Annotated in this window: 52 protein-coding genes (2 of these 52 only partly in view); 25 read left to right on the forward strand and 27 right to left on the reverse strand. The window is 75.0% G+C overall.

The annotated features are described in order from the left end of the window. The 8 genes from ACIQUT_RS16370 to ACIQUT_RS16405 all read left to right on the forward strand — a co-directional run. On the forward strand, positions 1–2,580 hold the 3' portion of the coding sequence (locus ACIQUT_RS16370; protein ID WP_403563579.1) for an AAA family ATPase. It extends 1,455 nt beyond the left edge of the window; the window shows 2,580 of its 4,035 coding nt (coding positions 1,456–4,035); its start codon lies beyond the left edge, outside the window; the stop codon is at positions 2,578–2,580. Between the two features lie 38 nt (positions 2,581–2,618). Beyond that, on the forward strand, positions 2,619–3,005 hold the full coding sequence (locus tag ACIQUT_RS16375; protein ID WP_403563580.1) for a VOC family protein: 387 nt from the start codon (positions 2,619–2,621) through the stop codon (positions 3,003–3,005). A 363-nt stretch (positions 3,006–3,368) separates the two neighbouring features. Then, the gene (gene mdlC, locus ACIQUT_RS16380; RefSeq protein WP_403563581.1) at positions 3,369–4,976 is read left to right on the forward strand and encodes a benzoylformate decarboxylase; all 1,608 of its coding nucleotides are present in this window, start codon (positions 3,369–3,371) and stop codon (positions 4,974–4,976) included. A 41-nt stretch (positions 4,977–5,017) separates the two neighbouring features. Continuing rightward, positions 5,018–6,424 carry an FAD-binding oxidoreductase gene (locus tag ACIQUT_RS16385; protein WP_403563582.1) on the forward strand — a complete coding sequence of 469 codons (1,407 nt, stop codon included), beginning with the start codon at positions 5,018–5,020 and terminating at the stop codon, positions 6,422–6,424. Continuing rightward, positions 6,421–7,869 carry a cytochrome P450 gene (locus tag ACIQUT_RS16390; protein ID WP_403563583.1) on the forward strand — a complete coding sequence of 483 codons (1,449 nt, stop codon included), beginning with the start codon at positions 6,421–6,423 and terminating at the stop codon, positions 7,867–7,869. The genes ACIQUT_RS16385 and ACIQUT_RS16390 overlap by 4 nt, the downstream gene beginning before the upstream one ends. 209 nt (positions 7,870–8,078) lie before the next feature. After that, positions 8,079–9,434 (forward strand): alpha/beta hydrolase, encoded by a 1,356-nt coding sequence (locus ACIQUT_RS16395; protein WP_403563584.1) that lies wholly within the window; start codon positions 8,079–8,081, stop codon positions 9,432–9,434. 72 nt (positions 9,435–9,506) lie between these two features. Beyond that, positions 9,507–11,453 carry a peroxidase family protein gene (locus ACIQUT_RS16400; RefSeq protein ID WP_403563585.1) on the forward strand — a complete coding sequence of 649 codons (1,947 nt, stop codon included), beginning with the start codon at positions 9,507–9,509 and terminating at the stop codon, positions 11,451–11,453. Then, complete coding sequence (locus ACIQUT_RS16405; protein ID WP_403563586.1) at positions 11,450–11,707, forward strand: hypothetical protein; 258 nt, start codon at positions 11,450–11,452, stop codon at positions 11,705–11,707. The genes ACIQUT_RS16400 and ACIQUT_RS16405 overlap by 4 nt, the downstream gene beginning before the upstream one ends. 30 nt (positions 11,708–11,737) lie before the next feature. Here the strand turns inward: ACIQUT_RS16405 and ACIQUT_RS16410 are convergent, their stop codons facing one another. Next, positions 11,738–12,625 (reverse strand): NmrA/HSCARG family protein, encoded by an 888-nt coding sequence (locus tag ACIQUT_RS16410; RefSeq protein ID WP_403563587.1) that lies wholly within the window; start codon positions 12,623–12,625, stop codon positions 11,738–11,740. A 239-nt stretch (positions 12,626–12,864) separates the two neighbouring features. Between ACIQUT_RS16410 and ACIQUT_RS16415 the strand changes: the two genes are divergently transcribed. Then, positions 12,865–13,401: a DM13 domain-containing protein gene (locus ACIQUT_RS16415; RefSeq protein WP_403563588.1), complete on the forward strand. Its 537-nt coding sequence runs from the start codon at positions 12,865–12,867 to the stop codon at positions 13,399–13,401. Positions 13,402–13,454: 53 nt separating this feature from the next. On the opposite strand, the gene ACIQUT_RS16420 is transcribed toward ACIQUT_RS16415, so the two are convergent. Beyond that, positions 13,455–13,964 (reverse strand): hypothetical protein, encoded by a 510-nt coding sequence (locus ACIQUT_RS16420; RefSeq protein WP_403563589.1) that lies wholly within the window; start codon positions 13,962–13,964, stop codon positions 13,455–13,457. Between the two features lie 319 nt (positions 13,965–14,283). Between ACIQUT_RS16420 and ACIQUT_RS16425 the strand changes: the two genes are divergently transcribed. Together ACIQUT_RS16425 and lysA are read left to right on the forward strand one after the other, a co-directional pair. After that, on the forward strand, positions 14,284–14,694 hold the full coding sequence (locus tag ACIQUT_RS16425) for an SAV_915 family protein (RefSeq protein ID WP_403563590.1): 411 nt from the start codon (positions 14,284–14,286) through the stop codon (positions 14,692–14,694). Between the two features lie 14 nt (positions 14,695–14,708). Beyond that, positions 14,709–16,043, forward strand: coding sequence for a diaminopimelate decarboxylase (gene lysA, locus ACIQUT_RS16430; protein WP_403563591.1), 1,335 nt, complete (start codon positions 14,709–14,711; stop codon positions 16,041–16,043). 74 nt (positions 16,044–16,117) lie between these two features. Here lysA and ACIQUT_RS16435 read toward each other — a convergent pair whose 3' ends face one another. Beyond that, complete coding sequence (locus tag ACIQUT_RS16435) at positions 16,118–16,519, reverse strand: hypothetical protein (protein WP_403563677.1); 402 nt, start codon at positions 16,517–16,519, stop codon at positions 16,118–16,120. On the opposite strand from ACIQUT_RS16435, the gene ACIQUT_RS16440 reads away from it, so the two are divergent. Then, complete coding sequence (locus tag ACIQUT_RS16440) at positions 16,470–16,763, forward strand: hypothetical protein (RefSeq protein ID WP_403563592.1); 294 nt, start codon at positions 16,470–16,472, stop codon at positions 16,761–16,763. The two genes, ACIQUT_RS16435 and ACIQUT_RS16440, sit on opposite strands and share 50 nt — an antisense overlap. A 43-nt stretch (positions 16,764–16,806) precedes the next feature. On the opposite strand, the gene ACIQUT_RS16445 is transcribed toward ACIQUT_RS16440, so the two are convergent. Further along, positions 16,807–17,352: a hypothetical protein gene (locus ACIQUT_RS16445; RefSeq protein ID WP_403563593.1), complete on the reverse strand. Its 546-nt coding sequence runs from the start codon at positions 17,350–17,352 to the stop codon at positions 16,807–16,809. Between the two features lie 254 nt (positions 17,353–17,606). Next, complete coding sequence (locus ACIQUT_RS16450; protein ID WP_403563594.1) at positions 17,607–18,218, reverse strand: short chain dehydrogenase; 612 nt, start codon at positions 18,216–18,218, stop codon at positions 17,607–17,609. A 70-nt stretch (positions 18,219–18,288) separates the two neighbouring features. On the opposite strand from ACIQUT_RS16450, the gene ACIQUT_RS16455 reads away from it, so the two are divergent. From ACIQUT_RS16455 to ACIQUT_RS16485, 7 genes are all read left to right on the forward strand, one after another. Next, on the forward strand, positions 18,289–19,206 hold the full coding sequence (locus ACIQUT_RS16455; RefSeq protein ID WP_403563595.1) for a LysR family transcriptional regulator: 918 nt from the start codon (positions 18,289–18,291) through the stop codon (positions 19,204–19,206). A gap of 17 nt (positions 19,207–19,223) precedes the next feature. Next, on the forward strand, positions 19,224–19,844 hold the full coding sequence (locus ACIQUT_RS16460; protein ID WP_403563596.1) for an L-threonylcarbamoyladenylate synthase: 621 nt from the start codon (positions 19,224–19,226) through the stop codon (positions 19,842–19,844). 175 nt (positions 19,845–20,019) lie between these two features. Then, on the forward strand, positions 20,020–20,247 hold the full coding sequence (locus ACIQUT_RS16465) for a DUF6296 family protein (RefSeq protein ID WP_403563597.1): 228 nt from the start codon (positions 20,020–20,022) through the stop codon (positions 20,245–20,247). 86 nt (positions 20,248–20,333) lie between these two features. Continuing rightward, positions 20,334–21,221: a hypothetical protein gene (locus ACIQUT_RS16470; protein ID WP_403563598.1), complete on the forward strand. Its 888-nt coding sequence runs from the start codon at positions 20,334–20,336 to the stop codon at positions 21,219–21,221. Beyond that, positions 21,218–23,392 carry a bifunctional serine/threonine-protein kinase/ABC transporter substrate-binding protein gene (locus tag ACIQUT_RS16475; protein WP_403563599.1) on the forward strand — a complete coding sequence of 725 codons (2,175 nt, stop codon included), beginning with the start codon at positions 21,218–21,220 and terminating at the stop codon, positions 23,390–23,392. The genes ACIQUT_RS16470 and ACIQUT_RS16475 overlap by 4 nt, the downstream gene beginning before the upstream one ends. A 6-nt stretch (positions 23,393–23,398) precedes the next feature. Continuing rightward, the gene (locus ACIQUT_RS16480; RefSeq protein WP_403563600.1) at positions 23,399–25,678 is read left to right on the forward strand and encodes a bifunctional serine/threonine-protein kinase/ABC transporter substrate-binding protein; all 2,280 of its coding nucleotides are present in this window, start codon (positions 23,399–23,401) and stop codon (positions 25,676–25,678) included. A 299-nt stretch (positions 25,679–25,977) separates the two neighbouring features. After that, on the forward strand, positions 25,978–27,399 hold the full coding sequence (locus tag ACIQUT_RS16485; RefSeq protein WP_403563601.1) for an Ig-like domain-containing protein: 1,422 nt from the start codon (positions 25,978–25,980) through the stop codon (positions 27,397–27,399). Positions 27,400–27,501: 102 nt separating this feature from the next. On the opposite strand, the gene ACIQUT_RS16490 is transcribed toward ACIQUT_RS16485, so the two are convergent. From ACIQUT_RS16490 to ACIQUT_RS16500, 3 genes are all read right to left on the reverse strand, one after another. After that, entirely contained in the window at positions 27,502–28,182 is a 681-nt protein-coding gene (locus ACIQUT_RS16490; RefSeq protein WP_403563602.1) for a DUF4360 domain-containing protein, read from the reverse strand. A gap of 46 nt (positions 28,183–28,228) precedes the next feature. Continuing rightward, positions 28,229–28,876, reverse strand: a complete 648-nt coding sequence (locus tag ACIQUT_RS16495) for a DUF4360 domain-containing protein (RefSeq protein WP_403563603.1) — start codon at positions 28,874–28,876, stop codon at positions 28,229–28,231. A 184-nt stretch (positions 28,877–29,060) separates the two neighbouring features. Then, positions 29,061–29,786, reverse strand: coding sequence for a DUF72 domain-containing protein (locus ACIQUT_RS16500; protein ID WP_403563604.1), 726 nt, complete (start codon positions 29,784–29,786; stop codon positions 29,061–29,063). A gap of 96 nt (positions 29,787–29,882) precedes the next feature. Between ACIQUT_RS16500 and ACIQUT_RS16505 the strand changes: the two genes are divergently transcribed. Then, positions 29,883–30,251 (forward strand): low affinity iron permease family protein, encoded by a 369-nt coding sequence (locus ACIQUT_RS16505; RefSeq protein ID WP_403563605.1) that lies wholly within the window; start codon positions 29,883–29,885, stop codon positions 30,249–30,251. A gap of 749 nt (positions 30,252–31,000) precedes the next feature. Further along, positions 31,001–31,840, forward strand: coding sequence for a class II glutamine amidotransferase (locus ACIQUT_RS16510; RefSeq protein ID WP_179177676.1), 840 nt, complete (start codon positions 31,001–31,003; stop codon positions 31,838–31,840). A gap of 60 nt (positions 31,841–31,900) precedes the next feature. Here the strand turns inward: ACIQUT_RS16510 and hypE are convergent, their stop codons facing one another. The 16 genes from hypE to ACIQUT_RS16590 form a co-directional block, all read right to left on the reverse strand. Next, entirely contained in the window at positions 31,901–32,962 is a 1,062-nt protein-coding gene (gene hypE, locus ACIQUT_RS16515; RefSeq protein ID WP_403563606.1) for a hydrogenase expression/formation protein HypE, read from the reverse strand. Continuing rightward, positions 32,955–34,091 (reverse strand): hydrogenase formation protein HypD, encoded by a 1,137-nt coding sequence (gene hypD / locus ACIQUT_RS16520; RefSeq protein ID WP_403563607.1) that lies wholly within the window; start codon positions 34,089–34,091, stop codon positions 32,955–32,957. Before hypD ends, hypE begins: the two co-directional genes overlap by 8 nt. Beyond that, entirely contained in the window at positions 34,088–34,429 is a 342-nt protein-coding gene (locus ACIQUT_RS16525; protein WP_403563608.1) for a HypC/HybG/HupF family hydrogenase formation chaperone, read from the reverse strand. The genes hypD and ACIQUT_RS16525 overlap by 4 nt, the downstream gene beginning before the upstream one ends. Next, positions 34,398–36,827, reverse strand: coding sequence for a carbamoyltransferase HypF (hypF, locus tag ACIQUT_RS16530; protein ID WP_403563609.1), 2,430 nt, complete (start codon positions 36,825–36,827; stop codon positions 34,398–34,400). The genes ACIQUT_RS16525 and hypF overlap by 32 nt, the downstream gene beginning before the upstream one ends. Then, complete coding sequence (hypB, locus tag ACIQUT_RS16535) at positions 36,827–37,618, reverse strand: hydrogenase nickel incorporation protein HypB (RefSeq protein WP_403563610.1); 792 nt, start codon at positions 37,616–37,618, stop codon at positions 36,827–36,829. Before hypB ends, hypF begins: the two co-directional genes overlap by 1 nt. Before the next feature lie 3 nt (positions 37,619–37,621). Then, positions 37,622–38,017 (reverse strand): hydrogenase maturation nickel metallochaperone HypA, encoded by a 396-nt coding sequence (locus ACIQUT_RS16540; protein ID WP_403563612.1) that lies wholly within the window; start codon positions 38,015–38,017, stop codon positions 37,622–37,624. A 158-nt stretch (positions 38,018–38,175) separates the two neighbouring features. After that, the gene (locus ACIQUT_RS16545) at positions 38,176–38,289 is read right to left on the reverse strand and encodes a DUF6893 family small protein (RefSeq protein WP_403563613.1); all 114 of its coding nucleotides are present in this window, start codon (positions 38,287–38,289) and stop codon (positions 38,176–38,178) included. Between the two features lie 10 nt (positions 38,290–38,299). Further along, positions 38,300–38,830 (reverse strand): hydrogenase maturation protease, encoded by a 531-nt coding sequence (locus ACIQUT_RS16550; protein WP_403563614.1) that lies wholly within the window; start codon positions 38,828–38,830, stop codon positions 38,300–38,302. After that, positions 38,827–40,254, reverse strand: coding sequence for a hypothetical protein (locus ACIQUT_RS16555; RefSeq protein ID WP_403563615.1), 1,428 nt, complete (start codon positions 40,252–40,254; stop codon positions 38,827–38,829). The genes ACIQUT_RS16550 and ACIQUT_RS16555 overlap by 4 nt, the downstream gene beginning before the upstream one ends. Beyond that, positions 40,251–40,964, reverse strand: a complete 714-nt coding sequence (locus tag ACIQUT_RS16560) for a DUF6084 family protein (protein ID WP_403563616.1) — start codon at positions 40,962–40,964, stop codon at positions 40,251–40,253. Before ACIQUT_RS16560 ends, ACIQUT_RS16555 begins: the two co-directional genes overlap by 4 nt. Continuing rightward, positions 40,961–41,647, reverse strand: coding sequence for a DUF5947 family protein (locus ACIQUT_RS16565; protein WP_403563678.1), 687 nt, complete (start codon positions 41,645–41,647; stop codon positions 40,961–40,963). The genes ACIQUT_RS16560 and ACIQUT_RS16565 overlap by 4 nt, the downstream gene beginning before the upstream one ends. 92 nt (positions 41,648–41,739) lie before the next feature. After that, positions 41,740–42,264 carry a hypothetical protein gene (locus ACIQUT_RS16570; protein WP_403563617.1) on the reverse strand — a complete coding sequence of 175 codons (525 nt, stop codon included), beginning with the start codon at positions 42,262–42,264 and terminating at the stop codon, positions 41,740–41,742. Continuing rightward, positions 42,261–44,045 carry a nickel-dependent hydrogenase large subunit gene (locus ACIQUT_RS16575; protein ID WP_403563618.1) on the reverse strand — a complete coding sequence of 595 codons (1,785 nt, stop codon included), beginning with the start codon at positions 44,043–44,045 and terminating at the stop codon, positions 42,261–42,263. Before ACIQUT_RS16575 ends, ACIQUT_RS16570 begins: the two co-directional genes overlap by 4 nt. Positions 44,046–44,173: 128 nt before the next feature. Further along, a complete protein-coding gene (locus ACIQUT_RS16580; RefSeq protein ID WP_403563619.1) occupies positions 44,174–45,229 on the reverse strand; it encodes a hydrogenase expression protein HypE in 1,056 nt (351 codons plus the stop codon). Positions 45,230–45,323: 94 nt separating this feature from the next. Further along, positions 45,324–47,099 (reverse strand): enoyl-CoA hydratase-related protein, encoded by a 1,776-nt coding sequence (locus tag ACIQUT_RS16585; RefSeq protein WP_403563620.1) that lies wholly within the window; start codon positions 47,097–47,099, stop codon positions 45,324–45,326. A gap of 181 nt (positions 47,100–47,280) precedes the next feature. Next, complete coding sequence (locus ACIQUT_RS16590) at positions 47,281–47,760, reverse strand: hypothetical protein (protein WP_403563621.1); 480 nt, start codon at positions 47,758–47,760, stop codon at positions 47,281–47,283. A 408-nt stretch (positions 47,761–48,168) separates the two neighbouring features. Between ACIQUT_RS16590 and ACIQUT_RS16595 the strand changes: the two genes are divergently transcribed. Together ACIQUT_RS16595 and ACIQUT_RS16600 are read left to right on the forward strand one after the other, a co-directional pair. Next, positions 48,169–48,540, forward strand: coding sequence for an alpha/beta fold hydrolase (locus tag ACIQUT_RS16595; protein WP_403563622.1), 372 nt, complete (start codon positions 48,169–48,171; stop codon positions 48,538–48,540). Beyond that, entirely contained in the window at positions 48,537–49,181 is a 645-nt protein-coding gene (locus ACIQUT_RS16600; RefSeq protein WP_403563623.1) for an alpha/beta fold hydrolase, read from the forward strand. The genes ACIQUT_RS16595 and ACIQUT_RS16600 overlap by 4 nt, the downstream gene beginning before the upstream one ends. 78 nt (positions 49,182–49,259) lie before the next feature. Here ACIQUT_RS16600 and ACIQUT_RS16605 read toward each other — a convergent pair whose 3' ends face one another. Both ACIQUT_RS16605 and ACIQUT_RS16610 read right to left on the reverse strand, forming a co-directional pair. Next, a complete protein-coding gene (locus ACIQUT_RS16605; protein WP_403563624.1) occupies positions 49,260–50,909 on the reverse strand; it encodes a hypothetical protein in 1,650 nt (549 codons plus the stop codon). A gap of 51 nt (positions 50,910–50,960) precedes the next feature. Then, positions 50,961–53,165: a hypothetical protein gene (locus ACIQUT_RS16610; RefSeq protein ID WP_403563625.1), complete on the reverse strand. Its 2,205-nt coding sequence runs from the start codon at positions 53,163–53,165 to the stop codon at positions 50,961–50,963. A gap of 232 nt (positions 53,166–53,397) precedes the next feature. Here ACIQUT_RS16610 and ACIQUT_RS16615 point away from each other — a divergent pair, with 232 nt between their 5' ends. Further along, the gene (locus ACIQUT_RS16615) at positions 53,398–53,751 is read left to right on the forward strand and encodes a hypothetical protein (RefSeq protein WP_403563626.1); all 354 of its coding nucleotides are present in this window, start codon (positions 53,398–53,400) and stop codon (positions 53,749–53,751) included. 115 nt (positions 53,752–53,866) lie between these two features. Beyond that, positions 53,867–55,000: a site-2 protease family protein gene (locus ACIQUT_RS16620; RefSeq protein WP_403563627.1), complete on the forward strand. Its 1,134-nt coding sequence runs from the start codon at positions 53,867–53,869 to the stop codon at positions 54,998–55,000. A gap of 98 nt (positions 55,001–55,098) precedes the next feature. Here ACIQUT_RS16620 and ACIQUT_RS16625 read toward each other — a convergent pair whose 3' ends face one another. Next, a protein-coding gene (locus tag ACIQUT_RS16625) for a PP2C family protein-serine/threonine phosphatase (RefSeq protein WP_403563628.1) crosses the window boundary here: on the reverse strand, positions 55,099–55,584 show its 3' portion. Its footprint extends 255 nt past the window's final position; the window shows 486 of its 741 coding nt (coding positions 256–741); its start codon lies off the right edge, out of view; it ends in the stop codon at positions 55,099–55,101.

Consider the following 55,584-nt stretch of genomic DNA (forward strand, 5'->3'; position numbering starts at 1 on the left):
ATCAGCGCCTGGCCCGCGCTGCGGGGGTGGGTCGACCGGGACCGGGCCGGCCACCGGCTGCGCCGGCGCCTCGCCCAGGACGCCGCCCAGTGGGCCGACGGCAGCCATGACGCGAGCCTCCTGTACGGGGGCAGCCGGCTCGCCGAGGCGGAGGAGGCCGTACGCGGCACCGCCGCGCCGGCGAAGGCGGGCGCGTTCCTGACCGCGTCCCGGCGGCAGGCCTCCCGCGAGGCCCGGCTGCGGCAGGCCGTGATCGCCGCGCTCACGGCGCTGGCCGTACTGGCGACCGGCGGCGCCGTCGTCGCGGCCTGGCAGGCGGCGACGGCGGGCAGGGAGCGCGACACGGCGGTGCGCCGCCAGATCGCCGCCACCGCGGACCAGGTCCGCGCCGCCGACAGCGCGTTCGCCGCGCAGCTCGACCTGGCCGCCTACCGGCTCGGGCCGACGGCCGAACTGCGCAGCCGCCTGATCTCGGACCAGAACGCGCCGGTGTCCCCGGGCGCGGTCTCCCACGACGGGCCGGTGACCGCCCTCGCCGTCAGCCCCGACGGAACGCTGCTGGCCGGAGCCTCGCCCCAGGGCGGCCTGCGGCTGTGGCGCCTGCCGCCCCCCGCCGGCGCGCCGGCCGCGTCCGGCGCGCCCCCGCCCGCACCCGTACCGCCGGGTGTCCCCGTGCCGGTCGGCGAACAGCCGGGCGGCTCTCCGCTGGCCCTGTCCTTCCGGCCCGACGGGCAGGTGCTGGCCGTCGGCGGGGTCGACGGCACGCTCCGCCTGTACGACCTGCACGATCCGGCCCGGCCGCGCCCGCTCGGGCAGCCCGTGCCGGCCCACACGAGCACCGCGAACGTCGTCTTCGGCCCCGACGGCCGGACCCTGGCCACCGCAGGCAGCCGCGGCGACCTCACCGTCCGCCTGTGGGACGTCGGCGATCCCGCCGCCCCGCGTCCCCGGGGCGCGCCGACGCCCGGCCTCGGGGTGGTGCCGGCCCTCGCGTTCAGCCCGGACGGCCGCACCCTCGCCACGACGCGGGCCGCCGCCCCGGGCGGCTCCGGGCAGGAGTCCGTCCAACTGTGGAAGGTCGCCGGCTCCGGGCCGCCCACCCCGCTCGGCAGCCCGCTGACCGGAAGCCTCGGCACCGTCAACGCCCTGGACTTCGGCCCCGACGGGCGCATGCTGGCCGTCGGCGGCTCCGACACCGCCGTCCGCCTCTGGGACACCACGGACCCGGGGCGCGCGTCCCTCATCGGGAACCCGCTGTTCGGCAGCACCAACGCCCTGACCACGCTGGACTTCAGCCCCGACGGGCGCACGCTGGCCGCGGGCGGGGCCGACGGCGCCGTCGCCCTGTGGGTGATCGCCGACCCGTACCTCGCCCGGCGCACGTTCCGCTCCGCCCCGCTGACCGGGCAGACCGGCGGGGTCAGCAGCCTCGCCTTCGCCCCCGACGGGCGGACCCTGCTCAGCGGCGGCGCCGACGGCACGGTCCGGCCCTGGGCCCTGCCGCCGACGGTGCTGTCCGGCCTCGGCGCGGCCTGGCTCAGCGCGGACGGCCGTGTCCTGGCCGCCCTCGGCTTCGAGGGCCGCATCCGGTTGTACGAGCTCCCGCCGCCCGCCGGACCGACGGACGCCGTCGTGCCGCGCCCGGTGGGCGGCCCGCTGGACGCGGAGCGCCTCGACTGGGCGGCGTACAGCCCGACCGGGCGCCTGCTGGCCGCGTCCGGCGCGGACGGGACCCTGCACCTGTGGGACACGGCCGACCCCGCGCACCCGAAACGGCTGGGCACACCGCTGCCGGGCAGCTTCAGCGCGCTGGTCTTCAGCCCGGACGGCCGGATGCTCGCCACCACGGACAACCGGCAGGAGGACGCCGTCACCACCCTGTGGGACCTCTCGGACCCGGCCAGGCCCACGGCCCGCGGCGGCCCCCTGACCTGGTTCGGGCAGTCGGTGAACGTCCGCATCCTCGCCTTCACCCCCGACGGCCGCTTCCTGGCCGGCGCCACCGCCGGAAGCGGGAACGACGCCATCGAGCGCAGCGTCCTGCTGTGGGACCTGACGAAGCCCGACCGGCCGCAGCCGCTCGCCGGGACCCAGATCAGCGAGCGCGGCTTCGTGATGAGCCTCGCCTTCAGCCCCGACGGCCGGCTGATGGCCACCGGTACCGCCGACGGGGTCCTGCGGTTGTGGCACACCGCCGACCCGGCCCGCGGCATCACCCTGGCCGGCGAACTGAGAGGCCATCAGAGCGACGTGAGGGCGGTCGCGTTCAGCCCGGACGGCCGCAGCCTGGTCAGCGGCGGGGCCGACAACACGGTCCGGCTGTGGGACGTGGCGGGCCGCGCCCCCGTGGGCGGCCCGCTGACCGGGCACACCCTGCCGGTGGGCACCGTGGCCTTCGCCCCGGACGGGCACACCCTCGTCACGGGCGGCTGGGACAACACCGTGCGCGTCTGGGAGACCGACCCGGCGCGCCTGCTGCCCCGCCTGTGCGCGGCCACGGCCGGTCCGCGCGACCGCGACCTGTGGCGGTCGCACCTGCCCAACGCGCCCTACACACCGGGCTGCCGGCAGCCGCGGTGATCCGGGCCGGAGCCGGCCGCCGGGCGTAGATTCGCGGCATGGTGCATGTACTGGGCAGCAGGATCCTGCTGCGTCCCACGGATCCCGGGCGTTCGCGCGTCTTCTACGGCGACGTCCTGGGGCTGGCCGTCTACCGGGAGTTCGGCACCGGCCCGGAGCGCGGCACGGTCTACTTCCTCGGCGGCGGCTTCCTGGAGCTGTCCGGCCGCTCCGACACCCCGCCCGCGCCCGGGATGCGGCTGTGGCTCCAGGTCGCCGATGCGCAGGCCGCGTACGAGGAGCTGCAGGAGCGGGGGGCCGAGGTGCTGCGGCCGCCGCTGCGGGAGCCGTGGGGGCTGATCGAGATGTGGCTCGCCGACCCGGACGGGGTGCGCATCGCCGTGGTGGAGGTGCCGGCGGACCATCCGCTGCGGTACCGCCCGTGACCGCCGCCGGGATCCGCCGGGCACCGCCGGGATCCTCCGGGCCGCGCCGCGCATCCCGTGCCCGCCGGGCGCCGCCGGGCGCGGCGGAGCGCGCGGGGCATGCCGTCCGCGCCGGCCCCGGCGCCCGGCAATCCCGGTGCGCTCCGCCGTGGGAGTGAACGGGCCCGCCACCTACAGGAGGGACATCCGGCCGATCCCGTAGACGGAGCGTCAACCGGCCCGGGCGGCGCAGGCCGGTCAGGGCTGCGATCGGCGACGTGGCGTAGCAGGCCCGGTGCGGCCGTGGATGCCTTTTGTAAAGATCCACGCGGTGTGCTGGATTGATCACCGACAGTGCTCCCCCGGCTGCGCGGAAGGATCCCCATGCGCACGGTTCGCGAATCAGTCCTGGACGTCCTACGGGCCCGTGGCATCACCACGGTCTTCGGCAACCCCGGCTCGACGGAACTGCCGATGCTCAAGCAGTTCCCGGACGACTTCCGGTACGTGCTCGGCCTCCAGGAGGCCGTCGTCGTCGGGATGGCCGACGGCTTCGCGCTCGCCTCCGGCACCACCGCCCTGGCCAACCTGCACACCGGGCCCGGCACCGGCAACGCCATGGGCGCCATCCTCAACGCCCGCGCCAACCGCACCCCCCTGGTCGTCACGGCCGGCCAGCAGCACCGCGCCATGCTCACCGCGGAGGCCCTGCTCACCAACCCGCAGCCGACCCTCCTCCCGCAGCCGGCCGTCAAGTGGGCGTACGAGCCCCCGCGTCCCGCCGACGTCGCCCCGGCCCTCGCCCGCGCGGTGCAGCTCGCCGAAACCCCGCCCCACGGGCCGGTGTTCCTCTCCCTGCCCATGGACGACTTCGACGCGGAGCTGACCGAGGAGGAGGACCGGGTCGCCCGTACGGCCGCCGCCCGCCGGATCACGCACGCCGCCGCCCCGGACCCGGCCGCGGTGGCCGCCCTCGCGGACCGGATCTCCCGCGCCCGCTCCGCCGCCCTCGTCGTCGGCGACGACATCGACGCCTCCGGCGCCTGGGACGCCGTGCTCGCGCTCGCCGAGCGCACCGGGCTGCCCGTCTGGGCGGCGCCGATCTCCGCGCGGGTCTCCTTCCCCCGCAGCCACCCCCAGTTCCGCGGGGAGCTGACCGGGGCGATCGGTCCGCTGGGCCGGCAGCTGGAGGGGCACGACCTGGTCGTCGTCATCGGCGCGCCGGTGTTCCGCTACTACCCGTACGTCCCCGGCCGCCACCTGCCGGAGGGCACCGGGCTGGTCCTGCTGACCCGGGACGCCGAGGAGGCCGCCAAGGCGCCGGTCGGCGACGCGATCGTCGCGGACCTGGCGGCGGCCGCACGGGCGCTCGCGGACCGGCTCCCGGCCGCCGGGGCCGCGGCCCCCGCACACCGGGGGCCGGTGGACGCCCCCGAGGCCGGGGACGGGGCGCTGACCCCGCTCGCCGCGCTGCGGGCGGTCGCCCAGGGCGCCCCGGAGAACACCCTCTGGGTCAACGAATCGCCGTCCAACGTCCCGCAGTTCCACGCGGTGACCCGGATCTCCTCCCCCGGCTCGTACCTGTTCTCCGCCGGCGGCGGCCTCGGCTTCGGTGCCGCGGCGGCCGTCGGGGCGCAGCTCGGCGCCCCGGGCCGGCCCGTCGTGTGCGTCATCGGCGACGGCTCGATCCACTACGCCGTCCAGGCCCTGTGGACCGCCGCCGCGTACCGGGTGCCCGTCACCTTCGTCGTCCTCAGCAACGCCCGCTACGCGATCCTCCAGTGGTTCGCGCAGCTCGAAAACGCCCAGGGCGCGCCCGGCCTCGACATCCCCGGCATCGACATCACGGCCGTCGCCGCCGGCTACGGGGTGCGTGCCCACCGGGCCCAGGGCGCGGGCGAACTCACCAAGCTCGTACGGGACTCGGCGGCCCAGCAGGACGGGCCGGTCCTCATCGACGTGCCCGTCACCACCGAGTTCCCCTCCCTCTGATCCCGTCAGCGGCCACCCGCCCCGACCAACGGAAGGCCCGTATGTCACCCGAGACCCCCCTCCTCTCCCGTCTGCGCACCCTCCTTCCCGACCATGCGGACGTCCTGCACACCGATCCCGAGACCCTGTCGGCGCACGCCCGCGACGCGGCCCCCTTCTCCGAGGCGGGCGTGCCCGCCACGGTGGCCTTCCCGCGGACCGCCGAGCAGGTCCAGCACATCCTGCGCACCGCGTACGAGCTCGGCGTCCCCGTCGTCCCGCAGGGTGCCCGCACGGGCCTCGCGGGCGCCGCGAACGCCGTGGACGGCTGCATCGTGCTGAACACGGGCCGGATGGACCGCGTTCTGGAGATCGACCCGGCCAACCGGCTGGTGCGCTGCGAGCCGGGCGTGGTCACCAAGCGGCTGAACGACGCCGTCGCCGAGCACGGGCTCAGCTATCCGCCCGACCCCGCCTCCTGGGAGCACTGCACCATCGGCGGGAACATCGCGACCGGCGCCGGCGGCATCTGCTGCGTGAAGTACGGGGTCACCGCGGACTACGTGCTCGGCCTGGACCTGGTCCTGCCCGACGGGCGGCGGATGCGGACCGGCGGGGACACGGTCAAGGGGGTCGCCGGCTACGACCTGACCCGCCTCCTCGTCGGCTCCGAGGGCACCCTCGCCGTCATCGTCGGCGCCACCCTGGCGCTGCGGCCGGTCCGGCCGCCGGCGCTCTCCCTGCTCGCCCAGTTCCCGAGCCTGGTGCAGGCCGGGGAGGCGGTCGCCGCGATCACCGCCGCGGGCCACGTCCCGTCGGCGCTCGAACTCCTCGACGGGGCCACCTCGCAGGCGGTCGCGGACCACGGGCACCCGCTGCTGGAGGCCGGCGCCGCCGCCACGCTGATCATCGAGAGCGACAGCGCCGACCCGGTCCGCGACCTGGCCGCGATGACGCTGCTGTGCAAGGGGACCGGGGCGCAGAACGTGGTCACCTCGTCCACCGCCGAGGAGTCCCGGCGGATCATCGAGGCCCGGCGGCTGGTCACCCCGGCGCTGGGGGCGTTCGCCGCCACGCTGGGCGGCCGGCCGACCGCGTTCATCGAGGACGTGGCCGTGCCCCGCTCCGAACTGGCGAAGTTCATGGCCACCATCGAGGAGATCGCGGCCCGGCACCGGCTGCGGATCTTCACGCTCGGGCACGCCGGCGACGGCAACCTGCACCCCACCGTCGTGTTCGACGAGTCGGACGCCGACGAGTTCCGCCGCGCCCAGACCGCGTACGACGACATCATGGCGGCCGGTCTGGCCCTCGGCGGCACCAGCACCGGCGAGCACGGCATCGGCACCCTCAAGCGGGAGTGGCTCACCCGCGAGCTGGACCCGGTCAGCCTGGAGCTGCAGCGCGGCCTCAAGCGCCTCTTCGACCCGAAGAACCTGCTCAACCCCGGCAAGGTCGTGGAGGCATGACCGAGGACTCCCCTGCAGCCGGCGCCACCGCGGCCGCCACCACCACGGCTGCCGCCGGCGCGGCCGGGGCCGCGATCCCCGCGCCCTCCGCCCGTTCCGCCTCCACCCCGGCGCGCGCCGTGCCGCGTCCGGCCCGGGCCGGGCGGGCCGAGACCGTCCGGTTCGCGGCGACGCACACCCTGCCCGCCTTCCTCCGCGGGGCCTTCCACGTCCGGCCCAAGGTGGTCTCGGCGTACGCGGCCCTCGGCCAGCAGGGCTGGTCGGCGGCCACGCTGCGGGCCATGCGCGCCCGGCACGGCGGGGCGCCCGTCGAGGTGCGCGGACTGTCCGGGACGCTGCTGGTCCTGCTCGACCAGGCCGACGTCCGGCAGTTCTACGAGCTGCCGGTGCGCACCCTGGCCATGGACGCCCCCGACAAGTACCGCGGGCTGTCGCTGCTGGAGCCCACCGGGGTGATCTGCTCCCACGGCGACACCCGCGAGGACCGGCGCCGCATCAACGACGAAGTGCTCGCGGCGGACCGGCCGGTGCACCCCTCGTGCCGGGAGTTCCAGGCCCTGGTCGAGGAGGAGGCGGCCGCCCTGGCCTGCGGCGGGGAGCTGGACTTCGCGCGGCTGCGCCGCACGGTGGCCCGGCTCGGGCGCCGCATGGTCCTCGGCGACGCGGCGGCCGGTGACGAGGAGCTCGCCCGGTGGCTGCTGGCCATCCGCGAGGAGGCCAACTGGATGCGGATGCGCAAAGGCCGGGCCGCGGCCGCCGAGGCGCTGTACGCGAAGGCCGCCGCCCGCGTCGAGGAGTACGCCGCCCGGGCCGAACCGCACACCCTCGCCGCACTCGCCCGCCGGCACCCGACCGCCGCCGGCCCGGACGCCGCCGTGCTGGACCCGGTGGGACAGGCCCACCACTGGCTGCTCGCCCTCGACACCGTCGGCCCGACCGTCGCCCGGACCCTGCTGCTGCTCTCCGCGCACCCGGCCGAACAGGACGCCGTCCGGGCCGGGATCGACGGCGGGGACCCGGAGCTGCCCCGGCTGCGGGCCTGCGTACGGGAGACGCTGCGGCTGTACCCGCTCGTGCCGGACCTGGTACGGGTCACCCGGGCCGAGACCGAGTGGCGCGGGCAGCGCTATCCGGCGGGGACGGCGGTCCTCGTGCCGGCGCTGTTCCACCAGCGGGACCCCGAACACGTCGCGGCGGCCGACCGGTTCGTCCCCGCGCGGTGGCTGCGCCCCGGGGCGGCGGACGACCCGGTGCTGGCGCCGTTCAGCCACGGCGGCGGGCGCTGCCCGGGCGAGCACCTGGGGCTGCTGACGTCGGCGGCGCTGATCGCGGCGGTGCTGCGGGGCCACCGGGTCACCGGCGGCCGCCCCGCGCTGGACCCCTCCCTGGCACTGCCGGGCCTGCTCGGCGCGGCGGGCATCCGGCTCACCCTCACCGCGCGCTGAACCCGCACCGCCGCCGAGGCCGGACGGCGCGCACCGGGCCGTGCGGTGTGCACCGGGCCCGAACCGGCGTAGACCGAGCCCGCGCGGCGCGCACCAAGCCCGAACGGCGTACACCGAGCCCGGACGGCGTGCACCGGCCCGGACGGCGCGCACCGTCCGGTACGGCGCGCCGCACCCCCTTCCCCCCCCATGCCCCGGAGGGCACCCGCATGACCGATGCCACGACCGCCGTCACCGGGCACGAACCGGACGTCGACTCCCTGCACCAGATCTGCCGCCTGCTCGCCGAGGCCGCCGAGGACGTGGGGGAAGCGGCCCGCTACGCGTCCGAACTCGCCCTCGGCACGCGGCTGCCGCGGACCGTCCGCGGCGGCCCCGCCTGGCGCACCCTGCTGCGGACGATCACCGACCCCAAGGGCCTGGGCTGGGCCCCGCGCGGCCGCGGCCTCGCCGGACTCGGCCGCCTCGTCGGGGTGTTCACCAGCCGGGAGAGCCTCGCGGTGACCCTGGCCGTGACGGGGCTGAAGGCCCGGATCCGGGCCGCCGCCGTCCACCACCCCGAGCTGCTCGGCGACCCCGACACGGCCCGTGTCCTCAGGGCCGTCGCGGAGGACCGGCAGCGCGAGGCGATCCGGGTGTTCCGGGCCATCCTGGGCCGCAAGGGCGCCGAGCGGACCTTCGCCCTGCTCGCCCCGGCCTTCGCGGACATCCTCGCCTGGAGCGCCCTCACCGACGAGAACCCGCTGAACGACGCGGCCGGCTGGGAGGTCGCCACCGGCCGCACCCTGACCGGCGCCGAACCGGTCCTCGGCATCGGCGCCCGGGTCTGGGCGTTCCTCGACCGCGGTCCCGGCCGGGCCGAGCCCTTCGTCCCCCCGGCCGGGTTCGCCGAGCGGCTCGACACCGGCGGCACCATCGCCGGGTACGTGCGGAACATCGACGCGGTGGGCACCGACGGCACCCTGCTGGTCCAGCAGGTCGCCGGGCCCGACGGCGTGCAGCGGTACGTCGTCCAGCTCGCCGGCATGTCGGGGCTGAGCGGGGAGAGCCCGCAGGACCTGCTGGGCGCGGTCCACGCGGTGGCGCGGCCCGCCACCCCGTACTCGCGGGCCGTGTGCAAGGCGCTGCGCGCGGCCGTCCCCTCGGGCTGCGAGATCGCACTGGTGGGCCACAGCCTGGGCGGGATCACCGCGATGAACCTGGCCGCCGACCGGGACTTCTGCGCGGTGTACCGGGTCACGCACGTGGTGGCGATCGGCTCTCCCATCGACGGCAAGCGGCCCGCCGACCCGGGGACCCGGGTGTGCTCGCTGGTGAACGAGCACGACGTGGTGCCGAGCCTGGAGGGCCGCTCCTCGGTGTCCCCGTACCGGCTGCCGGAGCAGTTCACCGAGTTCACGTGGACCGACGACACGCACGCCTTCCCGCTGTGCCATGCCGCCGAGCGGTACGCGCACAACCTGGAGTACGACGTGCCCGGGGCGCGGGCGCACGTGGACGCCGAACTCGCGCCCTACCGGGGCCGGGTGACGGCGACCCGCCTCTTCCGCCTCTACGACCGCTGACCCCTGACCCCTGACCTCTGCCCCCTGGCCACCGACCGTCGACCGCCGCCGACCGCTGAGGACCACCACCACATGACCGACACCGCCTCCACCGATCAGTCCGGCCCGGCCCGGGGGACGACCGCACCGGACCCGCGCAGCACCGGCACCGGCACCCGCTCCGCGGGGGTGCCCGGGCAGGCCGGAGCCGCCCGCTCCTCGCAGGCCCCCGGCTACGGCCCGCCGGGCCTCCTCGAACGCCTCGGGTCGGCCGCCTTCGCCCGGCTCAACCGGACCCGTGCATGGCACGAACTCCCGCAGCCGCTCGCCCTGCTGAACCTGCGGGTGCTCCGCGACGACCTGCGCCGCCGGAACCTGTACGACACCCACGGCGCCGGGGGCGAGCGCCGGCGCCGCCCCACCGCCGAACCCGCGCCGTTCCGCTCGTACGACGGCTCGGGCTACGACCCGTACGACGAGGACATGGGCCGGGTCGGCACCCGGCTGGACCGCAACGCCCCGCTCCACCTGGTCTTCCCGGAGGGCGACGAGGGGCTGATGTCGCCGTCCCCGCGTGAGATCAGCAGGCAGCTGCTGGCCCGCAGGGGCTTCGTGCCGGCGCCCACGCTGAACCTGCTGGCCGCCGCCTGGATCCAGTTCGAGAACCACGGCTGGGCCAACCACGGCGACAACGAGGAGGCCGAGCCCTTCACCGTCCCGCTCGCGGAGGGCGACGACTGGGCCGAGCAGGGCGGCGGCTGCCCGATGCGGATCAACCGCACCCGCCCCGACCCGGTCGCCCACACGGCCGCCGACGCCCCGCCCACGTACGAGAACACGGTCACCCACTGGTGGGACGGTTCGCAGATCTACGGCTCGGACGAGGCCCGCTGCCGTTCGCTGCGGACGGGCGAGCACGGCAAGCTGATCGTCGAGGACGGCCGGCTGCCCACCGACCCCCGCCCGGGCAAGGAGTGCCTGGACCGGACCGGCATGAACAGCGACTACTGGACGGGCCTGTCGCTGCTGCACACGCTCTTCGCGAAGGAGCACAACTCCGTCTGCGACTACCTCCGCTCGCACTATCCGACGTGGGACGACGAGCGGCTCTTCCACACCGCCCGGCTGGTCAACACCGCCCTCATGGCGAAGATCCACACGGTGGAGTGGACGCCCGGCGTCCTCGACACGCCGGTCCTGAAGCGGGCGATGGACGCCAACTGGTACGGGGTGCTGCCGCGCTGGGTCCGCCGCACGTACGGGCGGGTCGGCAGCGGCGAGATGCTCAGCGGCATCCTCGGCTCGCCCACGGACCACCACGCGGCGCCGTATTCGATGACGGAGGAGTTCGTCTCCGCGTACCGGCTGCACCCGCTGATCCCGGACGAGCTGGTGGTCCGCGACCACCGCAAGGGCGCCGTCCGCGCCACGATCGGCTTCGACGAGATGCAGGGCGCCACCACCCGGACGGCGATCGACACGTTCGGCATGAGCGACCTGTTCCTGTCCTTCGGGACCGCCCACCCCGGCGCCCTCGTCCTGCACAACCACCCCGACGCGCTGCGCAACCTGGCCCGGCTGACGGGTGAGCACATCGACCTCGGCACCGTCGACATCCTGCGCGACCGCGAGCGCGGCATCCCCCGCTACAACGCCTACCGGCAGATGCTGCGCAAGCGGCCCGTCGCCTCCTTCGAGGAGCTGACGGGCGGCCACCCGGACGACACACCGCTGATCAGGGACCTCTACGAGGGCCGGCTCGACCGGGTCGACACCCTCGTCGGCAACCTCGCCGAGCCGCGGCCGGCCGGGTTCGGGTTCAGCGACTCCCTCTTCCGGATCTTCATCCTGATGGCCAGCCGCCGACTCAAGAGCGACCGCTTCTTCACCACCGACTACCGGCCCGAGGTGTACACGGCCGAGGGCCTGGAGTGGGTGGACCGGAACACCATGGTCACGGTGCTGCTGCGGCACCACCCCGAACTGGCCCCCGCCCTGGACGGCGTCACCAACGCCTTCGCCCCCTGGAGGACCCTGTGACCGGGATTCCCGCACCGCGGTCGGAACCGCAGCCGCGCCTGCCGGCCGCGGACGGGCTGCGCGCCCACTCCGCCGCCCTGCTCGACCACGCGCGGCGGCTGCGGGCCGGGGCCGCCGCGCTCGACTGGAAGGGGCCCCAGGCCGAGGCCTTCCGGTGGCGCGTCCAGGACCTGGCCGACCGGTGCACGGCGGCGGCCGGCGGCCTGGCCCGCTCCGCGGACCGGCTGGACGCGGCCACCCGCGCCCGGCACTGAGCGCGCCGTCGGCGCCGGGCAGGTGGGCGCTCAGGGGCGGTGGTCCGGCTCCGCCGGTACGGTCCACTCCTTGCGCGCCCAGTCGTCCAGGGTCGTCAGGTGCGGGCGGGCGGCGCGCAGGGCGGGCACGTCGGCGAGGAAGCCGGTGGTGTCGAACCACTCGAACATGACGGCCATCTCCTCGCTGTACGCCCGTACCTCCGCGACGGGCTGGGCGCGGAACCGTACGGGGCGGCCGGCTGCGCGGGCGAAGGCCTCGGCCATCTGCGGGCCGGTCAGCCGGTCCCCGGCGATCTCCAGGGTGCGGCCGAGGTACTCGGCGGGGGCGTCGAAGGCGTCCGCGGCGAACGCGCCGATGTCGTCGGGGTGGATCATCTGGAGAGCGGTGTCCGGGGAGAGCGCCAGCGGCAGGACGAGTTCGCCGCCGGCCCACCGGGGGCCCATGCCCGTGAAGTTGGTGAGGAAGAAGGCCGGGCGGAGCACGGTGGCCGGCAGGCCGAGCTCCGCGATGTGCTGCTCGATCAGGCCCTTGCTCCGGAAGTGCGGCACGTCGCCGGGGCGGCCGGCGCCGTCGACGGAGGTGTACACGAAGTGGGCGACGCCGGCCCGGGCAGCTGCTTCCGCGAGCGCCTTGCCCCGGCGTACCTCGGACGCGAAGCCGGCGGGCCCGGGCGCGGGCATCGGCTGGACGCTGAAGACGCCGTACGCGCCGCGCACGGCCGCTTCGAGGGAGGCGGTGTCGTCGAGGTCGCCGGTGACGAGGGTCGCGCCGTGGGCCCGGAGGGCCCGCGCCTCGGGCCGGTCCGGGTCGCGGACCAGGGCGCGGACCTGCCGGCCGCGGGCGATGAGGGCGCGTACGGTGGCGCCGCCCTGGCGGCCCGTTGCTCCGGTGACGAGGACGGTGCGGTGGTCGGACATGGCACGGCTCCTTGGCGCTGCGGGCTCCGGGCGGCCGTTCCGGCTGCCCTCCGGTGGTCAACAGCCTGTTCCCTCAAGGGCGGTTGAGGTCCAGTCGCTGTGACCGTGATCACCGTCCGGATCCGGTTGCGGCGCACCGTGAGGATTTCGTCATCCACAGGACCCTCGGCCGGCCGGGTGCCGCATGTGACCATGGGTCCACGGCGGCGGATCGGTCGCGTGACGGCAAGGGAGCGGCAGTGGGCAAGGGAACGCGGCGCGGGCGGGTGTGGGGTGCGGTGCTGGTCGCCGGCGCCCTGCTGGTGGGTGTCGGGCTGTACTGGTTCGAGCCGTGGAAGCTCTGGAAGGACGACACCGTCAGCGAGGCGCTGCCGACGCCGTCGGCGGCTCCGGCGTCCCCCGGCGCGTCCGCCGGGGCCGGGCCGCAGGTCCTCGCGCAGGGCACGCTGATCAGCCACGAGCACGCCACCACGGGCACGGTGAAGGTCCTGCGCCTCGCCGACGGGTCCCTGAGCCTGCGGCTGGAGAACCTCGACACGAGCAACGGTCCGGACCTGCGCGTGTGGCTGACCGATGCCCCGGTGAAGGAGGGCGTGGCCGGCTGGCGGGTCTTCGACGACGGCAAGTACGTCAGCCTGGGCGAGCTGAAGGGCAACAAGGGCGACCAGAACTACGCGATCCCCGCGGACGTCAACCTGGCCGATTACACCAGTGTGAGCATCTGGTGCGACCGCTTCGACGTCTCCTTCGGGGCGGCTTCCCTCGCCCGCGCCTGATCGCCCGGTTTCCGCGGCAGCCGGCGCCGCGGCCGCCGCGGAGGATTCGGGTCTCAGGTCAGTGCCGAGGCCTTGAAGACCGCGCGGGCCGTCTCGCGGTCGATCAGGCTGCAGAACTGGCGCAGCGGGACCAGGCCTTCGCCCAGGGTGCCGCTGGACACGCTGGTGCCGATGTCCTCGCCGACCCGGTACCACAGGGGCGGGTTGTCGGCGAAGACGTGCGGGTCGAGCTCGACGCTGCCGCCGTCGGTGTCCGTGAGGACGAGCCGCCGGGCGACGCCGTCGTGCCAGGCGACCGTCGCGAGCCGGTCGGTACGGACCCGCCGGCTCCGGACCAGCCCCCGGGTGGTCAGCAGGCCGGGCGCGGCGCTGACCCGGGTCGGCCACAGGACCACGAGCAGCAGCAGGCCCAGCCAGATCCACACCGCCGCGCGCCGCCAGCCGCTGTCGCCGGCCACCACGTCGGCCGTCAGCAGCACCGCCGGCAGCAGCACCGCGAAGCCGACCGCGGCCCGTACCTCCCCGCCCCAGGCACGGTTCTGGAGCGCAGCCGGTTCAGACATGGGATGTCCCCTCCTCACTTCCTTGCTTCCTTTACTCGTCAATTAATTTCACACCCCACGCAACGAGGCGGGGAAGGGCTGGTATGCCGTCCTGCGGCGTCCTGGCGGGGAAAGGACAAAGACTGACGCGTTTCTTACCGAACGGTTTGACGGGCGTCAGAGGCGTGTATGAACACGGCCCGTCGGCGTCAAGGTCCCGTCAGGAGGAGACGCGGAGGACGCACGGACGGGCATAGCTTCGATGCCGCGCCCCGCCGCCGCGTCACGGCGTCCGGGGCGCCTTCCGACCGTTCCACCACCGCGCCCCGGGGAGGGCCCCATGTGTCTGTTCCGGTACGAAGACGATCCCGAGCCCGAGGAACGGATCCCGGCCGGGCTGCTGTACGTGCCCGTCCGGCCGGGAAGCTGCACGGGGGCGGTGATCCGACTGTTCCGCACTCCGCTGGGCACGCGCACGGCCGTCGGGTTCACCACCGCCGCCCGGCTGACCGCCGTCCTCGGCACGGGCCACCCGTACATCCGGCTGTCGGACGCGGTGCTGCGCGTGATGTGCGAGCCGCTCGGCGCGGGGCTGGTCACCGTCGACCCGGCCCTCTCGGCCCCTCCGGTCACCCCGGTCCCGGCCCAGGCGCCCGACGCGGCCGATGAGGCCGGGGTCCCGGCCGGGGCCCGGGACCGGGCCCCCGATCCGGGCCGGCGCCCGGGCCCGCTTCCCGTCCGGACCGTCTGAGCGGAGGCGGAACCATGACCACAGCCGTACTGTCCGACCTGGCCGCCGGGGCCGCCGAACTGTCCGTGTGGCCCGCGTCCACGACGCGCCTCCCGCACGGCGGCCTCGCCGTCGGCGGGGTGTCGCTGGCGGAGGTCGCCGACCGGTTCGACACCCCCGTCTACGTGCTGGACGAGGGCGAGGTGCGGGCCCGCTGCCGCACGTACCGCGACGCGTTCCCGGACGCCGATGTGCTGTACGCGGCCAAGGCGTTCCTGTCGCGGGCCATGGTGCACTGGGTCGCCGAGGAGGGCCTCGGCCTCGACGTGTGCTCGGCGGGGGAACTCGAACTCGCCGTCACCGCCGGGTTCCCCGCGGACCGCATCGTCCTGCACGGCAACGCCAAATCGCCGCGCGACATCGCGACGGCGCTGCGCCTCGGGGTGGGGCGGATCGTCATCGACAGCCCGTCGGAGATCGCGCGGCTGGCCGCCGCCGTGGGCCCGGGCGGGCACCAGAAGGTGATGCTCCGTATCGTGCCCGGCATTTCGGCCGGCGCCCACGAGAAGATCCGCACGGGGACGGACGGGCAGAAGTTCGGGCTGTCCCTCACCGACGGCTCCGCGCAGCACGCCGTCCCCCGGATCCTCGGCCAGCCGCAGCTCGAACTGACCGGCCTGCACTGCCACATCGGCTCGCAGATCACCGACGTCAAGCCGTACGTGTCCGCGCTGCGCCGGATGGTGGGCCTGATGGCCCGGATCCGCGACGCGCACGGCGTCGTCCTGCCCGAGCTCGACATGGGCGGCGGCCACGGCATCGCCTACCGCCCCGGAGAGCCCGCGCTCGACCTCACGGCCCTCGCCCGGCGGCTGCGCGCCGAGCTCACCGCGAGCTGTGCGGCGGCCGGACTGCCCGTCCCGCGGCTCGCGATCGAACCGGGCCGGGCGGTGGCCGGGCCGGCGGGGGTGGCGGTGTACCGGGTCCTCGCGGTGAAGCGCACCGCCGGCCAGGTGTTCGTGGCGGTGGACGGCGGCATGAGCGACAACCCCCGGCCCGCCCTGTACGGGGTGCGCTACGCGCCCCGGCTGATCGGCCGCCACTCGGGCGCCGGCCCGTGCACGGCGACCGTGGTCGGCCGGCACTGCGAGGCGGGCGACATCCTCGCCGCGGGGGTGGAACTGCCCGGCGACGTCCGCCCCGGTGACCTCCTCGCCGTACCGGTGGCGGGGGCGTACCACCTGTCCATGGCCTCGGGCTACAACCTGGTCGGGCGGCCGCCGCTGGTCGCCGTCGGCGGCGGCACGGCCCGGCTGCTGATCCGCCGTGAGACGCTGGACGACCTGCGCAGCAGGGAGGTCGGCGACTAGCGCGGCGGCGGCCGTCCCCCGCTCCCCCGGCGGTGCCGGAGGCCGGGCGCGGGGTGCGGCCGCGGGCCCGGGCCTCAGTCGGCGGCGACCGTCCAGTGCTCGCCGGGCTTACGCGGCTTGTGGGGCTTGTCCTGCTTGCCGGGCTTGTGGGGCTTGGGCTCCCCGCAGTGCTTGCCGCGCTTGATGACGGTCGGGTCCGTGGCGGTGTGCGTCGCCCTGTCGCCGCCCCCGACGACCGTCACCGTGTCGATCCCCTGCTCCGTCTTGCGCGAGCACGGCACGTTGGCGGTGAGCGTGATGACCGGGTAGCCGGCCCCGGCTGCCAGCACGTCACTGCGCGTGCAGGTGAGCGTGGCCACGGTGCAGGTCCATCCGGTGCCCGACATGCTCGCGGCGGTCATCCCCCGGGGGAGGACGTCACGGACGATGACCGCGCTGCCGTCCGTGGCGCCGGGCCCGGCGTTGCCGACCGTGATCGCCCTGGGTCCCCCCGGTGAAGTCGCCCTCGTGCGTCTTCTCGATCGTCAGGGAGGGTTTCGCGGGACACAGGGCGGCCGGGTTGCTCGTCGCGGCCTGGTTGGCCGTCCAGTGTTCGCCGTCCCGGCCGCCACGGGCACCGGCGCGATGTTCTGGAACTCGTCGAGGGTGATCGCGCCGTTCCTGTTCTGGAAGAAGGCGTTGTTGTCGATCAGCGCGTTGTCGAGGCCCTGGTCGGAGTAGATGCCGTTGCCGGCCGCCGGCTGGGACTGGAATCCCATGCTGTTCAGGCGAATGCAGTGTTCAGGCGAATGCAGTTGCGCGTGACCTGGGACTGCGTCACGCCGTTCGTGTTGTAGTACATCCCCGCCGGGTTGCCCTGGATCACGTTGTTGGTGACCGGGTAGCCGGAGTGGCCGACGACCGTGTAGATGCCGTAGCCGCCGAGGGTGGAGCCCTGGTTGTTCTGGACCGTGAAGCCCTGGAACCGGATCCCGTCCTCGCGGAGGTTCACGATCCCCTCGCCGGTGAGACTCGTGGCCTCGACGACGGAATCGACCGTGGGGTCGGGCGCCGCGAACTGGTCGCAGTCCGCCGGGAGGGTGGTTTCGCCCTCCAGTGTCAGATTCGCCTTGTCGGCCTCGACGATCTCGTTGTAAATGCCGGGGCAGACATGGATGGTGTCACCGGGCGCCGCCGCCGCGACGGCGGCCCCGACCGTCGTGAAGGTGGCACTGGGACAGTGCGCCGTGGCTCCGGTGGCGGAGACGACGAGCGTGGACGCGGCATGACTGGGCGCAGCCGGGAACGCCGCGGCCGCCACCGCCAGCACGGGCAAAAAGGCGTAGAGCTTTCGCTTTTCCTCACCTGTTGATCATCGCGGTGGAACGGCGCGGGTTCGGTTGCACCGCCCGGACCGCACTGTGTGATCACGGGAGTCCCGGGGCAAACTGCCCCGCTGGGACGGGATGAGAATCGACCGGTACGGCGGCGTCCACCGCACCCGGAGAGGCGAATAAGACGATGGGATGAGCGCCTCGGCCCCACGCACCGGCCTGTCCGGACAGCACGCCCAGGACAGCACGCCTAGTGGCCCAGCTCCAGGATGCGGCCCGTCTCGACGCCCTCGATGCAGCGGACGTACGCCTGGGCCACCTCCGCCAGGTCGACCGGCGCGAAGCCGGGGAAGTGGCCGGCGTACACGTCGAGGGCCTCGGTGACCACGGTGGGGCTGACGGCGTTGACGCGCTGCGGGGCGATCTCCACCGCTGCCGCGCGGACGAACGCCTCGACGGCGCCGTTGGCCATGGAGGCGGCCGAGCCCGTCACGATGGGGCTGCGCGCCAGCACGCCGGTGATCAGGGTGAAGGAGCCGCGCGGCGCGATCCGGCCGATGCCCTGGCGGACCAGCTCCAGCTGGCTCTGCACCTTGCCGCGGAAGGCCGCCGTCCAGTCCTCCGGGGTCATGTCGGCCACCGGCTTGAACGGGACCGAGCCGGCGGCGCTCGCCACCGCGTCGAGCTGCCCGCCCGCGCCGGCGGCGTCGTACAGGGCGGTGATCTGCGCCGGGTCGGTGACGTCGAAGCGGAGGTCGCCGCTGGAGCGTCCGGCGGTCACCACCTCGTGGCCGCGAGCGGTCAGGGACTGGTGCACTGCGGTGCCGAGCTTGCCGCCCGCACCGATGAGAAGGATTCGCATGCCCCCGACGCTAGGCGAACCGACCGTGACCGGGGAAATACCTTCTGTGCAGTATTTATGCTTGCCGGTTGTGAATGTGGAACTGAGGCATCTGCGGACCCTGGCGGCGATCGGCGACGAGGGCACCATCACGGGCGCCGCCGCCGTCCTGCACATCAGCCAGCCGGCCGTCTCCCGCACCCTCGACCAGCTGGAGCAGCGCCTCGGCACCCGCCTGGTCGAGCGCACCACCCGCAGCCTCTCCCTCACCCCGGCGGGCCGGCGGCTGTGGGAGCACGCCCACCGGATCCTCACGCAGCTCGACGACGCCCTCGCCGAGGCCGCCGCAGGCCCGGAGCCCCGGCCGCTGCGCATCGGCTTCGCCTGGGCCGCCCTCGGCGCGCACACCGTGGCCCTGCTGCGCGACTGGCGCCGCGACCACCCGGACGCACCGGTCCGGGTGCACCGGCTGCCCGACCCGGTGGCGGCCCTGCGCCGGGGCGACATCGACGCCGCGTTCGTCCGCGCCCTGCCCGAGGGGGACGGGGCCGACGGGCTGTCCGCCCTCGCGCTGTACAGCGAGCCGCGCGTCGCGGCCCTGTGCGAGGACGATCCGCTGGCCGCCCGCGGCACGGTCGCCCTGGCCGACCTCGTCGACCGTACCGTCGTCCACTGCGCGACGGCCGCCACGACCGGCACCGCGCTGTGGCCGGAAGGCCGCCGGCCCGAGGCCACCCTGGAGGTCGCCAACGTCGACGAATGGCTCACCGCCATCGCGACGGGCGAGGCCGTCGGCGTCACCGCGGAGGCCACCCGGCACAGCCACCCGTACCCCGGCGTCCGCTTCCTGCCGCTCACCGGGATCGGCCCGGTGACCGTCCACTTCCTCGCCCCGACGGTGCCGGCCCACCCGGCGACGGCGGCGTTCCGCCGCCACGCCCGGCGCGCCCTGTCCCCCGCAGCGGCGGCCGGGGACTCCTCGGCGTCCGCGTCCGCGGCCGCGGCCTGATCGCGTACGCTCGGCGGATGGCGAAGTACTTCGACGTACACCCGGACAACCCGCAGCACCGCACCATCAGCGGCGTCGCCGACAGCCTCCGCTCCGGCGCGCTCGTCGCGTATCCGACCGATTCCTGCTACGCGCTGGGCTGCCAGATGGGCAACCGCGACGGCCTCTCCCGGATCCGGTCCATCCGCAACCTCGACGACCGGCACCACTTCACACTGGTGTGCCAGAACTTCGCGCAGCTGGGCCAGCTCGTGAACATCGGCAACGACGTGTTCCGCGCCATCAAGGCGGCCACGCCCGGCAGTTACACCTTCATCCTGCCGGCGACGCGGGAGGTGCCGCGCCAGCTGCTGCACCCCCGCAAGAAGACGGTCGGCGTCCGCATCCCCGACCACACCGTCACCCAGGCCCTCCTCGCCGAGCTCGGCGAACCGCTGGTGTCGAGCACGCTGCTCCTGCCCGACGAGGGCGAACCCCTGACCCAGGGGTGGGAGATCAAGGAGCGGCTCGACCACGTGGTGGACATCGTGGTCGACTCGGGCGACTGCGGCACCGAGCCGACCACGGTCGTCGACTTCTCCGGCGGGGCGGCCGAGATCGTCCGCGTGGGCGCGGGCGACACGACCCGGTTCGAATGACACCGCCCCGCCGCTCCACCGCTCCACCGCCCCCGACACCCCGGCGCCCCCGGCCGTCCCCGCCGTCCCCGCCGCGCGTGATCGGCTTTCCGGCCGAGGTGCGATGCACCCGGCGGGGGCTGCGCGCATCATGGAGGGTGAGGACGCTCCGTTCGCTCGGCGAAGGAGGGCGCGGATGAGTTCCCAGCGCTATGAGCTGGTGTTTTCCGAGGGCCCGGGCACGGGCGAGGACACCGTCGTGGTGGCTCCCACCGGCCTGGCGGGACCGGGCGGACACCCGGTCTACGAGGACGCGACCGGCATCGTACGGGCCGAGATCAGCGACCGGGGCGAGGTACGCGTCCTGGCCACGGGCGGCGGCCAGAACGCGGTCCGCGTGGTCCGGGTCCGGGCACTGCCCTGAGCTCCCGGGCGGAGGGCCCGGATTCGGCCAACCTTCCTTTCCGGTAGGGCACTTGAAGACCGCCCGCGCCGGGTACGCTCTGCCCCGTGGGACGGTCGGGGGGACACGGGCACGGATACGGGCACGGATACGGGCACGGACGCCGAGGGGTGCTGCGCGCCGGCTGCTCCCTGGCCGCGGGCCTGCTCGTCCTGACCGGATGCACCTCGGGCGGTACGCCGCGCGGCGGCGCGGACGGCTCCGCCCGCCCTTCCGCACCGGCCGCACCCTCCCCGTCGGGCACGGCCGGTACCGGCACCACCGGCGCGGGCGGCAGCCCGGCCCCGCTCGTCCCCGAGCTTGACGAGCAGCGGCAGCCCCGGAACCGGGCCGAGGCGCGGGCCCTCCTGGACCGCATCGTCATCGACCAGGACGTCTTCGGGCCGGACGTGCAGCGCAGCGCCCCCTTCGAGAGCGATCCCGGCAGCTGGCCGGTCCTCGGCCGGGACTGCGTGTGGCGGACCGAGGGCCTGCCGCCCGACGTCCTGGCCACCAGCACCCGCCAGTTCCACGTCCCGGCCGCGGACGGCCGCGGCCGGGTCAGGATCCACGCCACGGTGACCGTCCACCGCACCCGCGAGGAGTCCGGCTGGGAGACCGCCCACGCCATGGAGGAGGTCCTGCGCTGCCCGAACCAGGTGCTGCGCGCCGGCGAGGAGCTGAAGGGCCTGTGGGGTGCCTCCCTCTACCGGGGCGAGCAGCTGAACGGCTGGTCCGAGGACGCCTTCAGCGAGTCCGGCACGTGGGTCGGCGAGGGCAGCGGCGGGCCCGGGCAGTACCGCTGGTCGCAGGGGCAGTTCGGGCCCGTCACGGTGGCCGTCGCCGGCAGGGGCCCCGCCGGGTTCGCCGAGGATGCCCTCGTCGCGCTCGTCGTGCAGGGCACCGGCCGGATGATGTACCGGGCCGGGCAGGCCCTCGGGAAGGGGCCCCGATGATCGAGCGGCTCCACCCCTCGGACCCGTCACGGATCGCCGGCCACCGCCTCCTGGGGCGGCTCGGCTCGGGCGGCATGGGCGTCGTCTACCTCGGCCGCACCGCCGACGGGGCGCTCGCCGCGGTCAAGGTGATCCGCGCCGAGTACGCCGACGAGGCCGACTTCCGGGCCCGGTTCCGCCGCGAGGCCGCCATCGCCGCCCGCGTGGACAGCCCCTGGGCGGTGCGCGTCGCCGCCGCCGACCCGGACGCGGCCGAGCCCTGGCTGGCCACCTCCTTCGTGCCCGGGCCCTCGCTCGCCGAGGCCGTCACCGCCCACGGCCCGCTGCCGCTGCGCGCCGTACGGATCCTCGGCAAGGCCCTGGCCCGGGCACTCGACGTGATGCACGGGCAGGGCCTGGTGCACCGGGACGTCAAGCCCGCGAACGTGCTGCTCGGCATGGACGGGCCGCGGCTCATCGACTTCGGCATCGCGCGCGGCGGCGATCACACGGTGCTGACCTCGACCGACGTCGTCCTCGGCACTCCTGGGTTCCTCTCCCCCGAGCAGGCGCGCGGCCGGGCCGCGGAGCCGGCGGGCGACGTGTTCTCCCTCGGCTGCCTGCTGGCGTACGCGGCCTCCGGCCGGCTGCCGTTCGGCACGGGCACCGTGGACGCCGTGCTGTACCGGACCGTGCACGACGAGCCGCAGTTCGGACCGGAGGTCCTCGCCGACCCGGAGCTCACCGCGCTGCTGCGCACCGCCCTCGCCAAACACCCCGCCATCCGCCCCACCGCCCGCGAGCTGGACGAGGCGCTGATCGAGGACGATCCGGGCGCGGGCACCGGCTGGCTGCCCGACCCGGTCGTCGCCGCGATCGCCGAGCGGGCCGCCGGGCTGCTCGCCCTGCCCGGGATCGAGGAGACCGTCGCCGACCCGTCCGCCGAGCCCACGGTCGGCGCCGGGAACGGGCCCGGGGGCCGGGCAGTGTCGCGGCGGCGGCTGCTCCGCCTCGCGTCCGCCGGGGCGGTGGTCGCGGCGGGCGGCGGCGTGGCGGCCGTCCTCGCGTCGCGCCGGGGCGGCGGGACCCCGGCGGCACCGGACGGGCGGGAGTGGGTGGTCGGGGTGCACGCGGACCTCTCCGGCCCGCAGCAGTCCATCGGCAAGGCCCAGCTGCGAGGGGTGGAGTTGGCCGTCGCCGCGTTCAACTCCCGTTCCGGCAAGCCGTTCACGGCTTCCGTCCGGCCCGTCGACGACGCGGGGGACCCGGCCCGCTCCGCCCGCGCGGCCGCCGGACTCGTCGCCGACCCCGATGTGCTCGCCGTGGTCGGCCCCACCGGCAACGCCTCCGTGATGCCCTGCCTGGAGGTGTACGGGGAGGCCGCTCTCCCGCTGCTGACCGTGTCCGCGCTGGGGAGCACCTTCGGTGTCGCCGACCGGCGCAGCTTCTTCCAGACCTGCTCCCTCTCCCTCGGCCAGGGGCATGCCGTCGCCCTCCGGCTGGTGCAGGCCCAGGGCGCGCGGCGGTTGGGGCTGCTGTGCGACCGCGCCGGTGACGCGGAGGGCTGGCAGGCGGTGCTCCAGGTGAGCCGAACCCTCGCCGTCGTCGCCCCGCAGGCGGTCCCGTACGCGCGCGTCCTGCCCCGGGAGTCCGGGAACGGGCTGCCGGCGGTGCTGGCCGACCTGCTCGCGCAGGGAGTCGACGGGATCTTCTGCACCGGCTCCCCGGCCCGTACCGCGCAGGCCGCCCGGTGGCTGGACACCGCCGGGTTCAAGGGGCCGCGGGTCGCCGACTACACGGTCGTGGACGAGGAGTTCCTGTCCGCGGCCGGGCCGGCCGCCGAGGGCTGGCAGGTCCTCGCCCCGTACACCGGGCCGGACGCGCCGCCGGTCCTGGAGCACATCGTGCGCGAGCGGCGGGACGGGCCCCCGATCGCAGCCTGGGCGGCCGAGGCGTACGACACGGCGGGGCTGGTCCTGGACCGGCTGGTGACGGCCGTTCAGGCGGGCGGCGGGCGGCCCGCCCGCGCCGAACTGCTCGGCGCGCTCGCTCGGGGGACCTACCGCGGCGTGGTCAAGGAGTACGCCTTCGACGACCTCCGGCAGGTGAAGGGCAACCCGTACTTCCTCCACCGGATCGAGCGGGGCCGGCTGCGCTACCTCGGCGCCGTCCCGCAGCCCTCCGCGGGGTAGCGGCCGGTGCGCCCCCTCACCCCCGCCGATCCGTCCGCGGTCGGCGGACACCGGCTGCTGGGACGGCTCGGCTCGGGCGGGATGGGAACCGTGTACCTGGGCCGGTCCCCGGCGGGGGCGCTGCTGGCCGTGAAGGTGATCCGCGCCGACCATGCCGCGGACCCGGCGTTCCGGGCCCGGTTCCGCCGCGAGGCGGAGGCTGCCGCACGGCTGTCGGGGCGGTGGGTGGTGCCGGTGGTGGCCGCCGACCCGGAGGCGCGCGAGCCGTGGCTGGCCACCCCGTTCGTGCCCGGCCCGTCGCTGTCGGAGGCGGTCGCCGGGTACGGGCCGCTGCCCGCCGGCAGCGTGCGGACGCTGGGGGTGCGGCTGGCGGAGGCGCTGGAGCAGGTGCACGCGGCGGGGCTGGTCCACCGCGACGTCAAACCGGGGAACATCCTCCTCGCCCCGGACGGGCCGCGGCTGATCGACTTCGGGATCGCGCGGGCCGTCGGGGCCACCACCCTGACGGCGGCCGGCTCCGTCGTCGGCACCGCCGGCTACCTTCCCCCGGAACAGGCCGGCCGGGACGGGGCGGCGCCGGGTCCGGCCGGTGACGTGTTCTCCCTCGGCTGCGTCCTGGTGTACGCGGCGGCCGGGCACGGCCCGTTCGGCGGCGGGCACCCGGCTGCGGTGGTCTTCCGTACGGTGCACGACCCGCCCGACCTGGCCGGGGTGCCGGCGGAGCTGCTGGAGCCGCTCGCCGCCTGCCTGGCCAAGGACCCGGCCGGGCGGCCCTCGCCGGCGGAACTGCGGATGCGGCTCGGCAGCGGCCGGGCCGACGGCCCCGACCGCCCGGGCTCCGACGGCTCGGACGCGGGCGGCCCGGACGCGGACGGCCCGGCCGCGGGCGGCTCCGATGCGGGCGAGGGGGCGGACTGGCTGCCCGCGCCGCTGCCGCGGCTCATCGCCGAGCGCTCCACGCGGGCCCTGGAGCTGCCGGTCCCGGAGCCCACCCGGGTCGACGGCCCGGGCGCGGACGGCGCGGCGGGAGCGGCGGACGGCGGCGCCGGGCCGAACCGGGGGTTCCTCACCCGCCGGCGGCTGCTCGCCGCCGGCGGGGCCCTCGTCGCGGCCGGACCGCCGCTCGCCTGGCTGGCCTCCCGCGACCCGGGCGGGCGCGGCGCACCGCCTGCGGCCTCCGGCGGCAGCGCGCGCACCTTCACCGTCGGCCTGCAGGCCGACCTGACCGGTCCCGGCAAGGCGGTGGGGCAGGCGTACGAGCGGGGGGTGCGGCTGGCGGTGGAGGCGCACAACGCGCGCGTCGGCGTCCCGTTCCGGCTGGCCGTCCGGGCCGCCGACGACGGCGGTGACCCCGGGCGGGCAGCACAGGCCGCCGGGCAGCTGATCGCCGACGCGTCCGTGGTCGCGCTGGTCGGCCCCACCGCGGAGGCGGCGGTGCCCCCGGTGGCCGACGCCTGTCTCGCCGCGGACCTCGCCCTGCTGCTGGTGTCGCTCCACAGCGGCCAGGCCGGCACGAACCCGTGGCGGACGCTGTGCGACACGCGCGCCGACGCCGACGGCATCGGCCTGCCGGTGCTGCACTACCTGTCCCGGGTCCGGCCGGTCACCCGGACCGGTGTGGTGGAGGACGGCGCGGCCGGCGGCGGGAGCGGCAGCGGGGAGTGGCAGCTGACCCGGGTGCTGCGGCAGACCCCGCCCTCGCAGGGATCGGCCGGCGTCCACCGGATCCCGCAGGGGAGCTCCGGCTTCGCCGCGGCGGTGAGCTCCCTGGTGAAGGCCGACGCCCAGGCCGCGGTGTTCGTGGGCTCGTCGCCGGAGCGTGCGGGGCGGTTCGCCCGGGCCCTGGCCGACGCCGGGTTCCCGGGGCCGCGGCTGGCCACCGGGGAGGTGATGGAGCCGGCGTTCCTGGAGGCGGCCGGCCCGGCCGCGGAGGGCTGGCTGTTCGGCGCCTACTTCGCCGACCCGGCGGAGGTGCCCGCCGCGGCCGGGTTCGTCTCCGCGCACCGGGCCGCGTACGGGGGTCCGCCGGCTCGGTGGGCCGCCGAGGCGTACGACGCGGTGGGGCTGGTGGCCGCCGCGCTGGCGGCTCTGGAGGGCGAGGGGCGGGACCGGGCGGGGCTGTCCCGCCGGATCTTCCGCACCGCGTACGAGGGGCTGGCCAAGCCGCTGGCCTTCGACGCGACCACGCACCGGCTGTCCGGGCTGCGCACCGCGCATCTCCACCAGGTCCGGTCGGGTGCCTTCCGGTACCTCGGGGTGTACCAGGACGTGACCGCGGCGCCGTGAGGGGCGTCGGCCGGGCGCGCGCCACGTGCCCGCCGACTGCCGGATGCTGCGCCGTTCGAGTTCTCTTGCGTACCCGTTCGGCCGTACGCACCGAGTGCATGATCATTATTTCGGTCCGCACTCGATTTCATGCTGCCATCCGGTCATGGGCGATCTGGGAGGGCCGCGTCACGATGTCATCGACGCACCGCGCACCACACACACCACAGGCAACACGTAAACCACATCCGCCGGACGCGCAACAGGCGCGGTGGGGGCGGCACCTCTGGCGGAACGCGTCGTGGAGCGTGGTGGCCGCGGTGACCGGCGGTGCCGTCCTCGTCGCCATGGTGCCCGGCAGCGTGCCCCGGGCGGACGGCAAGGGGCAGGGCTTCGGCAGCGCGGACGCATCGGTGACGCTGCTGGTCGGGCGGGCCCTGCAGGAGGGCGGCGGGGCCGCGCGGTGCGGCGCCGGAGCGGCCGGCGACGGGCCGTGCACCGGCTGGCGGGAGGAACGGGTCCGGGCCACCGCCTACGGCGCCGGGGCGGTGCTCCGGGACACCGCCGGGCGGGACGGCGCCGAGGGGGCGGCGCGGACGGTCGCCCTGCCCACGGACGCGCACGGCCCGCTGCAGATCGGGCTGGCCGGCCCGGGACGGCTGATCGACGTCACCGTCCGGGACGGGCACGGGCGCCACGTGGGCGGCGCCCTCGACCCGAGGGGCCGTCAGTGGGCCAACACCGAGTCCCTGCGGGCGGGCGAGCGCTACACGGTCCACGTGGGGGCCCAGGACGCGGCGGGGACGCCGGTCGGGGTCACCATGGCGTTCGGGACCGCGCCGCCCGCGGACGGGGAGCGGATCACGGCGGAGCTGGGGCCGGTTCCGGGGACGTACGGGGCGGGGCAGATCGTGACGGCCGCGCTGAGCCACCCGGTTCCGGCCGCCGACCGGGAGTCCCGGATCCGGGTCGAGCGCGCGCTGGAGGTGACCTCGGAGCCGGCGGTCGAGGGCTCCTGGCACTGGGTGGACGCCTCGACCCTCCACTACCGGCCGCGTACGTACTGGCCGGCGCACGCGGTGGTGCGGGTGCACAGCGGGCTCGACGGGGTGAAGGTCGGCGGCCACGGGTACGGGGGTCCTTCGGAGCCCGTGGAGTTCACCGTCGGGGACCGGATCGAGGCGGTCACCGATTCCGCCGCGCACAGGATGACCGTACGGCGCAACGGCCGGGTCCTGCGGACGATCCCGGTCACCACGGGGAAGGCGGGGTTCCTGACCCGCAGCGGCATCAAGGTCGTCCTGGGGAAGGAGGAGCGGGTCCGCATGCGGGGGGACACGGTCGGCATCCAGCGGGGCACGAAGGAGTTCTACGACCTGCCCGTCTTCTGGGCGACGCGGGTGACGTGGAGCGGTGAGTACGTGCACGCGGCGCCCTGGTCGGTGGACGCCCACGGCGAGGAGAACGTCAGCCACGGCTGTACGGGGATGAGCACCGCGAACGCGGCCTGGTTCTTCAAGACGGTACGGGTGGGGGACATCGTCGAGGTGGTGAACAGCGGCGGGGAGCCGATGGCCCCGTTCGCCAACGGCTTCGGCGACTGGAACGTCGACTGGTCGGCGTGGCTGAAGGGCAGTGCCCTGGCCTCGGTCCCCGGGCAGGCCGCCACGGCGGCGGTGCCGGCGATGTCGTCGTTCCCGGTGTCGGGGCGCACCGTGTCCCGGCTGCACCCGATGACCTGACCGCCGGCGCCGTGGTCCGGGGGTGCCGTACCCGGCCCGCGCGACGCGGACCGGGTACGGCTTCCGGCGGCCGGCCGGGGGCTGGCGGCCGCGGGCTGCGGGTTACGTGCGCGGGGCGGGGCAGGTCTGCCAGGCGAGGTGGTAGAGCGTGCTCACGCTGGCGTCCGTGGAGTCCATCGTCATGAAGCTGGTGGCGGCCTGCGGGTTCGACGTTCCCGCATTCACCCGCAGTTCGGTGTTGATGTTGAAATTGCGTTTCTCCCCGCAGGGCGCCCAGACGAGGTCCGCGTACTCGGTCCGGTCGGTCGCCTGCCAGTTGTCGTTCAGCGGCCCGTTGAACTGGTGGGTGCGCGAGGTCGTCTGGGGCATTCCCTGGAAGTAGTAGTTCGCCCGTTCCTGCCCCCATGCCCCGGGCTGGAGAAATGCGAATCCGCGGTAGTCCGCCTGGACGATCGCATAGGTGAATCCCGAAGGAACGTGGACCCGGAGGTTGAGCTGGCAGTTCCGGCGGAACGCGGTCGGCGGCGCACCGGGGCCGACCTGCGCGAGGTAGTCACTGTAGGTGACCGTGAAGGCGGTGTTGTCGGGGGCCATGGCGACTTGGGCAGTGCCCTCGCGGCAGCCCGACCCGTTCACCGTGGCGAGCTCGATCACGATCTTGTCGGGGGGTGCGGTGATCTGGGGGGTGTGGCCTGCGGCTCCGGCCGGCGCCGCGGCCGCCGTCGCGATCAGCGCGGCCGCGGCGGCACCGGTGAGAAGGGTGCGGGACAGGGAATGGGACATCGTTGTCACTCCTGACCGTGTGTTCGGTGATCCTGTGCGCGCCCTGTCAGAGCCCGGTGCATTGCTTCCAGGCGAAGTGGTAGACCGTGCTGACGCTGCCGTCCGTGGAGTCCATGCTCATGAAGCTCAGGGCCTGCGGGTTCGAGGCGCCGGGGTAGACGCGCAGCTCGGTGTTGACGTTGAGGTTGCGCTCCTCGCCGCAGGGGGCCCAGACCAGGTCGGCGTACTCGGTCCGGTCGCTCGCCTGCCAGCTGTCGCTGTACGGGCCGTTGAACTGGTGCACGGTGCGGGCCGTCTGCGCCATGCCCTGGAAGTAGTAGTTGGCGCGCTCCTGGCCGTAGGCCCCGCGCTGGAGGTGGGCGAAGCCGCGGTAGTCGGCGCGGGCGATGGCGTACGTGAAGCCCTGCGGCACGTGGATCTGGAGGGCGAGCTGGCAGTTCTTGCGGAACTCCGTCCCGCCGGCGCCGCCGCCCGTCTGGGCGAGGTAGTCGCTGTACGTGACGGTGAACGAGGTGTTGTCGGAGGCCGCGGCCACGCTCGCGGTGCCCTGCGGGCAGCCCGATCCGTTGACGCCCACGACGTCCACGGTGATTCTCCCGGGCGGTGTGGTCTCGCTTTCCGCGTGGGCGGGCACGGCCGGTGCGGATAACGCCGCGACCGCCGCGGCGACGACGGTGAGCCTGCGGAGCGCCATTCGATTCCCCATTCATCCGGTGACGGCTTCGAATTTGGGCATGCACATGCCATCACGGGGGGCGTGGGCTGGGAAGGCTGCGATACGGCCAACCGGCCCGGGCAGCGGCCCCTGGCCGAATTCCGCCCGCCCCGGGAACGGGCCGGCGGCCGCGGCGGACCCGGGTGTTCCGAGTCCGGTGAGGTCAGGAGGGGAACAGCCGCCGGAAGGCGTCCGCGTCACGGACCGCCGCCCCGCCCGGATCGTTGTTGAAGTAGGCGAACACGTCCGCCTCCCGCGGCCAGGCGTCCGCGATCCGGCCGGCCCACGAGCGCAGGGCGGTCGCCCCGTAGCGGGGCCAGGGCTGCGCCGCGCCCTCGTGGAAGCGCAGGTAGCCCCAGTCGGCGGTGCGCCACAGCGGGGTCACCGGCCGCGAGCCGTGGTCGGCCCAGCACAGCGCCGCGCCCCGTGCGGCGAGAACGTCCCGGACGTCCGGATTCCACCAGGAGCCGTGGCGGGGTTCCACGGCCACCCTGGTTCCGGGCGGAAAGCAGGCGAGGCAGGCGTCCAGGGCCTGCGGGTCGGCACGCAGGGTGGGCGGCAGCTGGAGCAGGACCGGGCCCAGCCGGTCACCGAGGGCCTCGGCGTGCGCCATCAGCCGCCGGACCGGTTCCTCCGGATCGCGCAGGCGCTTGATGTGGGTCAGGAAGCGGCTGGCCTTCACGGCGAAGACGAAGCCGTCCGGGGTGCGCTCGCGCCAGTCCGCGAAGGTGTGCGGGGCGGGCAGCCGGTAGAAGGCGGCGTTGCTCTCCACCGTGGCGAAGTGCGCGGCGTACTCCTCCAGCCAGAGCCGCTGCGGCCGGCCTGCGGGATAGAGGACCCCCGACCAGTCCCGGTACTGCCATCCGGAGGTTCCGACGAGCACGGGCATGGTGCCGATGATGACCGGCCGCACCCCGCCCCGCATCCGCCCGATCCGGCGCGCTTCCGGGGGTGTGCGGCGGCCGCTGCGGGGCAGGCGCCCCGCATGACATTGCGGCATCCGGCGAAACGCGCCCGCGAGAACCGGGCGGCACGCTTCGAGAAACTGGCCGAGCTCGCCTCCAACTTCACGAGCTCCGCCGCCTTCTCGGTGTTCTGCATGGCCCTCGTCGCGGCCTTCGCAGCCGTCCACGTCCTGCACCTGCCCATCGAGTGGCAGCACCTCGTGGGCGACTCCATGGGCGCGGTGTCCCTGCTGCTGCTGGCCCTGCTCAAGAACTCCGAGCGGCGCGCCGAGCACGCCATCCAGCGCAAGCTCGACGCGATCGCCGCGGCCCTGCTGGAGCAGCAGGGCCGGAAGGGCGACGCGGAGGAGGACCTGGAGTCCGCGATCCGCATGGAGGAGCGGTACTGACACCGCCAGGCCGGGCGGCGCCGGCGGCCTCGGCAGGGGCCTCGCCGGGGCCCGTCACGCCTGGGGGGCGACGGCGACGAGCAGCGCGGCCACCCCCACGGCCAGCCAGGCCGGATAGTCACCGACCAGCCCCGAGTGCAGCCGGCGCAGTCCCGGACCGCGGCGGCGGCCGACGGTCGGTGCAGGGCGATCGCGGCTCCCCCGGCGGCGGCCGACGGCCGGCGCAGGGCGATCGCGGCTCCCCCGGCGGCGGCCGACGGCCGGCGCAGGGCGATCGCGGCTCCCGGCCACCACAGGGCGGCCGCCGCCGGCAGGCAGGCGCCCGCCGCGGAGAGCACGCCGAGGCCCGCACGGAGCAGCGCGGTGGTGTGCAGCGCGTCATCCATGCCGTCCCCCGGCGTTCCGCCCGTCCGCGGTGGCCTTGCCGACGGCGACGGCGGTCACCGTCCCGCCGGCCGCGAAGAGCAGCCCGATCAGCAGCGTCTTGGCGGCGGCCCGGCCTGGGCCCCGTGAGCACCGCCCACCGCAGGAGGAACTCGACCGCGCCGCGCACTGCCTCCCCTCCTCCCCTTCCCTGAGCCGCAGACACCGATTCCGGGCGCCCCCGTACGGGCCGCCGCCCCTGCCGCCCGCGACGCGGACGATGCCACCCGCCCGGCCCAACACCCGGCCCGGGACGGCGCTCGGGCAGGGCGGGGAGCGCCGCGCCGCGTTAGGCTCGGACGGGGTGCAGGAGAGGGATGATGCTCATGTGTCGCTGGCTCGCCTACTCCGGGTCGCCGATGCTCCTCGACGCGGTCCTCTATCAGCCGGAGCACTCGCTGATCAACCAGAGTCTCCACGCGAAGATGGGGGTCGAGACCACCAACGGCGACGGCTTCGGCATCGGCTGGTACAGCACGGACGGGGACGGCACGCCGGCGGTCTTCCGCGACATCGGTCCGGCCTGGAGCAACCGCAACCTGCGCGAGCTGGCCTCCCACATCCGCTCGCAGCTGTTCTTCGCCCACGTCCGCGCCTCCACCGGCTCGGCCATCCAGCAGACCAACTGCCATCCGTTCCGGCACGGCCGCTGGATGTGGATGCACAACGGGGCCATCACCGACTTCGCGCGCCTCCAGCGCGACCTGTGCATGGCCGTGGACCCGGCCCTGTTCCCGTGCATCGAGGGCTCCACGGATTCCGAGGTGATGTTCTACCTGGCCGTCACGTACGGCCTCGACCAGGACGTGCCCGGTGCGGTCGGCCGGATGGCGGGGCTCGTGGAACGGCTGGGCAAGGAGCACGGCGTCGCGGACCCGCTGCAGATGACGGTCGCCGTCAGCGACGGCGAGCGGGTGTGGGCCTTCCGCTACTCCAGCCAGGGCAGGTCCCGGTCGCTGTTCTACAGCAGCCGCGCCGAGACCGTGCGCCAGCTGTACCCGGAACTGCCCTTCCTGCGGGAGGTCTCGGACGCGACCCGGCTGGTGGTCTCCGAGCCGCTGGGCGACCTGCCGGGGGTGTGGAACGAGCTCCCCGAGGCGAGCTACGTCGTCGTGCCGCTGGAGGGCCCCGCGGACTACCTGCCGTTCATCCCCGAGCTCCCCTGAACCCCGGTCCCGCGCCCCCGTCGGGGGCGCCGGGGGTCCGGGGGTTCCGGGGGTCCGGGGTCAGCAGATCCGGGGCAGTTGCTCCCCGATCGGCAGGTCCACCACGCGGGTGCCGCCGAGGCCGGTCCGGGCGACGACCATGCCGGGGTGCGCCTCGACGGCCTCGCCGGCCACCGCCGCGTGCCGGCCCAGGGGGTGGGCGCGCATCGCGTCGAGGACGGCGTCGGCGTGCTCGCGCGGCACGAACGCGACCAGCTTGCCCTCGTTCGCGACGTACAGCGGGTCGAGGCCGAGGATGGCGCAGGCGTTGGCCACGGCGTCCGGGACCGGTACCCGGCCCTCGTCCAGCACGACGCCGGTGCCCGAGGCGGCGGCGATCTCGTTCAGCGCCGCGGCCAGGCCCCCGCGCGTGGGGTCGCGCAGCACGTGCAGGTCGGGGGTGACCGCGAGCATGGCCTGCACGAGCCCGCCCAGCGGCGCACAGTCGCTGACGGTCTCCACGTCGAAGCCCAGGTTCTCGCGGACGCTCATGATGGCCACCCCGTGGAGGCCGATCTCCCCGCTGACGATGACCACGTCGCCCGGCACGACCCGCTGCGGGCGCAGGTCCACCCCCTCCGGGATCAGTCCGATGCCCGCCGTGTTGACGTAGATGCCGTCGCCGTGCCCGGCTTCGACGACCTTGGTGTCGCCGGTCGCCACCTCCACGCCCGCGGCGCGCGCGGCCGCGCCGAGCGCCTCGGCCACCCGGGCGACGACGGACAGCTCGACGCCCTCCTCCAGGATGAAGGCGCAGGACAGGTAGGCGGCGCGGGCCCCGCTCATGGCCAGGTCGTTGACCGTGCCGTTGACCGCGAGGTCGCCGATGCTGCCGCCGGGGAAGAACAGCGGCCGGACCACGTACGAGTCGGTGGAGAAGGCCAGCCGGGCACCGCCCAGGGTGAGGGCGGCGCTGTCGCCGAGGCCGGCCAGCAGTCCGCCGCCGTAGGCGGGGGCGAAGACGTGCCGGACGAGCTCGGCGGAGAGCGCGCCGCCCCCGCCGTGCCCCATGACCACCCGGGGGTGGTCGCGCAGGGGGGCCGGGCAGGTCCAGCCAGCGAAGTCGAGGACGGTGTCAGACAACGGGGGTCGCCTCCAGCGGTGCGGTCCGGCGCGCCGGGGTGATGTCGAGGCGCCGGTAGAGGTAGTAGGCGGCGCAGGCGCCCTCGCTGGAGACCATCGTGGCGCCGAGCGGGGTGCGCGGGGTGCAGGTGGTGCCGAACGCCTCGCACTGGTGCGGCTTGATCAGCCCTTGGAGGACCTCGCCGCTGCGGCACTCGGCGGGTTCCTCCGTGGCGATGCCGGTGACGGAGAAGCGGTGCTCGGCGTCGTACTCCCGGTACTGCTCGGACAGCCGCCAGCCGCTGTCCGGGATGACGCCGATGCCGCGCCAGGACCGGTCGGTGACCTCGAAGACGTCCTCCAGCATGGCGAGGGCGGCCGGGTTGCCCTCGGGGCGGACGGCCCGCGCGTACGCGTTGTCGACGGTGTGCTCGCCGCGTTCGAGCCGGTGTACGGCCCGGCGTACGCCTTCGAGGATGTCGAGCGGTTCGAAGCCGGTGACGACGATCGGGACCCGGTGGCGGGCGGCGAGCTCCGGGTACTCCGCCGTGCCCATCACGCTGCACACGTGGCCGGCGGCGAGGAAGGCCTGCACCCGGCAGTCGGGCGAGTTCATGATCGCCTCGATGGCCGGGGGCACCCGGACGTGGGAGACCAGCAGGCTGAAGTTGCGGATGCCGAGCTTGCGCGCCTGGTACACCGTCATGGCGTTGGGCGGTGCGGTGGTCTCGAAGCCGATGCCGAAGAACACCACCTCGCGGTCCGGGTTCTGCCGGGCGATCCGCAGCGCGTCGAGCGGGGAGTAGACGACGCGTACGTCACCGCCCTCGCCGCGCACCCGGAAGAGGTCGCGGCCGCTGCCGGGAACCCGCAGCATGTCACCGAACGAGCAGAAGACCACCCCGGGGCGGGAGGCGATCTCCAGGGCCTTGTCGATGACCTCCAGCGGGGTCACGCACACGGGGCAGCCGGGTCCGTGGATCAACTCGACCTGTTCGGGCAGGAGCTGGTCGATGCCGTGCCGGATGATGCTGTGCGTCTGGCCGCCGCAGACCTCCATGAGCGCCCACGGGCGGGTCACGGTGGCGTGGATGTCGTCGAGCAGCCGGCGGGCCAGCGCGGGGTCCCGGAATTCGTCGATGTACTTCACGGCTGCCGCGCCTCCCGCGCTGTGTCCCCGGCCGGCGCCGGGTCGAAGGGCCGGTCCTGTCCGGCGCCCGCTTCCGCCGCCGCCCGCTCCCAGGGGTCGCCGAACTCCTCCTGGAGCATGCCGAGTTCCGCGAAGAGGTCGAGGGTCTGCCGGGCCGATTCCTCGTCGAGGCGCTGCAGGGCGAACCCGACGTGGACGATGGCGTACTCGCCGACCTGCAGGTCGGGCAGGTACTCCAGGCACACCTCCTTGACCACTCCGCCGAAGTCGACGGTCGCCATCCGGGTGCCGTCCTTCTCCCCGATGTCAAGCACTCTGCCGGGTACCGCCAGGCACATGAACCTCTCCTTGGTGTGGGTGGTGCGGGGCGCAGGCCGCCACCATGAGCTGGCCGAGGGCCAGTCCGCCGTCGTTCGGCGGGATGCGGTGGTGGCGCAGGACGGTGAAGCCGCGCTCGCGCAGCAGGCGGGTGCAGGCCGACGAGAGCACGGTGTTGGCGAAGACGCCGCCGGTGAGGGCGACGGTGTCGAGGCCGTGCCGCTCGCGGGCGAGCGCGGCGAGGCCGGCGACGAGGGCGGCGACCGCGGTGTGGAAGCGGGCCGCGATGACGGGTGCCGGGGTGCCGGCGCGCAGGTCGGCGACCACGGCGGCGAGGACGGGGGCCGGGTCGGCGACGACGGGGGCGGTCCCGGGTCCGGCGTCCCGGGCGGGCGGCTGCGGGGGGCGCAGGGCGAAGGCGTAGCCGGAACCGGGGCCGGGGCCGGGCCCGGGGCCGGCGGGGGGCGCGGCCAGGGCGGCGGACTCCAGCTCGATCGCGGCCTGGGCCTCGTACCCGGCGTGGTGGCAGATGCCGGCCAGGGAGGAGACGGCGTCGAAGAGCCGGCCCATGCTCGACGTGGGGGTGCAGTGCAGGCCGCGTTCCAGCTGGCGTTCCAGGACGCGGAGTTCCTCGGGCGGGCAGGCGGCGGTGCAGGGCAGGTCCGGCGACCGGGGCAGCCCCGCGGCCCGCAGGTGGGACAGGGCCATCCGGTAGGGCCGCCGGACGGCCGCGTCGCCGCCGGGCAGCGGGACCGGGGCGAGGTGGGCGAAGCGGTGGTGGCCCGTGTAGTCGGCGAGGAGGATCTCGCCGCCCCATACGGTGCCGTCGTCCCCGTACCCGGTGCCGTCGAAGGCGACGCCGATGACGCGGCCGGTGCCGTCGAGGCCGTGTTCGGCCATCGCGGAGGCGATGTGCGCGTGGTGGTGCTGGACGGCGGTCAGGGGGCGGGAGCCGGCGGCGCGCCGGGCCCAGGCGCCGGAGCGGTAGCCCGGGTGGCGGTCGGCGGCGAGCCGGGCGGGCCGGACGCCGGTGAGGGACTCCAGTTGCCGTTCGGCGCGTTCGAAGGCCTGCTGGGTGGCCAGGTCGTCCATGTCGCCGATGTGCGCGGACAGCCAGGCCTTGCGGCCCTCGCCGAGGCAGAAGGTGTTCTTCAGGTCTCCCCCCGCGGCGAGCACCGGCGGTACGGGCAGCGGCAGTTCCAGCGGAAGGGGCGCGTACCCGCGGGCCCGCCGAAGGGTGAGGAGCTCGCCGTCGCAGACGCGCACCACGGAGTCGTCGCAGGGGACGTGGATGGGGCGGTCGTGGGTGAGCCAGGCGTCGGCGAGGCCGCCGAGGCGCTCCAGGGCCTCCGTGTCGTCGGTGACGATGGGCTCGCCGGACCGGTTGCCACTGGTCATGACGAGCAGGCGGGGGCCGGGCGGGTCGCCGGGCAGGCCGAGCAGCAGGTGGTGGACGGGCGTGTACGGGAGCATCACGCCGAGGTCGGGGCAGCGCGGGGCGACGGCGTCGGCGACCGTGGCCGCGCCGGGGCCGGAGCCCGTTCCGGGGCGGCGGCGCAGCAGGACGACGGGGCGTACGGGGCCGGCCAGCAGGCCTCGTTCGGCCGGGTCGAGCCGTACGAGGTGCTCGATGTCGGAGAGGTCGCGGGCCATCAGGGCGAACGGCTTGTCCCCGCGGGCCTTGCGGCGGCGCAGCTCGGCCACGGCGGCGGGGTTCGCGGCGTCGCAGGCGAGGTGGTAGCCGCCGAGCCCCTTGACCGCGAGGATCGCCCCGGCGGCGAGGAGGCGGCGGGCGGCGGCGATCGGGTCGGCCCCGCCGGTCTCGCGCGGGGGCGCCCCGGTCAGGAGGCGGAGGCGGGGGCCGCAGGCGGGGCAGGCCACGGGCTGGGCGTGGAAGCGCCGGTCGGCGGGGTCGGCGTATTCGCGGGCGCAGTCGGGGCACAGGGGGAAGCGGGCCATGGTGGTGTGGTCCCGGTCGTACGGCAGCCCGGTGACGATGGTGAAGCGGGGCCCGCAGTGGGTGCAGGTGATGAACGGGTGCCGGTGGCGCCGGTCGGCGGGGTCCGCGAGCTCCGCGAGGCAGTCGGCGCAGGTGGCGGTGTCCGGGGAGACGAGGGTGCGTACGGGGCCGCCGGCGCGGGAGGCGGTGATGGTGAATCCGGAGCCGCCGGCGGCCGGGACCTCGTGGTGGTCGACGGTGTGGACGACGGCCAGGGGCGGGGCGTCGGCGGCGAGGCGCTCACAGAAGGCCGTGACGGCCGCGGGGGCGCCCTCGACCTCGGCGACGACGCCCTCGGGGGTGTTGGTGACGTGCCCGGTCAGGCCGAGCCCGGTCGCCCGGGTGTACACGTACGGCCGGAAGCCCACGCCCTGCACCACCCCGCGCACCACGATCCGGCGGCGCTGCACGGCCTCCATCAGCGGGTCGGAGCGGGAGCCGCGACGGGCGCCCCGGGGTCCGCGTGGCCGGCGGAGCCGTCGTGGCGATCGTGATCGTGGTGGTGGTGATGGTGTGCGGGCTGCTGTCCGGCCATGACCGGGACGTGGACGGGTGCGCCGGCGCCGGCGGCGAGCGCCCGGTCGAGCAGGGCGCCGGCGCCCTCCCCGGTGCGGGCCGAGGTCAGCAGGATCTCGACGCCGGGGTTGACCTGCTGGACGTTGGCGCGGAAGGCGGCCTCGTCGAAGTCGACGGCGCGCGCGATGTCCGTCTTGGTGACGACGACGAGCTGGGCGAGCCCGAAGGCCGTCGGGTACTTCAGCGGCTTGTCCTCGCCCTCGGTGACGGAGGCCAGCACGACGCGCAGGGACTCCCCGAGGTCGTAGGAGGCGGGGCAGACGAGGTTGCCGACGTTCTCCACGAACAGCAGCCGGGTGTCCTCGGGCAGCCAGCCGTCCAGGTGGCGGGCGAGCATCCCGGCCTCCAGGTGGCACAGCCCGTCGGTGAGGACCTGTTTGACGGGGACGCGTGAGCGCGCGAGCCGGGCGGCGTCGTTCTCGGTGGCCAGGTCGGCGGTGAGGGCGGCGACCGCCGCTCCGCGCTCGCGGGCGAGGCCGAGTTCGCGTTCCAGGAGGGCCGTCTTCCCGCTGCCGGGGCTGGACAGCAGGTTGACGACGGTGGTGCCGCGGGCGGCGAGTCCGGTGCGCAGGGCCTGCGCGGCGGAGTCGTTCTTGGCGAGGACCGCCTGCTTCAGGTCGACCACACGGCACATGGTTCAGCGCTCCTCGGCGATCGGTACACGGGGCACGGTGGGGGCGGGTCCGTCCTCCCAGCGCACGGTCAGGATCTGCAGCTCGCGCCCGGCCAGGAGTTCGACGTCGGTGGCCCGGTCGCAGCGGGGGCAGGCCAGCCGGGGCGGCATGCCGGTCGCCCAGTCGGCGGTGCAGGAGCGGCAGCGGGCGCGGCCGGGCACCGGCTCGGTGTCGAGCGCGGAGCCTTCGAGGAGGGTTCCGGCGCAGGCGAGTTCGAAGCAGAAGGCGAGGGCCTCGGCCACCACGCCGGCCAGCTCACCGACCTGGAGGCGGACCGAGGTGACGGCGCTCGCGCCGGCGGCTTCGGCCGCTTCCTCCACCTGGCCCACCACGGCCATGGCGATCGACATCTCGTGCATGGGACTCCGTCCTGCCGGGCCTCATTAGACCCGCGGGCGGGGTGCGGTACGGCCGGGCGCGCCAACGCGCCGGGCCGGCCGTACGCCATTCGGCCGCGAACGGGCCGCGGGACCGGGCCTTGAAGCGGTCCCGCGGCCGTTCCGCGGTCGTCCCGCGGTCACATGCGGCGGATGCGCAGGTAGCGCTGGAGGTCGGGCAGGAGCGCCTTCAGCACCAGCAGGGCGATGACGGCGGCGGCCCAGCCGCCGATCACGGTCTTGTTCGAGCTCATGGGCTACTCCTCAGTTGGCGGCGACACCCGGTTCGGTCTGCGGCGTCTCCTCGTCCCGGTGGTGTACGAGGTCCAGCACCATGCGCACGGCCTCGTCGACGGCGGCGGCCACCGGGGGGCTCAGTCCGATCCCCTCGTCCAGGCAGGCGGGTTCGCAGCCGACGACCCAGGTGCGCCGGGGCGGGGCGGCCCCGGTTCCGGCGCACAGGGTGTCGAGCAGGGCGAGCACGGCGTCGGGGGACATCTGGTGGCCGTCGAGGACGGGGGCCTGCGGGGCGACGGGCCCGTCCCCGCCGGCCTCGATCAGGTACAGCGTGCCGGGGGCTCCGCCGCGGGCGGTGGCGTCGACCAGGACGAGGGTGTCGTAGCCGTCGAGGAGCCGGTAGGCGAGGTGGACGCCGCGGATGCCGATGTCTGCGGTCTCCACCCCGTCGGGGAGGCGGGTCCCGGGTGCGGACAGCCGTCGGACGGTCTCGACGCCGAAGCCGTCGTCGCCGAGGAAGGCGTTGCCGATGCCGGCGACCAGGATCCGGCGGCTCACGCGTCCTCCAGGGGGGTGACTTCGTCGGGCTGGAAGTACAGGAAGCGGCCCTGTGCGCGGCGGATGTCGGCGCCGGGGTCGCCGTCGACGGTGACGGCGAGGTGGACTCCGCCGTCGACGTCGCGGAGCACGGCCTCGACGAGGGCGGTGCGGCCCCGGAGGAACAGGTCCTGGGCGTCGGTGCGCCGCAGCCCCGGCCGGAGCAGTACGCGGCTGCCCGTGCCGACGGCCGTCCCGTCGACGGTGATCCGGTCGCGGGCCGGGTCGGCGGGGTCCGCGTGGGCCGGGTCCCACCAGGGGGTGTCGGGCCGGAACACGGCATCCCCGTCGAGCGGTGCGGGCCCGGCCGGCGGGGCGGCGGCGCCCGGCTCGGTGATCTCGCGCAGGGACCGGACGGCGCCGTGGAGCCGTTCCCACACCTCGGGGGGCAGGGTGTCGGCCAGGTCGATCACGGCGGCCGCACGGGTGTCGGTGCCGCGTGCCTCGCGTTTCTCCATGTCGGTCAGGGCCGCCGTGCGCAGGGCGAGGATCTCGTCGATCTCGGTGGCGTCGTACATGGCCCCGGCGCTCTCGGGGGCGATCCGCGGGTGGTCCTCCAGGATGATCGGGGAGGACAGGACCACGTCGGCGCGGCCGCCCTCGCCGGCGAGCACCGGCCAGGTGTGCCGGTTGTCGCAGCCGGCGACCGAGGCCCGGGCCCATTCGGGCGGGTCGGTCATCGACAGGAAGGAGCCGGCGCTCAGGCCGAGCAGGAGGTGCGCGGCGACGAGCGAGCGCGCCAGGGCGGCGTCGCGGTCGGATCCCTCGTCGGGCGGGGTCCAGTCGGCGGTGTTCTCGACGACCGCCGTGAGTTTCAGCGCCCGGTACGGGACGTCCAGTTGCCGGGCGTGCAGGCGCAGGACGCCGTCGATCCGCTCGGTGCGCCGGACCAGGCGGCCGACCTGCCGTCCGTCGGCGTCGAGGACGGGTTCGGTCTCCTCGCGGGCGGGCCGGGTGAACGGCAGCGACACCTCGCCGGCCTCCAGGTCGGCGACGCGGACGCTCATCCCGACCCGCTCCTCGCATCCCTCGTCCCAGGGGACGAGGACCCGGTCGGGCAGGTGCAGTCCGGGCACGGCGGCGAAGGCGCCGTCGGCGCGGGCCTCTTCGACGGTGCGGCGCCGGGCGTGCAGGAAGCGCAGTTCGACGGCGACGGAGGCGTCTGCGCGGGGTTCCGCCACCAGCTCGGTGCGCTGGGCGGAGTGTTCGCCGTGCCGGGGGCCCCAGGCGGGCGGCACCAGGACGCCGAACTGCCAGCGCATCCGGTTCTTCGCGGCGGAGGCGCGGTACGGGTAGAGCACGTAGCCCTCGAACAGGACGGCGTCGGCGACCTGGCGGGCGAGGGCGAAGCGGGACTCCGGCACCGCGGCGGTGGTCGTGGTCATGGCGCGGTCCTCCCGGCGGCGCGCGGCAGGAAGGCGCCGGACCGGGCGGGGTCCCGGGGCGGCGGCCCGTCGGCGGGCCCGTCGGCGGGCGCCGCGTCGAGCAGGGACCGCACGGTCTCCTCCCAGGAGGCGAGCGCGCGGCGGGAGCGGTAGGCGAGTAGGTCCGCCATGGTGGCGCGGGGCAGCCGCAGCCAGCCGCAGCCGGGGAAGTGCTGCTCCATCATCTCCTGCCACACGGTGACGGGCAGCCGGCAGGAGGCCTCGCGGTCCCAGGGCACGGGCTCGACGTGGAAGCCGCCGGCGCCGGTGAACGCCGTACCGGAGAACAGCATCAGCAGGGGCGCCTCGCCGTCCTCCAGGGCGGCGAGGTAGCGGCCGGCGGAGATGTCCGTGTCGTAGCTGCAGGGCACGGCGACGTCGGTCTCGGTCTCGCCGGTGAAGCCGGGGACCATGACCGCGACCTGGGCGAGCTGGACGGGGTGCAGGGTGCTGCCCCAGCGGGAGCGGTCGCCGAACAGGTCGTGGAGGGCGGCGGCCTCGGCGGGCCCGTAGTCGCGCCGGGCCGGTTCGATGCGCAGCTGGCAGCGCAGGGCGAGGGCGTGGACGCGGGTGCCGCCGGAGGCGGTGATGCGCAGCCGGAAGACGAGGGTGGGGCCGGCCGCGTACGGGTCGGCGCGGACGCCGGTGCAGGTGAAGGCGAAGTCGGTCACGGAAGCCTCTCCTGCCCGTCCGTCCCGGGTGCGGGCAGTGCGGTGGCGCGCCGCTCGACCTCGGCGAAGAAGGCGGTGAGGGCGGCGCGGGCCTCCGCGCCGCCGTCGAAGCCCTGCCACAGCAGCCGCATGCGGCCCACCAGTTCGTAACAGATGTCGATGGGGACGAGGTGGCAGTCGGTGCGGTCCCGGGTGCGGCGCAGGAGCAGCGCCTCGACGTCGGGCTCCAGCATCCCGGCGAGCCGGCCGGTGCCGAGGACGGACTGCCAGGTCTGCGGGTCGAGTTCGCTCTCGGTGGCCCCGGCGGGGCTGGGGTAGAGCGCGACGAGCCGGTCGAGGGCGGCGTTGCGGAAGAAGAAGGCGACGCCGACCGGGATCCGCAGCCGTTCCCAGGCGCTGTCGTCGAGCCGGTGGGCGGGGTCGGTGAGGTAGCGGTCGGGGACGGTGCGGTACCGCCCGGCGCCGGCCCCGGTGCGGTCGAAGAGCAGGGCGCAGGGCGTGCAGGCGCAGACCAGGGCCCGTTTCTCGGTCTCCACCAGGTGCCGGTGGCCCTGCCCGGCCACCGGCACCCCGCACAGTTCGCAGGCCTCGGGGCGCGGCGGGCGCGGCCCGGTGAAGCGCCGCAGGCCGGGCACGGCGGTCCGGTCGGAGCCGGGCACGGCAGTCCGGTCGCGGCCGGGCACGGACGCGGAGACGGGCACCCGTACGGGCACGGACGGCGACGGAGACGAGGAGGGGGACGGGGACGCGGCAGCGGTCTGGGCGCGGGCCGGGCTCACGGCACGCGCACCGGGGTCGGCGGCCGGGTGCCGATCTGCAGCAGGGCGGGCGCGGGGGCGGCGGGGACCAGTTCGACGGCGGTCACCTCGGGGGCGAGGCAGGCGACGGCGTCCTCGACGCTCCGCCTGGCGGCCTCCGCGTTGCCGGCGCAGCCGCAGCCGGTGGCCGGGGCGGCGGACCGCAGCCTGAGCGTGCCGGTGGCCTCGTCGAATCCGATCAGCTCGACGGGGTCGGGCAGGGACTCCAGGGCGCGGGCGATCCGGGTGTCCACGTCGTCGGGGTGCAGGTCGTGCAGGGCGAGGAGGCCGGCCACCAGGTCGTCGCCGAGCATGCGGGCGACCGGTCCCGTGCCGAGCCGCTCCACGATCCGGGCGAGCCCGGCGCCGTAGAAGTCCATGAGCACGCGGACGAGTTCCTCGGCGGCCGCGCAGGCCTGCCGGTCGCCGGAGGCGGCCAGCCGGTCGAGGACCTCCTCGACGCGGCGGCCGGCCTGCCGGGCGTCGATGACGGCCGCGCTCATCCGCCCAGTCCGCTCAGGCCGGTGGGCACGTGCATCGACTTCACGGTCTTCCCGCCGCCGACGTACATGTGGACGCCGCAGGGCAGGCAGGGGTCGAAGCTGCGCACGGCGCGCATGATGTCGATGCCCTTGAAGTTCTCCGGGGTGTTCTCCTCGAAGATCGGGGTGTTCTGGACGGCGTCCTCGTACGGGCCGGGGGTGCCGTAGGAGTCGCGGACGCTGGCGTTCCACGGGGTCGGCGGGTACGGGTGGTAGTTGGCGATCTTCCCGTCGCGGATGACCATGTGGTGCGAGAGGACGCCGCGGACGGCCTCGGTGAAGCCGCAGCCGATGGACTCGTCCGGCACCTCGAACTTCTCCCAGGTCTGGGTGCGTCCGGCGCGGACCTCGGCGAGACCCTGCTCGGCGCAGTGCAGCGCGATGGCGGCCGCGTACGCCTGGAAGTACGTGCGGGCGCGGTTGCGCTCCAGCGCGTTGCTCCACTGCGGGATCTTCCACTCGAAGGTGGTCTCCGGCTTGGTCATGCTGCGCGGCAGGTTGATGACCACGCTGTGGCCGGTGGCCTTGACGTAGCCGACGTCGACGAGCCCGGACAGGGCGGTGGACCACAGGCGGGCGAGGGGGCCGCCGCCGGTGTCGAGGGCGAGGTGCTCGGTGCCGTCGAACCAGCGCGGGGACATGACCCAGCTGTACTTGTCGTCGAAGTTCCGCTTCTGCGGGGCGGGGATGGTGTGCTGGTTCCAGGGGTGGCGGGGGTCGACCGGGTTGCCGAGCGGGTCGTGGCGGACGAACTGCTCCTGGCCGGCCCAGTCGTCGTAGTACGAGCTGCCCAGCAGGATGCGGATGCCGAGGTTGATCTTCGTGAGGTCGTTGGTGACCAGCTTGCCGTCCACGATGATGCCCGGGGTGACGAACATCTTCCGTCCCCAGTCGGTCATGTTGGCGTACGTGAAGTCGCAGTGCTCCGGGTCGTTGAGGGCGCCCCAGCAGCCCAGCATGACGCGCCGGCGGCCTACTTCCTCGTAGCCGGGCAGGGCCTCGTAGAAGAAGTCGAAGAGGTCGTCGTGGAGGGGCACGACGCGCTTCATGAACTCGACGTACCGCATGAGGCGGCTCATGTAGTCGGTGAAGAGCTGGACGGAGGCGATGGTGCCGACGCCGCCCGGATAGAGCGTGGAGGGGTGCACGTGGCGGCCCTCCATCAGGCAGAACATCTCGCGGGTGTAGCGGCTGACCTGGAGGGCCTCGCGGTAGAACTCGCCCTCGATGGGGTTGAGCGAGCGCATGATGTCGGCGATGGTGCGGTAGCCGTGCTCGGCGGCGTGCGGGGCCTCGGTGCGCTCGGCGAGGTCGAGGACGCCGGGGTTGGTCTCGCGGACCATCTTCTCGCAGTAGTCGACCCCGACCAGGTTCTCCTGGAAGATGTTGTGGTCGAACATGTACTCGGCCGATTCGCCGAGGTTGATGATCCACTCGGCGAGGTGGGGCGGCTTGACCCCGTAGGCCATGTTCTGGGTGTAGACGGAGCAGGTGGCATGGTTGTCGCCGCAGATCCCGCAGATGCGGCTGGTGATGAAGTGCGCGTCGCGGGGGTCCTTGCCGCGCATGAAGACGCTGTAGCCGCGGAAGACGGACGAGGTGCTGTAGCACTCGGCCACGCGCTTCTGCTTGAAGTCGATCTTCGTGTGGATGCCGAGGCTGCCGACGATCCTGGTGATCGGATCCCAGGCCATCTCCACCAGGCCGCTGCCGTCGCCGGCCGCCTTCGTCTTCGGTGTCATCGTTTCTGCCGTGGCCCTTCTGGAAGCGGGTGCGGGAGCGGAATCGTGAGGGTGCGGGAGGCGGACGAGGCGGGGCGTACGGGGGCGCGGGCGCCGGCCCGGGGACGGGCCGGCGCGGCCCGGCCGGGTCACCAGGGCGGGCGGTACCCGGTGGTGATCTTCCGGCCCGTGCGGCGCCACTTCGGCTCCTCGTCCACCGTGTGCAGCGTGACCGCACGCAGCCTGCGGATCAGGGCGCCGTACGCGCCGCTGGCCTTGGTCGAGACCGTGGCGCCCGGCGGCTGGTCCATGAACGGCATGAACTTGTCGGGGAAGCCGGGCATGGTGCAGGCGATGCAGATGCCGCCGACGTTCGGGCAGCCGCCGATGCCGTTCATCCAGCCGCGCTTGGGGACGTTGCACTTGACGACCGGGCCCCAGCAGCCGACCTTGACGAGGCACTGGGGCGAGTCGTACGACTCGGCGAACTGGCCCTGCTCGTAGTAGCCGGCCCGGTCGCAGCCCTCGTGGACGGTGTGCTCGAACAGCCAGGTCGGGCGCAGCTTGTCGTCCAGCGGGATCATCGGGGCGGAGCCGGCCGCCTGGTAGAGCAGGTAGGTCAGGGTCTCCGAGAAGTTGTCCGGCTGGATCGGGCAGCCGGGTACGCAGACGATCGGGATACCGGCCTTGGAGGTCCAGTTCCAGCCCAGGTAGTCGGGGACCCCCATGGCGCCCGTGGGGTTGCCCTCCATGGCGTGGATGCCGCCGTACGTGGCGCAGGTGCCGATCGCCACCACCGCGAGGGCCTTCGGCGCCAGCCGGTCGATCCACTCGCTGGTGGTGATGGGCTGGCCGGTCTCCGGGTCGTCGCCGAAGCCGCACCAGTAGCCCTCGGGCTTGATCTTCTCGTTGGGGACGGAGCCTTCGACGACGAGGACGAAGGGGTCGATCTCGCCGCGCTCCCCCTTGAAGAACCATTCGATGAACGTGTCGGCGCCGCCGACCGGACCGCATTCGAAGTCGATGAGCGGCCAGTGGACGGCGATCTTGGGCAGGCCGGGGAGGGTGCCCGTGACGATCTCCTCGATGCTCGGCTGCATCGCGGCCGTCAGGGACACCGAGTCGCCGTCGCAGCTCAGTCCGGCGTTGATCCAGAGGATGTGGATCGTGGGGTCCTCTACCGTGCTCTGCGTTCCAGCAGCCATGCGGATCGCTCCTTGGGCGGGGATGCGGGAAGGGGGTCCTGCCGAGACGGGGACGGCCGCGGGGGAAGGTCTGCGGCCGCCCCCACCCTTCTTGCTAGCAGCCGGCCGGGCCGCCTGCCCTGTCGGACTGGGCCGGTGCGGTGAATCCGGGGCGCTGCCCGGGGTCGGCGGCAGTGCGCCGCCCCCGGGCGGGCCGTGCCAGGTGCGGCGGGGTGCCGGCCGGGGTCTCCTTGCGGACGAAGGCCCTGCGCAGGGCGTGGTAGGGGGCCTGCGGGTCGAAGAAGGCCTCCCGCATCCGGGCCAGTTCGGTCGCGCGGTGGGAGGCGAGGGGGCGGAGCGTCTCGTCGACCTCGCGGCGGGCCTTCTTGCCGGCGATACGGGACCGGGTGCCGGGCCAGTCGGCCAGCCGGACCGCGAGGCGCGCGGTCTCGTCCGCGAAGGCCTGCGGGGTGCAGTCGATGGTCCGGTCGGCCAGTCCGAGGCGGCGGGCGGCCTCGCTGCCGACGGGCAGGGCCTCGCTCGTGAGGCGCTGGGCGACGCCGGTCCCGGTCCGGCGGGGCAGGGTGTACGTCCAGTACTCCGAGCCGTGGAGGCCCATCAGCCGGTAGTGCGGGTTGAGGACCGCCCCGGACCGGAGCCAGACCTCGTCGGCGGCGAGGGCGAGCATGGCCCCGCCGGCGGCGGCGTTGCCGCCGACGGCGGCCACGACGAGCCGGTCGGTGGTGGTCAGCACGGCCTCGACGAGGTCGTCCATGGCGTTGATGTTGGCCCAGGACTCCTCGGCCGGGTCGGCGGCGGCCTCGATGACGCCGAGGTGGATGCCGTTGGAGAAGAAGTCGCGGCCGCCGCCGAGGACGAGGACGGAGGTGGGGCGGGAGCAGGCCTCGCGGTAGGCGGCGAGCAGGCGCCGGCAGTGCTCGGTGCTCATCGCGCCGCCGGGGAAGGAGAACGACAGGAAGCCGGCTTCGCCGTCCTCGCGGTAGCGGATGTCCGACCAGGTGCGCGGGCCGGCCCCGGTGCCGGTGTCCGGCGGTGCGGGGATCTCGGGCAGGGCGGGCAGCCGGCCGGCGAGGGCGAGGGTGGCGGGCAGCTTGACGGGGGCAGGCTCGCCGGGGGTGCGCCGGGCCCGCAGTTCGGGGATCCACACCGCCCCGTCGGCCGTGGCCCGGCAGATCGCGCCGGCCCGGGTGGCGAGGAGTTCGCCGGGGCGGCCGCGCAGCCCGTCCTCCGGGTGGCCGCCGTGCAGGTACCACTGGCCGCCGAGCAGGTCGTCGAGGACGCCGGGCTGCGAGTCGGCGGCGCGCAGGGTGCGTACGACGCGGTCGGTGGAGTCGTGCGCCCAGTCGATCCGGCGCTCCTCCTGGCGCAGGTACGGCAGGGCGCGGCCGGACGTCTGGGGCTCGGGGACGTGGGTGCCGGAGGCGAAGCGGTCGACGGCCCGGAGGACGGCGGTGAGGGCGGCGTCGGAGACCTCGCCGCGGTAGGCGTCGCTCTTGGCGACGGGCGGGAGCACGCAGTCCGCGGTGGCCCAGACCGGGCCGGCGTCCATCTCCGCGTCGGCCTGGAGGACGGTGACGCCCCAGGTGTCCGCGCCCTCGGCGACGGCCCGGTCGAGCGAGGAGGGGCCGCGGTCCCCGACGGGGCCGGGGTGGACGACGAGGCACACGTGCCGGGACCAGACCTCGCGGGGGATGGCCGTCTTCAGCATGGGCGCGATGACGAGATCGGGCCGGTGCCGGTCGACGGCCTCGGCGAGGCGGCCGTCCGGCAGGACCAGCTCGACCGCCACGCTGTGCCCGCGGTCCCGCAGTTCGGCGTGGACCCGCTGGGTGAGGCTGTTGAAGGCACTGGCGGCGAGCAGGATGTGCACGTGTTTCTCCCAGGCGTCCGGCTCCGGCGGCGGCCGGAGCGTTTCCGGCCGCCTGCGATCGTCGGTGACGGGGGTGCCCCGGGCGGGGAGACGTACGGGCCGTGTCACCCGTACGGGGAGGCCCGCACCGCCGGCTGGTGGAGGGGCGGGCGGTGCCGGGGCACCGCCCGCCGCCGTCGGGTCAGCGCAGGTCGAAGCTGATGGACGACGCCTTGTCGTTCATGCCGTCACCGACGTACGCGTTGTAGCCGTGGTAGGTCTGGTGGGCGCCCCGGAAGTCCTTGTGCTCCCACAGGGTGAGGGGGCAGGTGATGCCCTGGGCCGAGCTCACCGTGTCGTTCCAGCCCCACTTGGAGAGCTCGTTGAACTCCGGGTAGCGCCAGTTGCAGCCGACGCTGCCGCGGAAGGTGAACTCGCTGCCGCCGGAGTTGGCGTCGCTCCATATCCTGCCGAGGTCCTTGTATTCCCGCTGCGCGCCGAGTTCGGCGGCCTGGGCCCGGGTCGCGAAGCAGCCGCCCTCGCCGGTGTCGACGACGTAGGCGCAGAACTTGGCCGCCTTGGGGGCCGGCGCCTGCTCGACCGCGGTGGCGGGGACGACGCCCGCGGCCGTGAGGGTGAGGGCGGCCGCGCCGAGCGCGAAGGCCGATCGGATCATGCGCATGAATGCTCCTCGGATCGGTACGGAAAGCGCCCGGTTCGCCGGTGCGGTGGGCGCGGGGACGACTCAACGGGTCGGCCCGAGGGCCCGTCGAGGGGGTGCAGGTGCCGTTGGCAAGTTCCGCCCGCCCGGCGGCTGCCGCGCAGCCCGCGCGCCGGTGGCCGGATCGGCGGGCGGGGCCCGGACGGGCGGGGGCGCGGCCTGCCGGGCAGGGGCGGAGGCGGCGGGCGAGCGGCCGCGGGGCGGCCCCGGGGTGACCGAATCGCCATGGATCCGGGTGTTCCGCCCGGCGGTCCGTCGATTGTCCCGATCTCGACCGAGGTGACGGGTGGTGCGCATCACCCCTGGGTTCAGGCGGGTTGGCCGGATTTCGTCCGTGCCGTCGGGTTACCCGGGCGTACTGCCGGCCGCATGAGTGACACGAGTGAAACGAGTGTCACAACTGGCGGGCTGTCGGCGGGCGGCAGCAACGGACGCTCCCGCCGCACCGTCCTGAGGGCCGCCGTCGCAGGGGCCGGCGCCGTCGCCGCGGTGGGCGCGGGGGCGACCGCCGCCGAGGCCGCCTCCCGGCCCGCCCGCCCGGTCACCTTCGTCCTGGTCCACGGCGCCGGCAGCAACTCCTACGGACTGGCCACGGTGGTGGCCGAGCTGGGGCTGCGCGGACACCGCGCGGTGGCGGTCGACCTCCCCGGGCACGGATCCGGCGCCTACTTCCCGCTCTCCTACCAGTCGCCGCAGGACCTGGAGCGGCTGCGCACGGAGCCTCCCCGCTGGGCAGGATGACGCTGAAGGACTACGCCGACCACGTGGAGGCGGTGGTACGGCGGGCCCGATGCAACGGCCCGGTGGTCCTGGTGGGCCAGAGCCTGGGCGGGGCGACCGTCAACGCGGTCGCCAACCGGATCCCCGAGCTGATCGACCACCTGGTCTGCGCCTCGGCGTTCTGCCCCGCGCAGCGGAAGACGGTGCTGGAGCTGATGACCACTCCGGAGGCGGCCACCAGCATGCTGTTCCGGATGACCAGCGTGCCCACCCCGCCCGAGCCGGGCCTCAACCGGGTCAACTGGCGCTCCAACGACCCGGCGTTCTTCGCCGCCTGCAAGGAGGCGCTGGGCCTCGACTACACCGACGCCGAGGTCCGGGCCCTGATGAACACCCTGGAACCGGACGAGGCGGCCTCGATCTCGGTCTCCGACGCGCGCGGCCTGCCGGAGAGCTGGGGGGCGCATCCCGCGCACCTTCCTGAAGTTCACCGCGGACCGGGCGATCCCGCCGGCGCTCCAGGACCTGATGATCCGGGAGGCCGACGAGCTGACCCCGGGCAACCGGTTCCGCGTACGCCCCCTCGCCGCCCGCACATCGGGCCCCGCGACCCGGCGGTGCTGGCGGGCGAGCTGGAGCTGGCGGCCCGGCTCTGCCGCTGAGTCCGGCACGGCGCCGGAGCACGCACCGCCCCCGTCGGCGCACGTGCGCCGGCGGGGGCCGGCCGGGAGGGGGACGGGTCAGCAGCCCGGGGCTCCCGTGCCGCCCCGCTGCGGCAGGCTCACGTTGGGCGCGGAGCTCGGCCAGGTCAGGGTGGCCGTCTTCGTCGTCCCGTCCGCGTTGATCCGCACGACGGGGATGGGCTTGCCGACGGGGTTCCCGTCGTTCCCGAACGACAGCCACCCGCTGGCTCCGGGCAGCATCTGCGCGCAGTAGAACTGGTGCAGGATGCCGGTCAGCAGGCCCGGGTTCTTCACGCCCGCCCCCTCGCGCCGGGCCGCGCTGACCGCGGCGGCCACGGCGTCGTGCGTGAGCATCGCCTGCCCGCTGGCCAGGCTCGCGGGATCGAACGACAGCGGCGGCCGGGCGCCCTGCGTGGTGGCCAGGGGCTGCTGCGTGCACGGGTCGGGACGGCCGGTGAACGCCGACCAGAACTGGTCGTAGTTGCGCTTGGCGTCCGTCCCGGGGCATTCGGACCCCCACTCCTCCGGGCTGGCCAGCGCCGTGAACGCCACGGTGACCCGGCCCGAGGCGATGCCCTTGAGGACCACGTCGTCGCGGATGGCCTCCGAGGCGTCGTCGCCGGCCAGGATGTGCAGCTGCCCGATGCCGCAGGGCGCCCCCTGCACCCAGGTCTGGACGAAGGCGCCCAGGTCGCGGCCGCGGCCGGCGAAGTACACGGCGGACGGGGCCGCCTGGCACAGGTTGGCGTGCATCAGCGTGAACTGCTGCACCAGGTAGTCGGAGCGGCCCGCGCCGCTGGGCATGTCGCGGGGCGAGGTGTACGGCAGCACGGTCAGGGTGCGGTCCGGGGCCTGGAAGCGGACCTTGGCCTCGGCCGCCAGGCTGGCCGTGTAGTCGTCGCCCTCGACGCCGTCGGCGATCACGGCCATGGAGGTGACCGCCGGCTTCAGCCCCGACACGTACTGGTTGGCGGCGATCACCGTGTCCGTGTTGGTCGGCGAGACGCGGAACATGTCGGGGATCAGCTTCTTGCCCGCCGGGTCCGCCGGGTCCAGGTTCATCGAGTTGCCGGTGACCGTGGAGCCGATGACCGGGATGTGCAGCCGGGACGAGATGGCCGCGGCGGCCTGCCTGGTCTGGTCGGTGGACTGGCCGAGGCCGACGACCGCCGAGATGCGCTCGGGCCCGGCGTGCTGCTCGACGCTGTCCACCGCCTGCTGCCAGGCCCCGTACCGGCTGCCCATGTTGGCGAGGTAGAGCTTGACGCCGGGCCTGCTGCCGTACGCGGCCGTGTTGTTCGCCCGCCAGACGGCGGTGATCGCGCCCTCGATGTTGTGGTACAGCGACTCGTAGGTCAGGGTGTCCACGTCGTGGACGGGCGACAGGTTAAGCATCAGCACGACGCTGGTGGACTCCCCCGTCACCGCGTCGTTGGCGGCGTTTATCTCCTTCTGGAGCGCGCGCATGCGGTCCGGGTCGTTCTTCGTGAACGGCTTGCCCTCGATGTTCACCCCGACACAGGCCCGGGGCTTGCCGGTGGTGGCGGTCATCCCCTTCCCGCACGACAGCTCGGGCGGGAAGAGGATGCCGTAGAGCCGTTCGCCGCCCACGACGGCGCCGGCCAGGACCAGGAGGATGACGATCACCGACACCACCGGATGGCGGCGCCACCGGAGGAACCGGGGAATGCGTACACCTGCGGGCATGAGGGACTCCTTGCGGTGCGCACGGCCACGCCCACGCGTGGCGCGGAAGGATCAGGCGAAGCGGGCGCCGGCCTGCTGGAGGGCGCTGACGTCGAGCAGACGGGAGTTGTGCGCCAGGCGTTCGAAGCCCTCTTCGATCTGGGCGTCCCATCGCCGGCTGCGCTCGGTGAGCGGGTCGTTGTACAGCCACAGCAGGGCCAGGAGCTTTGCGGTGGCCACCGAGACGACGTCCCGGCCGGTCTGTTCGATCCCGGCGAGGAGGAGTGCGTACGCCTCCTGCGCGGACTGCCGGTGGACGAGGCGGCAGGGCGCCGACGCGAGGTAGTCGAGGAGCCGCACCCAGGCGCGGTGGTCGCGGTCGAACCGCTGGGCGAGCGCTTCGGCGACCGGGGGGAAGTCGCCCAGGGCCAGCGCGTAGAAGAGCTGCTGCTCGTCGCGGGCGACGGCCGAGCCGTTGTGGGCGGAGGTCAGCGAGGCCAGGGCCTGGGCCTGCCGGGTGAACACGTCGCGCCACGGGTCGGCCGGGGCGTCCCCGCCCGGCCGGGGCGGGACGGCGTGGGCCGGCCGGTCGGCGGCGGGGGCCGGCACGGTCGCGGGCGCAGCGGCCAGGGCGGTGAGCGCGCAGCGGCCCAGCCAGGGGTGCAGGACGGGGGGCCGGTCGGCCTCGCCCCAGCCGACCTCCCGGATGAGGGAGGGGCGGTGGAAGAAGGTGCTGACCCACAGGTTGCGGCGCAGCAGCTCCAGGCTGCGCGGCAGGTCCGCTATCTCGGGCGGCACGCGGGGGTCGTCGGCGGTGCGCATGTCCGCGAGGTAGGCGGCGGCGAGGACGACGGGCGGCACGCCGGCCCACTGCCGGCCGGGCGCGGCGAGCCCCTCGGGGAGGCTGTTCTCCAGGGCCCGCGACCACAGGGGTCTTCCGCCCGCGTCTACAGCGGCCGGGAGGGGTCTGTCCCGTTCGGCGGCGTCCGCGTCGGGTGACGCGGAGGCGCGCTGGTCCTGCAGGGTGAGGGCGGCCCCCCAGTGGCCGCCGGTGAGGGCGTGGGCGACGGAGGCGGGGACGGGCGCGGCCAGGGAGCCCCCGCTGTCGGCGACGTCCGCGACGCGGTCCTCGGGCATCGGGTCGAGCCAGACCGGGTACCAGTAGTGGGCCGCCGAGAGCGGGTCCGGGCCGCCGCCCGGCTCGTCCTGCCGGGTCCACACCGTACGGGTGGCGCGGGACAGCAGGGGGATGCGGCGCTGCGGGCTCTCCGGCAGCGGGGTGGTGCGCCAGGGCTCGCACCAGCGGGTGGTCCACTCCGGCTGCCACTGGTCGCAGGCGGCGAGGACGACGAGGGGGTCCGCGGCGGCGCCGAACGGTCCCGGCGCGTGCTGCTCGTTGCGGATCCGGGCGGCGACGAGGGCGGTGAGGAAGCGGCGGCCGGCCGGGGTCTGGGCGCCGTCCACGAACAGCACCCAGGCGTGGTCGTGCCGGCCGCGGGCGGGCTCGGACGGCGGGATCTCGCAGGAGCAGGCCGAGCGCAGGGCCGGGTGCCGCTCCGCCTGGTCCTTGGCGTCGGCGAGGAAGGCCGCCAGCAGCGGTGCCACCGCCGCGGAGCGGGAGGCGGAGCTGAGCCGGACCAGGGCGTCGACATGGCCCGCGTCCTCCGCCTCGGGGATGCCGACGTGCCAGCGCAGCGCGTCGCGCAGGCCCCAGCGGGCGGTGCTCTGCAACAGCGACCCGATCACGGGCCGGGCCCCGTCCCGTACGGCGCCGGCCACCTCGCGGGGGCCCTGGACGAGCGGGCTGAGCGCACCGGTGACCACCACGTCCATCGTGGCGTCCACGGCGTCCTCCAGACGGGAGGCGAAGCGGCCGCGGCGGGTGTTGCGCGTGTACTGCCGGATCAGGTCGCGGATCTGGTCCGTGGCGCGGGCCCGGTCGGGTTCCAGTACCTCGTTGAGCGCGAGCAGCCCGAGGGCGAAGCGGTGGAACACCGGGCTGCGGCGCAACGTGTCCCAGCCGCGCATCATCTGGAACGCGACCAGGGCCGCCGCGGACACCGGGTCGAGCGGGGTCTCGTTGAAGTCGAGGTGGGCGTGGACCACCGTCGATCCGCAGCCCTGGGACAGGGAGCGCAGCACGCTGGACTTGCCGGACTGCCGGGGCCCGAGCAGGGCCACCACGGGCTGCCGCTGGTCCGGATGGCGCCAGATCATGTGCCGCAGGAACGCGTCCGTCCCCTCCGCATGGCTGAGCTCCGCCGTTGCGCTCATCATGCCCCGCCCCCCGACTGATCGATACGCGCACACCGACGACACGGAAGGTAACACCGGGAGGACGCGGAGCGACGGTGATACCGCAGATCCGTTGCGCTGCCGGGGCAGTCCTGTTGCGGATCTTCGGCCGATATCCTGCAAGCGCGCCGCCCGGGCAGGATCCGGTCGGCGGAAGAAAACGTGACACACGCGATGTTCCGGGCCGCCGTGCGCGGCCGGAGAGGGAGCCCCGATGGACGTGCAGCACTTCGAGCGGATCACCGCCTTCATCGAGGCGCGGCTCACCCCGCTGTTCGACGAGGCGACCGGCAGCGAGCGCGGCTTCGCGATGGACGACACCTCGCGCGCGCTGCGGGCGCTGCGCAACGCGGTGCTGGAGGCCTCGGCGGTCAAGGGGCTCCTGGAGAAGCGGGCCACGGCCGACGCGGCCCTGGGCCGGGTCATCGACCAGTCGGTGGAGCACCACTGGGACGTGCTGCGCGGCATCGCCCGGCAGTGGGAGGACCACGCCGACTTCCGGTCGGAGTTCAAGCGCCACGCGTGGGAGCTGGAGGCGGCGCCGGCCGCCGTCGCCGCGGAGGCCTGAGCCCCCGGGGAGGGCCGAGCCCCGGGGAGGCCCGGGCCCTCCGGGGAGGCGGCGCCCGCGCACCCCGGGGTGACAATGGGGGTGTGGTCCGGCCTCCGAGGGGCAGGAGACGACGATGAACGGCTCGGTCCCCATCGGGCGGGTGGTCGGAGTACCCCTGCGGATGCACTGGAGCGTTCCGCTGCTGGTGGTGCTGTTCGCGTACGGGCTCGGCCGCCAGACCCTGCCCGCCTGGACGCCGGGGCACTCCCACACCGTCTACACCGTCGCCGCGGCCATCGGCGCCCTGCTCCTCCTGGGCAGTCTGCTGCTGCACGAGACCGCGCACGCGGCGACCGCCCGCAGGAAGAACATCTCCGTGGAGGACGTGACCCTGTGGGCGCTGGGCGGCATGACCCGGATGGGGCGGCCGCAGAGCGCCGGGGTGGCGTTCGCGGTGGCCGTCAGCGGGCCGGTCGCCAGCCTCGCCGTCGGGGGCGTCGCCCTCGGCGCGGGCTTCGGGCTGCACACGCTGACCGGCTGGGCCGTGCCCGCGGCCGTCCTGGTGTGGCTGGGCTGGACGAACGTGTTCCTCGGGGTGTTCAACCTGCTGCCGGCCGCGCCCCTCGACGGCGGGCGGGTGCTGCAGGCGCTGCTGTGGTGGCGCACCGGCGACCGCGAGCGGGCGGAACGGGCGGCCTCGCGCAGCGGGCAGGTCTTCGGCGTGCTGCTGGCCGGCTTCGGCTGGGTCTCCTTCCTGCGCGGCTCCCCCGGCGGACTGTGGCTGGTCCTGGTGGGCCTGTTCATGGCGGTCGTCGCGGGCGCCGAGCGGCGCACCTCGGAGCTGCGCGCGGCCCTGGAGGGGGTGCGGGTGGCCGACGCCATGTCGGCGCCGGTGGTCACCGGGGCCGACTGGCTCGCCGTGCCGCGGTTCATCGACGAGGTGGCCCTGGACGCACGGCACTCGGTGCTGCCCCTCCTCGACTTCGACGGCCGGCCGAGCGGGATCGTGCACATGGCCCGGCTGGCCGCCGTCCCGGCCGCGCAGCGGGAGGAACTGCGGGTCCGCGACGTGGCGACCCCGCGGGAGCGGTGCACGGTGGCCGCTCCGGGCGATCTGCTGACGGCGGCGCTGGACGCGCTGCGGCCGAGTGCCGGGCTGCCGATCCTGGTACTGGACGGGGAACGGCTCGTCGGCATCGTGACCGCGGCGGACATCTCCCGCATGCTGCGCCGGCACTCGCTGGGCGGAGGCCGGGAACCGGGCTGAGCCGGGACGCAGATGTGCAGGCGGGGCTGCTCGCCGATGTGCAGGCGGGACTGCTCGCCGATGTGCAGGCGGGACTGGTTGCCGACACGCAGGCGGGGCTACTCGCCGATGCGCAGGAGGGCGAGGGTGATGTTGTCGGGGCCGCCCGCCTCGATTGCGGCCCGCCACAGCTCGTAGGCGGCCTTGCCGTCGTCGTGCACCCGCAGCAGCTCGCCGAGCTCCTCCTCCGGCACGGCGTCGGTCAGCCCGTCGGAGCACACGAGGTAGCGGTCCCCCGCCGCGACGGCCCGCGTCGCGACGTGCGGTGTGATGCCGGTGCTGTGGTGGGCGCCGCCGATGGCCTGCGTGAGCACGGACGTCGTACGCTGCCCGGGCGCCAGGGGCGGGTTGTCGTCCACGCTCACCTGGAACAGCTCCTCCTGCGTCGCGTCGAGGACGCGGCTGTCGCCGACGTTGAAGGAGATCAGCGACTCGCCGAGGACGACGGCCCCGGCGACCGTCGTGCCCATGGTGGCCAGCCCCGGATCGCTGTCCGCGGCCGCGTACACCGCCTGGTCGCACATGGCCAGCGCCTCCCGGACGGC

It is taken from the genome of Streptomyces sp. NPDC090445, from assembly GCF_044769385.1.
Classification (GTDB): Bacteria; Actinomycetota; Actinomycetes; order Streptomycetales; family Streptomycetaceae; genus Streptomyces.

What these genes read in the sequence shown, in the direction of transcription:
- ACIQUT_RS16570 (WP_403563617.1), bottom strand. Translation starts at nt 42,264, where the DNA reads ATGAGCGCGGCCGTCATCGACGCCCGGCAGGCCGGCCGCCGCGTCGAG.
- ACIQUT_RS16590 (WP_403563621.1), bottom strand. Translation starts at nt 47,760, where the DNA reads ATGCGCATGATCCGATCGGCCTTCGCGCTCGGCGCGGCCGCCCTCACC.
- ACIQUT_RS16410 (WP_403563587.1), bottom strand. Translation starts at nt 12,625, where the DNA reads ATGTCCGACCACCGCACCGTCCTCGTCACCGGAGCAACGGGCCGCCAG.
- ACIQUT_RS16610 (WP_403563625.1), bottom strand. Translation starts at nt 53,165, where the DNA reads ATGATGAGCGCAACGGCGGAGCTCAGCCATGCGGAGGGGACGGACGCG.
- ACIQUT_RS16545 (WP_403563613.1), bottom strand. Translation starts at nt 38,289, where the DNA reads ATGAGCTCGAACAAGACCGTGATCGGCGGCTGGGCCGCCGCCGTCATC.
- ACIQUT_RS16540 (WP_403563612.1), bottom strand. Translation starts at nt 38,017, where the DNA reads ATGCACGAGATGTCGATCGCCATGGCCGTGGTGGGCCAGGTGGAGGAA.
- ACIQUT_RS16525 (WP_403563608.1), bottom strand. Translation starts at nt 34,429, where the DNA reads ATGTGCCTGGCGGTACCCGGCAGAGTGCTTGACATCGGGGAGAAGGAC.
- ACIQUT_RS16375 (WP_403563580.1), top strand. Translation starts at nt 2,619, where the DNA reads ATGGTGCATGTACTGGGCAGCAGGATCCTGCTGCGTCCCACGGATCCC.
- ACIQUT_RS16510 (WP_179177676.1), top strand. Translation starts at nt 31,001, where the DNA reads ATGTGTCGCTGGCTCGCCTACTCCGGGTCGCCGATGCTCCTCGACGCG.
- ACIQUT_RS16400 (WP_403563585.1), top strand. Translation starts at nt 9,507, where the DNA reads ATGACCGACACCGCCTCCACCGATCAGTCCGGCCCGGCCCGGGGGACG.
- ACIQUT_RS16490 (WP_403563602.1), bottom strand. Translation starts at nt 28,182, where the DNA reads ATGTCCCATTCCCTGTCCCGCACCCTTCTCACCGGTGCCGCCGCGGCC.
- ACIQUT_RS16605 (WP_403563624.1), bottom strand. Translation starts at nt 50,909, where the DNA reads ATGCCCGCAGGTGTACGCATTCCCCGGTTCCTCCGGTGGCGCCGCCAT.
- ACIQUT_RS16500 (WP_403563604.1), bottom strand. Translation starts at nt 29,786, where the DNA reads ATGCCCGTGCTCGTCGGAACCTCCGGATGGCAGTACCGGGACTGGTCG.
- ACIQUT_RS16495 (WP_403563603.1), bottom strand. Translation starts at nt 28,876, where the DNA reads ATGGCGCTCCGCAGGCTCACCGTCGTCGCCGCGGCGGTCGCGGCGTTA.
- ACIQUT_RS16440 (WP_403563592.1), top strand. Translation starts at nt 16,470, where the DNA reads ATGACCGCGCTGCCGTCCGTGGCGCCGGGCCCGGCGTTGCCGACCGTG.
- hypB (WP_403563610.1), bottom strand. Translation starts at nt 37,618, where the DNA reads ATGTGCCGTGTGGTCGACCTGAAGCAGGCGGTCCTCGCCAAGAACGAC.
- ACIQUT_RS16460 (WP_403563596.1), top strand. Translation starts at nt 19,224, where the DNA reads ATGGCGAAGTACTTCGACGTACACCCGGACAACCCGCAGCACCGCACC.
- ACIQUT_RS16450 (WP_403563594.1), bottom strand. Translation starts at nt 18,218, where the DNA reads ATGCGAATCCTTCTCATCGGTGCGGGCGGCAAGCTCGGCACCGCAGTG.
- hypF (WP_403563609.1), bottom strand. Translation starts at nt 36,827, where the DNA reads ATGGAGGCCGTGCAGCGCCGCCGGATCGTGGTGCGCGGGGTGGTGCAG.
- ACIQUT_RS16580 (WP_403563619.1), bottom strand. Translation starts at nt 45,229, where the DNA reads ATGGCTGCTGGAACGCAGAGCACGGTAGAGGACCCCACGATCCACATC.
- lysA (WP_403563591.1), top strand. Translation starts at nt 14,709, where the DNA reads ATGACCACAGCCGTACTGTCCGACCTGGCCGCCGGGGCCGCCGAACTG.
- ACIQUT_RS16505 (WP_403563605.1), top strand. Translation starts at nt 29,883, where the DNA reads ATGACATTGCGGCATCCGGCGAAACGCGCCCGCGAGAACCGGGCGGCA.
- ACIQUT_RS16555 (WP_403563615.1), bottom strand. Translation starts at nt 40,254, where the DNA reads ATGACCACGACCACCGCCGCGGTGCCGGAGTCCCGCTTCGCCCTCGCC.
- mdlC (WP_403563581.1), top strand. Translation starts at nt 3,369, where the DNA reads ATGCGCACGGTTCGCGAATCAGTCCTGGACGTCCTACGGGCCCGTGGC.
- ACIQUT_RS16420 (WP_403563589.1), bottom strand. Translation starts at nt 13,964, where the DNA reads ATGTCTGAACCGGCTGCGCTCCAGAACCGTGCCTGGGGCGGGGAGGTA.
- ACIQUT_RS16620 (WP_403563627.1), top strand. Translation starts at nt 53,867, where the DNA reads ATGAACGGCTCGGTCCCCATCGGGCGGGTGGTCGGAGTACCCCTGCGG.
- ACIQUT_RS16390 (WP_403563583.1), top strand. Translation starts at nt 6,421, where the DNA reads ATGACCGAGGACTCCCCTGCAGCCGGCGCCACCGCGGCCGCCACCACC.
- ACIQUT_RS16475 (WP_403563599.1), top strand. Translation starts at nt 21,218, where the DNA reads ATGATCGAGCGGCTCCACCCCTCGGACCCGTCACGGATCGCCGGCCAC.
- ACIQUT_RS16385 (WP_403563582.1), top strand. Translation starts at nt 5,018, where the DNA reads ATGTCACCCGAGACCCCCCTCCTCTCCCGTCTGCGCACCCTCCTTCCC.
- ACIQUT_RS16595 (WP_403563622.1), top strand. Translation starts at nt 48,169, where the DNA reads ATGAGTGACACGAGTGAAACGAGTGTCACAACTGGCGGGCTGTCGGCG.
- ACIQUT_RS16575 (WP_403563618.1), bottom strand. Translation starts at nt 44,045, where the DNA reads ATGACACCGAAGACGAAGGCGGCCGGCGACGGCAGCGGCCTGGTGGAG.
- ACIQUT_RS16615 (WP_403563626.1), top strand. Translation starts at nt 53,398, where the DNA reads ATGGACGTGCAGCACTTCGAGCGGATCACCGCCTTCATCGAGGCGCGG.
- ACIQUT_RS16465 (WP_403563597.1), top strand. Translation starts at nt 20,020, where the DNA reads ATGAGTTCCCAGCGCTATGAGCTGGTGTTTTCCGAGGGCCCGGGCACG.
- ACIQUT_RS16425 (WP_403563590.1), top strand. Translation starts at nt 14,284, where the DNA reads ATGTGTCTGTTCCGGTACGAAGACGATCCCGAGCCCGAGGAACGGATC.
- ACIQUT_RS16600 (WP_403563623.1), top strand. Translation starts at nt 48,537, where the DNA reads ATGACGCTGAAGGACTACGCCGACCACGTGGAGGCGGTGGTACGGCGG.
- ACIQUT_RS16395 (WP_403563584.1), top strand. Translation starts at nt 8,079, where the DNA reads ATGACCGATGCCACGACCGCCGTCACCGGGCACGAACCGGACGTCGAC.